A 57,671-nucleotide genomic window follows, 5' to 3' on the forward strand; every position below is an offset into this window, starting at 1 on the left:
TTTCTAGTAAGTTCCGTTAAAGTTTCGGCACAATCCAGTCAGTTGTAGATTTCATATCTGGAATGACCTAGTTATTTATCAATAACCTGAGTTCGATAATTATTAGCTGAAAATCATATCTTATACACGCCTAATCCAGCTTTATCGTCCTGCTGAATTTATTTCAGCATCTTTTTAGCGTGAAAGACCCTGAAATAAATTCAGGGTGACGACCGCCTTAACTGAAAACTTGATTAAAACGTCACAAAGTGAGATTTAATAATTGAACTCAGGTTATTAGTAAGCAATTGCAAAATAACGTCAATGGTAGCGAAGTGCAACGCAGTCGAGAACCACGATTGCTCAGCGAAGCTAAATCTGTCAAGATAGATCTCCCCCTTATCCATGGTCTGTGTCCTCACAGACCATTTATGGATGAGATGCTGTGGGAGTAAATAATGAATTACGAGTGTTCTGTGAGGACACAGACCACGGAATGAAAGTATAACTCTTTGATGCTAGTTTGGGTTATATTGCAATCAATTCTAAGTTGTTAATTCTTTCGAAGTGCTTTTTGTTAAGTGTGGCCATTTTTATCTTTCTGGATAGGGCAGTTGCTCCAATAAAAATATCCGGAATTTCAATCAGATTTTTGTTTTTCTTTAGTTGTTTCGTAATATCTACAGCTATATCACTTGCTTGTTTATCAAAAGGAAGTATGGTTACCTGTTCAAAAAAATCTTTCCAGAATTCAATTTCCTCAGTTTTGGCGCCAATCATAATTTCATATTCGGTTATAATGATACTGCGAAAAGATGATAGACTTTTGTTAGTTTATAAAATGTACTTTTTTCTTTCAGTTGTTTACGATAAAAGTCAATTAGGATAGAAGTGTCCAGACAAATTATTTCGTTCTCCATGAGTTGAAATTTTTTCTGTTTTGCTGATGCAACTTATATTGCTCTGCACTCATAGTGGTAGCTTTGAGTAAAAAATCTTGAAAATCAGATAAGTCTTTAGTAGCTTTTTGCTCAATAAACTCTTCATTTAAAACTGATTTTAGTTGCTTGATCTTTGCAGCAGGAAGTTTTTTAATTGCAGCTAACAATTGTTCATAGCCTATGTCGATTGTTATTTCCATATACCGAAAATACAAAATTTAAAAAATCAAAGAAAATCTATATGTTGCTTTACTTCAGTTCATCTAATACTTTGAACAGCTTCTTGTTAATTCCACTTCCGCTATAATTGTTAATGTTAATCACCACTACGTATTTGTTTCCTGCTGCATCGGTATGGTAACCGGCAAATGCCGAAACATCATTTATTGTTCCACTTTTAATTTTCATACCATTGTACTCGGGTAAGGCCTTATAATAATCTGCGAACCAGTTTTCTTTCTGGATCTGGAAAAGTATATCCGCCATTGCCGAAGTTGTTATTCTATCTCCCGGAGAAAGCCCGCTACCATCAATAATGTTTAATGCCGTTTTATCAATGCCTTTATCGGCCCAGAAATTGATTTCGGTTTCCGCTCCTTTACTTGTTGTACCTGCTTTGCCTGATTTTATCGCAATGGTTTTTAAAAGTGATTCGCCATATAAATTGATGCTTTTCTTTAAAAACCAGTAAGTCATCTCGCTTAAACTAGGCGAACTGATGGTGCTTATTTTCTGTGTAACCGAAGGAATGACCTGATTGTTCAAGGTCATTAACCTTGCCGTTGTGGCTTGCTGTCCTGTCGAAATACCCAATCTTTTCAAAGTATCCTGTAAGCGGTAAGCGCAATCAAAAGCAGGGTCGGGGAGGGCTAAGGAAATGCCTGTTTTGGCAATGCCTATTCCCCAGCTTCCGCGGAGGTAAGCCGTATTGCTATATGGAGGCAAAAAAGCATAAGCGCGATCTCCAGATCCTGAATCGCCGGTTTTTAGTTCATTTACAATTTGCACATAAGGTGTTGCCGGAACTGTTTTTACTACCTTAACTTCATCTGCTGTACTACTTCTAGGTTTCAAATGAATATCAAATTGATTTTCGCGCCAGGCTAAGCCAGAAGTCCCGACACCATAGTAATTGCCAATATCCTGCCAAACCCAACCCTCAGGCGTTGTTTGTGTGCCAAAAATGCGATCGTCGCCAATTATTGTGCCTTCAATTTTTTTGATTCCTGCAGATTTTACTGCAGTAACCCATTGCGTTAAAACAGCATTTTCTTTGTTTTGATATCGCCAGGAGCCCAAAGTTGGATCACCACTGCCAATAATAATCAGGTTTCCTTTTAATATTCCATCTGTAGTAATTGTTCCGGTATAGGCCAATGTGGTTTGGAATTGAAAATCTTTCCCTAAAATACTGAAAGCCGTGGCCGCAGTAATGGTTTTTAGCGTTGAAGCCGTGGCCAGGCCGATCTGCTCATTTTTGGCATACAATGTTTTGCCCGTATTGGCATCTAAAACGCAAAGTGAAACAATAGCATGTTTTGCCTGCTCATCATTTAATAAATTATCGAAGGCTTTTTCGAGGTTCTGAATTCGGTTTTGAGCAATTGCAGCTATACCTGAGAAAAGAAATAAGGTTAATATTTTGAAAAATTTCATGTAAGGCAAAGATTATTTTATATCAGAAAACCTGTATAGTTAGACTTGTTTATGACGTTTGTATTGTTTGTAGGGTATGCATCTAAAAACGTTGATGGAAACCTCACTTTTTTATTCTCGTTCCATTTGATTTCTATAGCATTTATTTTTCCATCAATTTCTTCTATTAAATCGATTTCCTGTTGTTGAAAGCTTCGCCAGAAATAATATTTAGCGTGCTTTCTTTTGTTATTACTGGCTTTGATATATTCTGAAATAATATAATTTTCAAAAAGCTGACCAGCATCCTGCCTCAGTGCAAGCATATTAAAGTTTTCGATCACGGCATTGCGGATCCCAGTATCATAAAAATATATTTTTTTGCTTTTTTTTATTTCATTCCGCAGATTACTGCTGTATGCACCTAATCTGAATACAACAAAACATTGCTCTAATAAATCGATATAACGCTCAACTGTTAGTTTATCGGCTTCAATCATTTGGCCAAGCTCGGTATACGAAACCTCATTACCAATTTGCAAGGCTAAGGCCTGCACTAATTTTTCGAGCTGCAAAGGCTTTCTGATGCCGGTAAGTGATAAAATATCTTTAAAAAGATAACTATTGGCCAAGTTCATTAAGAGTTCTTTTTCTTCTCCTGGATAATTAATCGCATCGGGATAAGAGCCATAGATCAATCTTTTTTCCAATGCCTGTTCTTCAGTAAGGATATTGGTATCATCAACAAGTTCTGCTACCGAAAAAGGAAAAAGATGATATTCAAATTTTCTTCCCGTTAGCGATTCTTTTATACCAACAGCCAGATCTAATGATGAAGAGCCTGTAACCAAAAGTTGCACATCGGTAAAATTATCTACGATCAATTTTAATGTTAAACCGATATTCGTAACCCGTTGGGCTTCGTCGATAAAAATAAATTTATTTGAGCCGATAATTGATTTTAGCCGCTCAATACTGATGTCTGTTAATGTGGTTCGAACATTGGCTTCATCACAATTAAGAAAAACAAAAGGCAATCCTGTCTTATTTACCAATTGCTTTAACATAGTGGTTTTGCCTACCTGCCTTGCACCGGTAACTATAATTGCTTTTTGTTTAAAAAACTTTGATTCTATGTACGTTTGCAGACCTCTAATTATCATTTCATTATATCATATTTAATAACAAATATAATGAAATTTAATCGTAATCTCTTTTTTATATATAATTTAGTGATTATGATCTCTTTTTTATATATAATTTAGTGATTACGATCTCTTTTTTATGTTACAGCAAATTTATCCATTAAACAGTTTATTGCGTTTAATTTCTTTTCCCTGTCTCAATTTTGCTGCGTGATAGATAGTCGGTACATCGTTGGTCCATTTTTTTAGGGTGAAAACAATGGCGAGTATTTCTAACCTCGTTGCCAGCCCGATCCAAAAGCAAAACTCAAATAATACCACCGATTCGCAATGAACCATAATTTCGACCAAAGTGGCGAATATAGTCAACGTCCAGATTTTAGCGCCGATAGAATGCGTAGCGATTTCTTTTCTGAATTTGATATAGCTTAATGCATAGGTTGAAGCTTCAAAAGCACCGAGTACAATCAGTTTTGCCAGGTTGACTTTAAAAAAATCAGGACATTGGATATAAGTAGCAACCGCAACCGAGATAAAAAATACCTGATCAATACTGGAGTCTAAACGTCGTAATTTTTCGGAGGAGATATTGAGTTTTCTGGCTATTATTCCATCGAATACATCTGTTAATAAACCGATCGATAATAATGTGATTGCAAGAAAAGAATAATGATTGACGTGGAAAACGCTTAATAGAATTATTATAAAACCAATCAGTAACCTGGAATATATTAAAGCGATTGGAATATGTTTCATGGTGAAGAGCGGGTATAAAAAAAGTCCCCCGATTTTACACCGGGGGACTTCTCTTGAGGTTATTAATTAAACTAATTCTTTCTGAATTAGATATTCGGCAATCTGAACTGCATTGGTTGCAGCGCCTTTGCGCAAGTTATCGGCAACAATCCAAAGGTTTAATGCTTTTGGCGCCGATTCATCTCTGCGGATACGGCCTACAAAAACTTCATCTTTTTCATGCGCATCTTTTGGCATCGGGTATTTTAAGTTGGCAACATCATCAACAACGATTATACCTGGTGCTTTTTCTAAAATACTGCGCACTTCAGCTAAATCGAAGTCATTTTCGAACTCGATGTTTACTGATTCTGAGTGACCACCCATTACTGGGATACGAACTGTAGTAGCGGTAACTTTAATGCTATCGTCGCTCATGATTTTGTTCGTTTCCTTAACCATTTTCATTTCTTCTTTGGTATATCCGTTATCTGTGAAAACATCAATATGTGGAAGAACGTTTAAGTCGATTTCGTATGGATAAGCTTTAGGACCATCAATGCCTTTACGCTCGTTCATTAATTGCTCAACCGCTTTAACACCTGTACCCGTAACTGATTGATAAGTAGAAACGATTACACGTTTAATTTTGTATTTATCGTGCAAAGGTTTTAAAACCACCACCATTTGAATGGTAGAACAGTTCGGGTTAGCAATGATTTTGTTATCGATAGAAAGTTCGTGTGCATTAACTTCTGGTACAATTAATTTAATTGCAGGATCCATTCTCCATGCAGAAGAGTTATCGATAACGGTTGTTCCGGCTTCTTTAAAACGTGGAGCATGCTCTAATGACGTATTTCCACCTGCTGAAAACAAAGCGATATCTGGTTTCATGCTGATTGCAGTATCCATGCTAACAATTGGGAACTTCTTACCCTTAAAAGTAATTTCCTTGCCAACACTCTTTTCTGATGCTACGGGAATCAACTCTGTTAAGGGGAAATTTCTTTCCTCCAATACTTTTAACATGACAGTGCCTACCAATCCGGTGGCACCTACTACTGCTACTTTCATTTTAAATTTTAATTATATATTATTAAACATTTGATATAAGGCCAAATATGCTAAAAATTAAGCTTATATCCCTGTTGTTACCAATTAAATTTGCTTTTAATATTTAAAATCTTACTTTTTCAGTAGAAAATAGGGTTAAAAAAGATTAGGCATAATTCAATTTAGCTATACTTGAAGTGTATTAAATGAGAAGGTGTTTGTGACCTTAGGTTGTAGAGAGTGCAACAACTCGCGTGAGTCGTCACCCTGAATTTATTTCAGGGTCTGTTTCTCAAGAAAGATGCTGAACTAAATTCAGCATGACGATCGGAGAGATTTAAGAGATTGTATCATAAAGGCGATTTCACTTCAAATGCTGTCATGTTGAGCTTGTCGAAACACCTCAAAGCGTATTTAACAGGTCCTTCGACAGGCTCAGGATGACAATCTATATTTATGATACAACCTCTTGGATAAGTTTTAAATCAAATTGGCTTTAATATAATCACAGCTTGTTTTAATCGAACCAACTGGATCAGGTTGGTAATTGGTTTCGTGCTCTACAAAGAAATGTTGCATGCCTGAAAGTTTTGCCTGAGCAAAAATGCTTTTAAAATCAATAGAACCTTTGCCTACCTCGGTATTCCATTCAGGTTTGGATTTGTCCATATCTTTAACGTGCCACATTGGGAAACGGCCTGGGTATTTTTTAAACAAAGCTAATGGATCGTTACCTGAGCGTACCACCCAATACAAATCCATTTCGAAATTTACCAGATTTTTATCGGTTTCGCTTAAGTAAACATCGTAACCAGTAGTATCACCTAATTTTTTAAATTCAAAATCGTGGTTGTGGTAGGCGAATTTCAAACCAGATGCTTTTGCAATTTCGGCAACCTTATTAAAATCATCAGCAGTTTTCTTAAAGCCATCTACTCCTTTGCTCATATCTACATGCGCACCGGCAATGGTAAAGTATTTACCGCCAATGGCAGCTGAAGATTCGATATCGGCTTTTAACTTATCGGTTTTTCCGGTTTTTGAAAATTCATCCATTCCGTAATGTCCGCTTGGTGCTTTTAAACCGTTCGCGTTTAATAATGCTTTAAATTCTTTTGGGGTTAAGCCCCAAAATTTTCCATTAGAAAAACCATAGGTTTCTACTTCTTTGTATCCGGCTTGTGCCACTTTTTCGATGATGCCTTTTACATCTTTTGGCAGTTCATTACGTAAAGAGTACAGTTGTAAGCCAATATTTTTATTTACTTTATCAAAGGCAAACGACGGAATTAATAATGCCGCTCCGGCAGCTAATCCTGCCTGTTTTAAGAATGTTCTTCTTGAATTCATCTCTTAAATTTAAATAATTTCTTTTTTAATATATGCACAGCTTGCTGCAACAGACTCTATCGGGTTTGGCTTGTAATTGGTTTCGTGTTCCACAAAGAAGTGTTTCATGCCCGAAAGTTTGGCATCAGCAAAAATAGGTTTGAAATTGATAGAACCTGTTCCTACTTCAGCATTTAATGCTGGATTTGCTTTATCCATATCTTTAACATGCCACATGGTAAAACGGCCTGGGTTTTCTTTAAATAGTTTGATCGGATCGTTTCCTGAACGTACTACCCAATATAAATCAAGCTCAAAATCAACAAGATTTTTATCGGTTCCTTTTAATAATATTTCGTAACCAGTGGTATCACCTTGTTTCTCGAATTCGAAATTGTGATTGTGGTAAGCTAACCTAATACCAGCTTCTTTGGCCAATTTTCCGGCTTCATTAATTTTAACTGCAATTTTTTTGTAGTCGTTGGCACTTTTTCTAATGCTTTCATCTAACCAGGGGATGGTTACATATTCGCTTCCAAGCACTTTGGCGGCAGCAATTGCTGCTTTTAATTCTTCAGTGTTTCCATCGGTTAAATAACTGCCTAAACCGTAGTGACCGCTTGGTGCAGTTAATCCGTTATCATCAAGCAATTTTTTGAATTCGGCAGGTGTTAAGCCCCAAAATTGATCCTTTATAGAGAAACCATAAGTTTCAACTTCTTTAAAGCCAGCTTTAGCTACTTTGACCAATGTTCCTTTTACATCCTTCGGAAGTTCATCTCTTAAAGAATATAACTGCAGACCAACTAATTTTTTATCGGAGGCTACACAAGCAAAAGATGGAATCAAAAGTGCTGCAGCTGCAGCCATACTACTGTTTAAAATAAAACTTCTTCTTGATAACATAGGTATATTTTTAGATGTCGCAAATGGAAACTGCCTTTTTTAGAGAGGCTATTTTATCTGCATTTTTAGGTATAAATTCTTGTGCAACGAAACCTTTAAAGCCAGTTTCGGCAATGGCTTTCATGATGGCAGGATAATATAGTTCCTGTGTATCGTCTATCTCATTTCTACCCGGAACACCAGCGGTGTGATAGTGGGCGATGTATTGATGATATTCTCTGATGTTTCTAATTACATCACCTTCATCAATTTGCATGTGGTAGATATCGTATAACAATTTGAAGTTTTCAGATCCTAAACGTTTGCAAAGTTCAGCGCCCCATGAAGTTCTATCGCACTGGTAATCTTTATGGTTAATTTTGCTATTTAGCAACTCCATTACAAGTACCACATTGTGTTTTTCTGCCAAGGGCATTAACTGTTTTAATCCTTTCACGCAGTTGTTCCAACCTGTTTCATCATCTTTACCACGGCGGCTTCCACTAAAGCAGATTAAGTATTTGTAGCCAGCTTCGGCAACAAGTGGAATCATTGCGGTATAGTTTTGAATTAACTTTTCGTGGAATTTTTCGTCGTTAAAACCATCTGTTAAATTAATTTCGGCACCATTACACATGGTAGATTCTAAACCATATTTCTTTAAAGTCGGCCAATCTTTTGGTCCAACTAAATCAATGCCTGTAATGCCGATCTTTTTAGCTTCAATACAAAGCGTTTCTACATCCAAACCGCTAAAACACCAGCGGCAAACGGCATGATTAATATTTCCTTTTAGCCTTAGTGGCTGATCTGATTCTGATTTATCCATTGCTAATGCTGAAAATCCTGAAGAAACACCAATCGCAGCAGTTCCTGCGATGATGTTCTTTAAAGCATTTCTTCTATTTACGTTCGACGCCATATTAAACAGTTTTAGGTTCTATTTCAGCCTTGGATTTATCGTTGAAAACCAATGCAAATAATAAAAATACCACTAATGCAATTCCTGCTGGGATAATCCAGATCATTTTCCAGTCCATCACGCCATCTGCTGCTTTGTAGGCATCAGAAATTTTACCAGCTACGGCAAATCCAATTAACATACCTACGCCATAAGTAGCTAGGGTAATTAAGCCCTGGGCTGAACTTTTAAAACGCTCGCCAGCTTTAGAGTTGGTATAAATCTGTCCTGAAACGAAAAAGAAATCGTAGCAAACACCGTGTAATGCAATTCCTAAGATCAGCATAAAACTCAGTTCGCCTGCATTGCCGTAAGCAAATAATGCATAACGTACTGCCCAAGCCAGCATGCCCACCAAGATGGTCATTTTAAAGCCGAATCTTTTAAAGAATACTGGGATAAATAATAAGAAAATAACTTCTGAAGCCTGACCAATCGTCATTTTTCCCGTGGGGTTATCCATACCGATATTGGAAAGGAATGGATTTGCATTTTGATAGTAAAAAGCCAAAGGGATACAGATCAAAATAGATGAAATAAAGAAAATTAAGAAATTTCTGTCTTTCAAAAGTTTTAAAGCATCTAGACCTAATACATCAGAAACGGTAATTTTTTCGTCTGAAGATACTTTAGGTGGCGTCTTTGGTAAGGTAAAGCTGAATAAACCCAAAGCTAAAGACACTATACCAGCCATTAAGAAAGTATTTTTCAATAAGCCAGCTTCTGTACCTTCTTTTGAATCCCAATGGAAGAAATAACTGATTAATAAACCTGCAGCAATCCAGCCTAAGGTGCCCCATATGCGAATTGATGAAAATTCTTTCTCCGGATCTTTCATTTGATTGAAAGAAACTGAATTTACCAAAGCCAGTGTTGGCATAAAAAGAATCATGTAACCCAACACGTAAGGATAAAATATGCTTACATCTGTAGCATTATACATTTGGTACATCAATAGTGCTCCGACAATGTGTAGCACACCTAAAATGCGCTCAGCGTTAAAATATCTATCGGCAATTAAACCTACAATAAAAGGAGCAATGATAGCACCCCATGACTGGGTTGAAAATACAGCCCCGGTTTCTGAACCCGTGGCTTTAAGGTTGTTTCCTAAGAAAGTTCCAAGTGTTACAAACCAGGCACCCCAGATAAAAAATTCCAGGAACATCATGGCAGAGAGTTTAAAGCGAGTAGTGCTATTCATTTGGCTTATATAAGGTTGTATTAAGGTATAAGGTTAAAGGTATAGGGTGTAAGGTTAATGCGAAAGCGGATAAACTTTATGCTTTCCCGCTTTCTAACTCAAATGTCTGGTTTAAGCGAAAGAAAGGAAACCTTCAGCTTCTACCTTACGCCTTAAACCTCAATTATAGTTCTTTAATAGAGATGTTTTTGTACCAAACCTCATCTCCGTGATCTTGTAAGGCAATTTTGCCTGTTTTAAAAGTTCCCCAGTTTTCCCATGTTGCAAATTTGCTGCCCGCAACAATCTTTTTCCAGTTATCATCCCAAAGGCTGGTTTTTACTACTTCAACACCGTTTAAAATTAGCGTTAGTTTGCCCTTTTTGCTAATGATTTCTGCTTTATTCCATTCGCCAACAGCCTTAACAGGCTCTGATGAACTTTTTACCAGATCATATAAATCGCCGGCACGGTGTTTAGTGATTTTTCCATCTGGGTGGCCGTCATTATCAATAACCTGCATTTCTAAACCTGTAGAATAGGTAGCATGGTATTTTGGTTCTTCGTGAACATAAAAAATTAAACCGCTATTTGCTTTTGGAGCCACTTTCCACTCATACTTTAAATGGAAATCGCCGTATTCTTTATCGGTAACCAAATCACCGCCGCCGTCTTTACCTTTGGTGACTAAATCTAAATGCAGGGCACCGTCCTGAACCTGCCAGGCGCTGCCAACTGTAGTTTTGTTGTAAGTATGCCAGCCCGTTGTTGTTTTACCATCAAAAAGTGGTTTAAAGCCTTTTTGAGCTTTTGATATTTGTGTTACCGCTAACAAGATGCAAGCAGAAAGAAAGATTTTTTTCATTTTTTTAGAATAAAACCTGATAGGATTAATTCGAAGTTTTTAATGTTTTCAAAGGCCTCATTGAGGACTTCGTCGTTTTAAAAGCTATCAGGTTATGATAATTAAAGAGTTAAATTGTTCCAGCCTTTACGGTATTCGCGTTTTACAAACTGGTTTGCTTCGTCAAAATTGGTAACTTTCATATTGTCGTTATCCCAAAGCATTTTAGTGTATCTGCCTGGGTAAGTAGTCTTGCCGTTTACCGTTTTTTGGATATCAAAACTTCTGATTGCCAGATTTGCCATCAGTAAAGCTTCTGTTAATGGACCTGCAATTTCGAAAGGAGAACTCACTTCTTGCTTGCCATAACCTGCAATTGCAGCTTCAACCCATTGTTTATAGTGTCCGTTTGCACCATCTGGTACGCGAGCGTATTTTGGTGCAACTTTAATGTCTTTGTTTTTACTTAAAGGCAATAATTTCGGATTGGCACTATACGTTTCAGACATCATTTTACCTTTAGTTCCGATAAACAAGGTACCATTACCACCATCGCCAAAAGTTTCGTCTGCTTCTAATTCTTCAGGACGTTCTGGTTGAATACCACCATCCATCCAGTGCAAGGTAACATCACCTTTGGTTTTATTCGTCTTAGGGAATTTTAAAGTAACGTGGCTTGACGGTGGGCAGCTTTCAGGAAAATAACCACGTTTAAATTCATCTACATAAACAGAACCTACACTGGCCTGAACTTCTTTTGCGTATTTTAAGTTTAATACGCTAAATGGAGCTTCGATTAAGTGACAGCCCATATCGCCCAGGGCACCAGTGCCATAATCCCACCAGCCACGCCAGTTAAAAGGAACCAATTTGTCAATATAATCTTTTTCAGGCGCAGTACCTAGCCATAAATTCCAATCCAATTCGGCAGGGATTTCGGCTTTTTTTGTTGGGCGAGGAATGCCTTGTGGCCAAACCGGTCTATCAGTCCACGCGTAAACCGTGTGTACATCGCCAATTAAGCCCGCTTCATACCATTCTTTCATTTGGCGCGGACCATCGTTTGATGCACCTTGATTTCCCATTTGGGTTACCACTTTATATTTTTTTGCGGCAGCAGTTAGCATACGCGCCTCATAAATATCATGTGTTAAAGGTTTTTGCACATAAACGTGTTTCCCCAATTGCATAGCTGCTAAAGCCTGTATGGCATGGTTATGATCCGGAGTAGAAACAGACACAGCATCGAAATTTTTATGTTCCTTATCTAACATTTCGCGCCAATCTTTATAGTATTTTGCTTTAGGGAAAGCTTTAACACTATTTGCTGCACGGCGATCGTCTACATCGCATAAAAAAGCAATGTCTGCTTTTCCGCTTTTGTAAAACATGCTTAAATCGCTTTGGCCTTTTCCGCCAACACCAATGCCGGCAACCAATAAACGATCGCTTGGTGCTAAATAACCAGGCCCACCTAAAACATGGCGGGGCACGATCATAAAAGCAGCAGCGGCAATAGCTGTGGTCTTAATAAAATCACGGCGGTTACTCGTGTTTTTATTTTCTTGCTCTGTTTTCATATGTAGTAAATCGATTTGCTAATTTGGTTAAAATTATTTTTTTAGGGATAAAATATACTTTACCATTAATTTTGCATCGTCTTTTTTAAGGGTAGCGTGAGCAGTCATCGGCATATTGCCCCAAACTCCCGTTCCACCTTTAATAATCTTATCAGCTAACATGTTGATGTTTTTCTCAGTAGCCGGATATTTTTTTGCAACTTCTACGTATGCAGGGCCAATAATTTTGTTGGTCTTGTTATGGCAACCAAGGCAATCAGATTTGTTAATCAGTTTTTCACCTGGATTTGATTGAAAAGCAGCATGGTTTGTCATTGTTGCCGTTGCAACCACAGTTTTCTCCTTCGTTAAATCGGCTTTTGAAAACGACGCCATAAAAATGACTACAGCGCCTAAAGCTAAAAATGTTTTTTTCATCTTGTGTGTGTTTTGTGTTTTGTTAATCTTATAATCCTAATATTTTTTTATTGAAAGCGCTATCACTACCCGATGCTGCAAAATCGTCAAATGCTTTATCGGTTACGTTAATGATGTTCTTTTTAATAAATTCTGCGCCTTCGCGGGCACCATCTTGCTGGTTTTTGATACAGCACTCCCATTCCATAACGGCCCAACCTTTAAAATCATATTGCGCTAATTTACTAAAAATGGTTTTAAAATCAACCTGACCATCACCTGGTGAGCGGTAACGACCAGCACGGTTTGCCCAACTCTGGTATCCACCAAAAGTGCCTTGTTTGCCTGTAGGGTTAAATTCTGCATCTTTAACGTGGAACGCTTTTATGCGTTCGTGGTAAAAATCGATGTATTGAATGTAATCCAATTGTTGCAACACAAAGTGTGATGGATCATACAATAAGCATGCCCGAGGATGATTATTTACCGCAGCGAGGAACATTTCATAGGTTTCGCCATCAAATAAATCTTCACCCGGATGTATTTCGTAGCAAACATCAACACCACATTGGTCGAATTCGTTTAAGATAGGCGTCCAGCGTTTTGCCAATTCTGCAAAACCTTCTTCAACCAATCCTGCCGGGCGTTGTGGCCAGGGATGGAAATATTGCCACAATAATGAACCACTAAATGTCGCATGTGCATTTAAACCTAAGTTTTGAGAAGCTTTAGCCGCATATTTCATTTGCTGCACCGCCCATTCTGTTCTTGCTTTTGGATTTTTGTGTACTTCTTTTGGTGCAAAGGCATCAAAAAGGTCATCATAAGCCGGGTGTACCGCAACCAATTGACCTTGTAAGTGTGTAGAAAGTTCAGTAATTTCTAAGCCATAAGAAGCTATTTTTCCTTTCAGTTCATCTGCATAGGTTTTGCTTTCGGCAGCTTTTTGAAGATCGATAAATCTTGTATCTAAGGTTGGCATTTGAATACCTTTAAAACCTAAACCTGCTGCCCATTTACAAATACTGTCTAGGGAGTTAAATGGGGCTTCATCGCTTATAAATTGTGCTAAAAATACTGCTGGTCCTTTTATCGTTGTCATGTTGGATTGTTATAATTTATAATCTAACCATTTTTGGTCTGATTGGCTAGAGGCCACTACATTTTCGATAAATGCCATTCCTCTAATTCCATCTTCAGTACCTGGAAAGTCTAACATTGCTGCAGTAGGTTGCTCGTTATTCAACTTCGCATCTACTGTTAATGCAAAGTTTTTATAAATATTTGCAAATGCTTCTAAGTAACCTTCAGGGTGACCGCCCGGTGTACGGGTATTGTGCTGAGCGAAACTGCCCATATAACCGTTGCCTGTTCTGTAAATTTGAGCAGGGGCATTTAACCATTTCACAATTAAGGTATTCGGTTCCATCTGGTGCCATTCCATGCCACCTTTTTCGCCATATACTTTAATTTTTAATGCATTTTCTTCTCCGGCAGCAATTTGTGAAGCCACAAGAACGCCATTGGCACCATTATCGAATTTTAACAATACGTTTCCATCATCGTCAATAGCTCTACCTGGAACAACAATGCTTAAATCGGCACAGATTTTTGTGATTTTTAAACCTGAGATATACTCTGCCAAATGAGCGGCATGTGTGCCGATATCGCCCATGCTACCGCTTTTTCCGGTTTTAGATGGGTCAGTACGCCAGGCTGCCTGCGCATTTCCTTCGCGTTCTGATAAGGTGCTTAACCAGCCTTGAGGATATTCGACCATGATTTTTCTGATTGCGCCTAAAGCACCTTCGCTAACCATTTGTTTGGCCTGTTTAACCATTGGGTAACCAGAGTAGGTATGCGTTAAACATAGTGTTAAGCCAGTTTCTTCTACTTTGGCTTTTAGCTGTTTTGCTTCTTCCAAAGTTAAAGTCATCGGTTTTTCAATCACCACGTTAAAACCCTTATCCAAAGCCATCATTGCAGGAGCAAAGTGAGCAAAGTTCGGGGTAACGATGGTTACAAAGTCAATTCTTTCATCTGCTGGCAACTCACTTTCCTTCGTCAGCATTTCTTCGTAATTGGTATAGATTCTGTTATCCGGAAGAAAAAGTAGTTTTCCAGATTCGTATCCAATTTCAGGATTTACACTTAAAGCTCCGGCAGATAATTCAATAAGGCCATCCATATTGGCAGCCAAACGGTGTACGGCACCGATAAAAGCGTCTTTTCCACCGCCTATCATGCCCATTCTTAATTTTCTTTTCATGTTTATAAAGGTGAGGGGTTTAAGGTTTAAGGTTTAGGGCAATTTCCCTTATACCTTAAACCTTACGCCTTTTACCTGTCTAGATGTTGTTTTTCTATATCTTATTGGTGTATGACATAAGGTTTAAGTTTTAGGGCGATTAAACCCTACACCTTTAACCTTACGCCTTTTACCTGTCTAGATGTTGTTTTTCTATATCTTATTGGTGTATGACATAAGGTTTAAGTTTTAGGGCGATTAAACCCTACACCTTTAACCTTATGCCTTTTACCTCTTTTTAGATGTTCTTTTTCTTTAATTCTTTTACAGCGTAATCGCAAGCACGGGCAGTTAAAGCCATGAATGTTAACGATGGGTTTTGGCAAGCGATTGATGGCATACAAGATCCATCGGTTACGAAAACATTATTTACTTCGTGCATCTGGTTCCATTTATTCAGTACAGAAGTTTTTGGATCATTACCCATCCTTGCGGTACCCATTTCGTGGATTGCCATACCTGGATAACAGCCATTATCGAATGTTTTGATGTTTTTCATGCCTGCCTTTTCTAACATTTCGGCAGCATCATTCATCATATCCACGCGCATTTTTTTCTCGTTCTCTTTGTACTCACAGTCAATAGCCAATACGGGTTGTCCCCACTTGTCTTTTTTGGTTTTATCGATATATACTTTGTTTTCGTAATAAGGTAACATCTCTCCAAAACCGCCCAAGCCCATAGACCATTTGCCTGGAGTGGTCATTTTTTGTTTTAAATCTGCTCCGAAAGACAATTCAGCAATATCATCTTGCCAATTTGATCTGCTTGCCCCGCCCTGATAACCGAAACCACGCAGATAATCACGTTTATCGTTGCCGATATTCTGATACCTAGGGACATAAATTCCGTTTGCACGGCGTCCATAAGTGTATTTGTCATCAAAACCTTCGGCCTCTCCAGATGCTCCGCAACGGAAATGGTGGTCCATTAAATTGTGTCCTAACTGACCACTTCCATTACCCAATCCATTTGGGTGTGCTTCTGATGTAGAGTTTAATAAAACGAAGGTTGAACCTAGCGTAGAACCATTTACGAAAACGATTTTAGCATAAAATTCCATCGTTTTGTTGGTTTCTGCATCAATAACCATTACACCTTTGGCTTTTTTAGTGTCTTTATCATAGATAATATGATTTACGATAGAGTATGGTCTTAACGTTAAACGTTTAGTTGCCATTGCCGCAGGAAGGGTAGAAGACTGCGTACTGAAATAAGCGCCAAACGGACAGCCTCGGCTACATAAATTTCTGTACTGGCAATTGCCACGGCCTTTATGTGGTACCGTAAGATTGGCAACACGGCCAATCATCATAATCCGTTCTCTTTTATAGTGCTCTTCGATACGTGCTTTAACGGATTTTTCTACAATATTTAAATCCATTGGAGGTAAAAACTGTCCGTCAGGGCAGGTAGGCCAGTTTTCTTTCGAGCCGCTGATCCCCGCAAAACGTTCTGCATAATCGTACCATGGCGAAAGTTCCGCATATCGAACAGGCCAATCGCTTCCATGTCCGTCTCTTGCATTATCTTCAAAGTTATGATCGCTTAAACGATAACTTTGGCGGCCCCACATTAACGATTTTCCCCCAACGTGGAAACCACGGTACCAATCGAAACGTTTATCTTCCGTATATGGACATTCTAAATCGTTTACCCACCATTTTTCATTTGCTTCCTGGTAAGGATAATCTCTTTTTTGTACCGGGTGAGTACGTTTTTGCTCTTCGGTAAGTTTTCCTGCATGTTTAAAATCCCATGGATTTTTCATTGCCGTTTCGTAGCCGGTAATGTGCTCGATGTTCATTCCTCTTTCGAGCATTAACACGCGTAAGCCCTTTTCAGTAAGCTCTTTTGCAGCCCAGCCGCCACTAATCCCCGATCCTATAACAATAGCATCGTAAGTATTTTCTGCTTTTAAATTTGTATTTAAATTCATGATGTCTTGTTGTTGTTTTAGAAATTAGGTTGCCCAGGATTTTTGACCTGGTTTTAATGGTGCGTTGCCATCATATCGGCCTGGAATAAGCACATATTCGCGTGCTTTGGTGCAACCAATTTCTGAAGAATAATAACCAAGTAAGGTTAAATCTCTTGCGGTAATAAAAAAGTAAGCCAAATCTTTATTCTCTTCTGATTTGCTCGCTTTTTGGGCAAGCGCGATTGCCCTTAAATCAATCATTAGTTTTTTACGATCGGCTGGTGTTAAAGTGATATAACTTTTTCCGAAATCTTTCATTGATTTAGCCTGAAGATCTTTAAAACCTTGCGCAAATGAGGTTTGCATGGTGGCAGGGTAACAATCTTTCATCATCATCGGAATAAACTTTCCTAAGCCTGCAGCTTTGGCGCCCGCAGACGATTTGGTAGTCGGGACAATAATATCAGCGAATTCAGCGAAAATTTTTTCGTCTTCCAGTGAATAGAGGACAAAGTTCTTTTCGTTTTCCGGCAGCGTAAAACTTTCAAATAAAACGCCCATTGTACTTGCTGAGATTGCTCCACCCAGCAAAAATGCAACGTTTTTGAGTGCTTCTCTTCTGTGCATCGTCTTTATGATTTTATATATTGGTTACTTATGTGTTGAATTAGTAATATTAGAAAAAATATAACGGAAAGAGTAACTTTTTTAAGTTAAATTATCGGTATGCAATGTGATTGTTACTGAGTAGAATTGTTCTAAATAAATTACTTTTTGCCACTCTATTATAGTTTAAACCGTGTTTTTATATCAATTTTACTTGGTGTAAAAAGTACATTTAGTATAGGTAAGCATATTATTTACTAATAAATCTTAAAACACCGATTTTTTAAGGAGAAAATCTGCTTAAAGTAGATTTTTTTTGATGTAGTTATAGCTTTCAGCTATACTATCATAAGGTGCTTTCTTGATGATGTCCTGTTCTGTAAAAATATAATCTACTCCAGCCAATTTAGCAGCAGCAAAAATGCGCTTGAAATCTATCCTGCCAGAACCCACTTCTACGAAAACTGCTTTGTCTGCTTTATCCATATCCTTAACATGGAACATTTTATAACGGCCCGGATTTTTGTTGAACATATCAACAGGATTTAAACCTGCATTTACCGCCCAAAAGATATCGAGTTCAAAACCGACCAGTTTGGCATCGGTTTCAGCGAGCAGGATTTCGTAGCCTGTAGCCCCATTGCCCTGATCTTTAAATTCGAAGTTATGGTTGTGATAAGCTAATTTCAATCCTGACTTTTGGCAAAGCTCGGCCGCTTGGTTAAATTTTGAGGCCATGCGTTTGTAATCATCTAATGTTCCATTGGCCCTGATATCGGTAGGCAAAGCTGGAATAACGAAATATTTCTGGCCAACGGTGGCTGCGGTTTCGATGTGCGATTTTAGCACTTTATCGTCGCCTGAGGATAAAAACTCAGTTAGGTTATAATGGCCGCTGGGAGAGGTGAGGCCATTTGCTTTTAATAAGGTATTAAAGTCTTTTGCTTCCAAACCCCAAAAACCTTTCACTTCGTATTTGCCAGGATAACCATAATAGGTTTCTACCTGGTTATAACCGATTTTAGCTACCTGTTCTATGGTCGCTTTAACATCTGCAGTTAACTGCTCCCTTAAAGTGAAAAGTCCGATTCCGATTTTTGAAACTTTAGCAGACTCAGCTAACGCTGTTGTAACTAATGATGGACTTAAAAAAGCTGCTGCACCAGCAAGGCTTACCTTTTGTAAAAATGATCTTCTTGTTGTCATAATGTTTTAGAATTAAAAAACCGGAGCGTAAACTCCGGTTTTATTTGTTAGAATGAATAAGCTAATGATCCCCAGAAGGTACGTTGAAGTAATGTTCTGCCAATCATTAATGTGCCAGGGGTTATGGTTGAGAAATCTCTGAACTGATCTCCTCGAACATCGCCCTCTGTCAGCACTTTTGCATTTAACAAGTTGTCTGCCCAAAATCTTATCGAAATCTTTTTAGTAAAATTATATCCTGCCCCAGCTTTCATTACCACATAAGCAGGTAGTTTATAGCTATCGCTAGGAGAGGTGAAGCGGCTACCTACGTAATTTGCTGCTACATATAGGTTAAAGTTTTTGTAGTCGTAATTGGCGCCAAGTTCGGTGTTGAGTACAGGAACACGTTCGGTCCTTTTGCCGGTGAAGCTATAGATCCGATTGCCGAATTCGGCTGCAACAGCGGCGTTGTTACTCGTGTTTGCTTCGTAATCGGTGTATTTGGAGTCTTGCAATGTTCCGGTTAAACGTAAGCTTAGTGGTTTAGCAATTTTGTAAGAAACCTCATACTCGGCACTCCAGGTACGTGTAGAACCAAATGCCACCAATGCCTGTAAACCTGAAGCAACTGTTGGAACATTAATGGTTAATGACGTGTTTTTAATTGCCGAATAACTTCCTGATGCGAAAATGGCCAAGTTATTTTTAGCGTATTTAAAACCCACTTCGCCCAAATAAACCGGGCGTTTTTTAATGTTTACAGGGTTATAGGCTGATGCATTATAGTCGCCAATGTTTGGTGCGTTGTAAGCTTTTGTAGCCCTTGCAAAAATACTTGATGTATTGTTTATTTTGTAGTTTGCTCCTACTGAAGCTGCCCAGTTGGTTAAAGTTTCATCATAATGCGTGTAGCCTAAGATATTAGGGTTTGCACTGGCGGTTGTATTAACCGTACCATTTGCATTTAATGCATAATAAGGTCTGTCGCCTTTAACATTTTGATTATCAATGCGGGCACCAATATCTAAGCGCCATTTTTCAGATATTTTAATCTCGTCTCCGGCATATAAGGATAGGGTTCTCGTATCACCAATAAAAGTGTTTTTGGTCTGGATGGTACGCTCTGCAACTGTTGGTGATTGTAATAAAATGCTAGGATGCTCTTTAAATTCAGTAAATGAACGGAAAGCATAACGTAAATCATCCCGGTTATACTGGTGGATGCCCAATCCGATGTTAAGACTGTGGTTTTTTACTTTCTTTCTTAAATCCAGGTAATCAACAATCTGAACATCACTATTAATTTGTCCTTGTGCATTAGAGGTAATTACGTAATCTCCAGCTACGAAAGGCGCTACTGAACCGCCTGGGTAGTAATAAGGCGTTGCTGCTGTTCTCGCTACAATTCCTGCAGGGGCAGTATAGGTAGAATTGGTATGGGTATTTTGATAACGAAAATTGTTAACAATCTGCCAGCCACTGTCGGTTAGGTAGTTGAACTGAAAACCACCCGATCCCAATTTGGTGTGGATTCCATCCGTTAAACTAAAATTATGGCTTCCTGCTGCCGGATCGTTATAGCTCCACTCTGTTTGCGTTGGCGTAATCGATTGAGCGGCCATATCATAATCGCGGTAAGTAGTTGGTTTCCCGGTACCATCGTAAGGGTAATAACTCGTTAGTAAGAACTGAACTTTATCATTCAGGTATTTACCATACACCCTAAAAAATCCTTTATTGTTCTTAAAATTAAAAGTCATGTTCCCTTTAATCTGTCCACCCTCGTTAGCTGGCTTAAAACCTTGATCTACTACACCATTATCGGTACGGTAAAAACCACCGATATTGTATTTAATCTGGTCGTTTATTTTGCCTCCGGTGTTGCCATCAACACGGTACAAACCTTGCGAAAAACCTGTTGTAAACTTAAATTGACCATATTGTTTATCTGCACCAACATAGCTGATGTTATTTACTACCGCACCTGGTGTGTTGGCCTGAACGATTGATGCGTTACCCCCTCTGATGGCTTCTATGTTCTGGATAGTCAGATCTGTTTTATAGTATTGATCTACAGATGGGTTTGTGTTGAACCCTGTTGGTAAAAGCGGTAAACCATCTTCCTGTATACCCAGGAAGATATATCCGCCCTGCTGCGGAAACCCCCTTACCCAAACATTTCCCGGGCCGTCGCCACCTGTACTTTCTACCGTTAAACCTGGTATGGCTTTTAATAAATCGGTACTGTTTAAAGGTGCCCGGTTGGTAATATCTTTATTACTCACTGAAGTTAAGGCCACACTGCTTTCTAATTTTTTCTTTGGATTACCACCGGTTACCATCACACTTTCCAATTGTAGGTTATCTTCTGATAGGCTGATACTCAGGTTTTCGTCGGCATTGCCAGGTGATAGGTTTACTTCTTTGGAAATGAAACCTACGTATCTTACCACGATTACACGGCTGTCAACAGTTAAGCCTTTTAGTGCAAAAGCGCCATTTTCGTCGGTTATGGTCCCGATTGATTTTCCTTTAACGGTAACTGATACCCCAGGGATGGCATTCCCTTTACTGTCGGTTACTTTTCCGGTAACAATGCCTTCAAAGGCTTTTAGTAGTTCGAGGTTGTTATTGGCGGGAATAGAATAGAGCAGAATCTGATCTTTAACTATTCTATATCCCACGTCATAACGTTTTAGCGAATTCTCAAGAAAGTATTTAAGTTTTTGGTTAACCACGTTAATAGAAACTTTACGGTTGGAGTTTATTAATTGTGGGCTGTAAACAAATTTAACATTGGCTAAGTGTTCTGTTTTTTCTATAATGGTTTTAATATCTGTTTGATCGGCTTTAATCGAAATTGATTTGTTCAGGAAATCTTGTGCGTCGACATTTTTGGCAAAAGCACCACAAGTAAAAATTATTATTGCAAGTATTTGGTAAATCGAAACTCTCATTGCATATATCGCCAGCGAAATAAGTTGATTTTTTTTCATAAATTTGGTTATTGTTCATTAAATGATTGGATTTATTGGACATAGAAATACCATGAATACATTTCTAATGTATTTAACTCGCCGGCAATGCCCCACATTGTCGGCTTTGTTTTTAGAAAAATATTATGGAAAATGGAGCCGCGGTTATGGGCTGTTGGTGTTGTGGTTCTTCTTCATCATGTTTATATATTTGGTTAGTTTTTATTGGAAACCACAATGCTGGTTCCCTGGATGTAATATTTGCTTGAGATGGTTCCACAGATCAGGTCGAGCTGCTCATATAGCCCTTTTTTGCTTAAATCTCCGGTAAAAGTATAGGTCGAAATCTGCTCATTATCCGATTTTATCTCTATCCCATATGCTTCAGATAAGGTTTTGAAAATTTCTTTAATGCTTTCTTCTTTAAAATTGTAGCTCAAGCTTGTGGGTATGTTATAAGCTTCGGCCAATGGAATAGGCTTGCTTACCAATGTTTTATTTAATTTGTGGTCGGAAAAAACACCTTTTTGATTTGGCGTAAGCAGAATTGGTTTCGCCAGTTTTTCTTTAGAGAAAGTAAATAGCGAATTTTTTTGATTTTCTTCTACCTGAACTTTTCCGGTCCTTACGGCAACTTGGGCGGGAAGTTTATCTGTTGACGATTTTACCCAAAAGCTGGTACCCAAAACACGTATAACCAGTTTTTGATTATATACATAAAACGGTCGCTTTGGGTTTTTGCTTACCGAAAAGAAGGCTGTTCCTTTTAAATAAACCATTCTTTTGTTGGTAGCAAAAATCTTTGGATAAATAATATTGGCCTGCGGTTTAAGTGTTACCGTGCTTTCATCGCTAAGCGCTATAATGATGGGACGATCAGTATCATTGGTTTTGCTGATTAAGCTTAAATTGCTGTTTTCATCAATAAAAGATTGTTCAGCATGGTTGTAGTTCGTTAGGTATAATCCCCCGATAAAAAAGGCAACCAATATAGCTGCTGCAATTGCAAATTTTGGCCAAAGCTTTTTAACCTTTAATGTTGGTGCTGGTTTGCGTTCAATATTATTGATGTTTAGCCAGGTATTGGCCTGCATTTCCTCCAGTGCTGTTGACGATAGATCTTTAAAATTCCTGCTATTTAAGTTATGATACCATTTATCTACCCAAAGCTTTTCGGCTTCGGTACAATTTCCGTTTTCGTAACGGCTTAGTAAATCGTAAAATGATTTCTGGTCCATAAGAAAGAATATTTGGCTTTATACTATACAAGTAACACAATGAATGCGAACCCCTAAAGGCAGGAGATAAAAAAGTTAAAATAATTTTCAATTGCCTGGTAATCAGTTACAAAAAGATGTAGAAATTTTTAATATATTCTTTAATTCTTTTAATTGAGCGGGTAATATGGTATTCAACAGCTTTTTCGGAAATATTTAAACCAGCAGAAATATCTTTAGTAGATTGGTGTTGGTATCGGCTCAGCCTGAAGACTTCTTGTGTTTTTTCTGGAAGGGAGTTGATACCTTCTTCAATGATGGAAGATAGATCATGAAGATCGACCAGGTTTGCAGTATCCTGATGGTTTTCTGAATAAGTTAGGCTTTGGTATTCCATGTACTTATTCTCCATAACCAGGCTCCTGATGTGGTTGATTACACTTAACTTCAAGGCACCGAACAAATAAGCCTGGAGGTTATTAATCACCGCTTCCTGCCGCTTTTCCCAAAGGGAGATAAAGATGTTCTGCACCAGTTCTTCAGCAATTACCTTATCGCCTGTTTTTTTGTAGGCTGCCAATAAAAGCTCATTACTATAAGTGAAATATATTTTTTCGTAAGCCTGTTTATCGCCCAGTTTTAAGCGATCAAGTAAATCATCAGATTTTTCAGGCTCAGCGTGAGTCATTTGTTATTTGGTTATGCAGGTAAGTGTAGTAAATGTAATAAAATTAATGTTGAAATGTAATCAAGTTTGATTGTGTATGGTTTCATTGTTGAAAGGTTCTAATACCTGAGATATCAGTTAATCGTTTTCAGTTAGCAATTTGCAGTTAGCAATACAACAAATAAACAATCCGGTTTACAGTTAACTAGTTTATACAATTAGCCGATTAATCCTTTTTAAACTATCTAACCGATTAACCAGTTTAAACAATTAACCACTATTCTATACACTAAGTATAAATATTTTATCGCCTTTTATCTCATTTTTTTACCTTTGCTCAATCTCAAAAAAATTATGCAAGAAAAAATTGTTGTTTTAGGCTCTAATGGGCAAATTGGTACCGAGTTGGTAACCATGTTACGTAAAATATATGGTGATGATCATGTGGTTGCATGCGATATTCGCAGACCAGATTACGACATCAAAAACTCTGCACCGTTTGAATTTGTGAATGTGCTTGATAAGGAAATGATCAATGGCATTTTTCATAAATACAGACCAACACAGGTTTACCTTTTAGCAGCTTTATTATCGGCTACAGGTGAGCAGAATCCAAAATTAGCCTGGGATTTGAATATGAACGGCTTGCTGAATGTTTTAGATTTAGCATTAGAATATAAAACGGCAAAGGTATATTGGCCAAGTTCAATCGCTGTATTTGGGCCAAATTCGCCAAAAGATAATACCTCGCAATATTGTGTAATGGATCCGAATACCGTTTATGGAATCAGTAAACTGGCAGGTGAGCGCTGGTGCGAATATTATAACCAAAAATACGGATTAGATGTAAGGAGTATCCGTTATCCAGGATTAATCAGCTGGAAAGCTGCCCCAGGTGGTGGAACAACAGATTATGCGATTCATATTTTTCACGACGCATTGAAAAAAGGCAGCTACCAGAGTTTCTTAAATGCAGAAACGGAGTTGCCAATGATGTATATGGATGATGCCATTCGTGGAACCATCGAACTAATGGATGCACCGGCAGATCAGATTTCGGTGCGTAGCAGCTATAATTTTGGTGGGGTAAGTTTTACACCTGAGATTTTAGCAGCCGAAATCAGAAAACATATTCCAGATTTTACATTATCTTACGCCGCTAATGATCCCCGTCAGCAAATTGCAAATAGCTGGCCACGTTCTATCGACGATAACTATGCTGCAAAAGATTGGGGATGGAAACCAGCATTCGATTTATCGAAACTGACAATTGATATGTTGAATAATTTAAAAAAATAATATAAAGGTAGAGGGTTGAAAGGTTGAAGGCATAAGGTCTCCTATCTCAAATCTTATATCTCAATACTCGAAAAATGGGAAGAGCATTCGAATTTAGAAAAGAGAGAAAATTTAAGCGTTGGGCCAAAATGGCGGTTCAGTTTACGCGTATTGGTAAAGATATTGTAATGGCGGTTAAGGAATCCGGACCTCATCCAGAAACCAACTCGCGCTTACGTACGGCTATGCAAAATGCGAAAGCGGTAAACATGCCAAAAGATAGGGTAGAGGCAGCTATTAAGCGTGCATCTGATAAATCGATGGCCAATTACGAAGAAATTGTATATGAAGGTTATGCGCCACACGGTGTTGCCGTTTTAATTGAAACTGCTACTGATAATACCAACCGTACCGTAGCAAACGTTCGTAGTTATTTTAACAAAACAGATGGTTCTTTGGGTAAAACCGGATCGTTAGATTTCGTTTTTAACCGCAAATCTGTTTTCCGTTTTGTACCAGCTGAAGGTTTAGACTTAGAAGAGTTAGAGTTTGAACTCATTGATGCTGGTTTAGAAGAATTGTACGTAGAGGCTGATGAAGAAGGCAACGATATCGCTGTTGCTCAAGGTGCTTTCGAAAACTTTGGATCTTTACAAAAAGCTTTAGAAGAAAAAGGCATAGAGTTAAAGAGTTCAAAACTAGAGCGTATTGCTTTGTCTCACCACGAGGTAACGGAAGAGCAGGCAGCTGATGTTTTGAAATTGATTGATAAGTTAGAGGAAGATGATGATGTGCAGGCAGTTTACCATAATATGGCAGAATAACATCAATTAGAATATTTTACAAGAGCTTGAAGATTTTTCTTCAGGCTTTTTTTGTGGTTTTTGTTTTTGAAGAGCAAAATCGGTGCTTATTGGTTAAGACGGTCCCGCCATCATTTCAAGTCCTCGGCCTCGTTCCTCAACCTCCGGGCTTTCCATTTTGTCGGGTCTAGGTTACTTAGGTCAACCTAGGTAAATTAAACCTGACAGCAGCGGGCACGAACTCCCGATTTTTTCAATCGGGGTGAGTAAAGCGGATGGCAGGGCTTTTGGAACCGATAAGATACCGAACCTTGCTTTTCTAATTCTTTTACTCCTGATCGTCACCCTGATCCGATAGCTATCGGATTTATTTCAGGGTCTTGCCAGATAGATACTGAAACAAGTTCATTATGACGGATCGTTCTACTATTTCTTATGTGAAAATAGCCAGGTTAACAATTCTGGCTCTGCAAAGGCACTGTCCCAGCTATTGTGGTTATCATTTGGATATAGGGTAAATTTCACTTCATCGCCAACAGTTTTCAAACGTTCGGCAATGGCAATCGAAAAAGCCGGATCAACTACATCATCTTTTGCCCCATGGAAAATCCAAAGCGGTATTTTTTGATATTTTTTAATGTTGTTGGTGTTATCGCCACCACAGATGGCAATGGCAGCGGCAAATTTGCGGCGTTCTCTTCTTAACAGCTCATAAGTACCCATTGCCCCCATTGATAAACCGCCCACGTACACCTGCTCTTTGTTTATATAAGGTTTATTAAGGAAGTTTTTAACCATGCCTTGTAGCGCATGCATAATTTTGGTTGGTTTGCCACCCTCCACAAAACTGATTCTCCTTTTGCCTTTGGCATCTTTCTCAAAATTGGCATTTGCCCAAAAGTCGTTTGATGGGCATTGTGGGAAAACAACAATAGCAGGGAAATTTTTGCGTAAATCATTTTTTAAAAACAATTTTCCACCATGTACCAGTTGACTGGTATTGTCATTCCCCCTTTCGCCGCTTCCATGGAGGAAAAAGATGATCGGATATTTTTGGTCGGGATTAAAATTCTCGGGAAACAGGATTCTGTAATAAATAGAGTCCTTTCCTTTGATATAGCTTCCCTTGTCGTATTTTTTTAAGTCTTGAGCGTTTAAAAAGAGTACAGAAAAAAGAATGCAGATGGTAAAAAAAATCTTTTTCATCCGTTTTATATTATTTTAAAGTTGATGAAGCTATCATGATTTGTTATTTCAAGGTGTGTTTTGATAAATTATGATGGTTTCATTTAACAAAAATAGAAAACCCTGGCTACTTTACAATAGCACAGGGTTCATAACCAAACCTAACTGTCTTTATTTCAGTGTAAAAGATGCTTCTTTTACATCGCGTGAATTTGTGCCAATGAATACTTTAAAATCGCCGGGTTCAGCCACGAATTTTAGATCAGCATTGTAAAACTTAAGATCATTTTCGGAAATGTTGAAAGTGACGGTTTTACTTTCTCCGGCTTTTAAATTAATCTTTTGAAAACCTTTTAGCTCTTTTACCGGACGGGTAATGCTTCCCACAAGATCTTGAATGTATAATTGAACGACCTCTTTACCTTCATATTTACCCGTATTACTTAGCGTAACCGATGCCGTGATCGTTTTCCCTTTGGTTAAGGTATTTGAACTTAATTTAACATCGCTGTAATTAAACGTGGTATAGCTCAGGCCAAAACCGAAAGGATATAAAGGATCGTTGCTTACATCTAAATAGTTGGAGCGGAATTTTTCGAACCATTTACCCTCTGCCAACGGTCGACCGGTGTTTTTATGTGCATAATACAAAGGCACCTGACCTACATTTTGAGGGAAAGTTGCACTCAGTTTACCCGAAGGATTAACATCGCCAAAAAGTACATCAGCAATTGCATTTCCTGCTTCACTACCCGGGAACCAAACATTTAAAATGGAAGCAATATTTTCCTGCTCCCAGTTTAATGCCAACGGACGACCGGTAAACAACACCAGTACCACTGGTTTGCCAGTTTTAGCCAGTGCTTTTAACAGGTTTTTCTGTGTCTCGGGAATCTGGATATCGGTTACACTACTGCTTTCGCCTGTAAATTCAGAACCTTCACCAATGGTAGTCACAATAACGTCCGATTTTTTAGCAACCTCTAGCGCTTCCTTGATCATTTCTGCTTCGGTTCGAGGATCGCGTTTGTAAGTAGGATTGTGGATGTTGACATAGCGTTGCTCCATTGCAGAATCTGCTAAAAAATTAGCGCCGCGTGCGGTTAAAATTTTCGCTTTATCACCCAAAACATTTTTTAAACCTTGAAGTACCGTTATCGATTTATCGAAAAGGGCAGCAACACTCCAGGTACCGTACATGTTGGCAGTATTATCTGCCAATGGACCGATTAAGCCAATAGTACCTGATTTTTTTAATGGAAGTATATTATTGTTATTTTTTAGTAACACGAAGCTTTCAGCAGCAATTTCGCGTGCAACCTGACGGTTAGCTGGACTAAAAACCTCTTTTTCTGCTCTTTCTGCATTACAGAATTTATAAGGATCAGCAAATAAACCAAGTTTATATTTTGCCTGAAGCACTAATCGGCATGCCCTGTCTATTTGTGCCATGCCAACTTTTTTCTCTGCCAATGATTTTTTTAAAGTACCTAAAAAGCCTTCGCCCACCATATCCATATCAATGCCAGCATTTAAAGCCAAGGCAGAAACAGTTTGTAAATCGCCCATGCCGTGGGCAATCATTTCAGGAATACCCGTATAATCAGTTACCACGAACCCTTTAAAGCCCCATTGGTTACGTAAAACATCGGTCACTAACCATTTACTTCCGGTTGCAGGGATACCATCAACTTCGTTAAAAGAGGCCATAATACTGGCTGCTCCTGCATCAACAGCGGCTTTATAAGGAGGGAAATATTCATTGTACATGCGCACTTTGCTCATATCGGTGGTATTATAATCTCTGCCAGCTTCAGCAGCACCATAAAGCGCATAATGTTTTACGCAGGCTAAAATTTCGTTATTAGCCTGAAGTTTACCTTGATAACCTTTCACCATGGCTGCGGCAATTTGTGAACCTAAATAAGCATCTTCGCCACTTCCTTCCGAAATGCGGCCCCAACGCGGGTCTCTAGAAATATCAACCATAGGAGAGAAGGTCCAGTTAATTCCACTTGCACTGGCTTCTATCGCAGCAACCCTTGCCGATTTTTGTACTGTGGCCATATCCCAAACGCAACTCATTCCTAATGGAATGGGGAAAACGGTATTATAACCATGGATTACGTCCATTCCAAAAAGCAATGGGATTTTCATGCGGCTGTTTTCTACTGCAATCTTTTGAACTGCCTTTATCTTATCTACTCCTTTAATGTTAAATAATCCACCAACCTGTCCATCCCTGATTTTTTTAGAAATGTCGCTGCTGTTAGCCTGGCCGGTGGTGATATCGCCGGAACTTGGCAGGTTCAGCTGACCAATTTTTTCATCAATGGTCATTTTCGCCATGAGGTTGCTGATGAAGGCATTCATCTTTGCATCTGCTGCCGAAACAGATTTTTTGCTTTGTGCTGATCCATTCAGTACAAGTAGGGTTAAAAAAACAACCAGGATATTCGCTCTCTTCATTATATGTGTGTTTTATTCTTTTAATTAGCGGACGATCGTTTCCAACGAGTGCCTAAATAGCTTTACGATTTTATCGTGTTTTAACATTAATCGCTAAAAGCGATTGGTTATTTTCACACCCGTTACAAACGAGCGTGAGCTATGTATTTTATTAATCAACTTTCTTTACCTCGGTTTTTGCCGATACACCATTCTCATTTATTGCTTCAATGGTAAAATAATAAGCTTTTTGGCTGTCCATTGCTTTGAACCAGTACTCATTAAAATCATGGATCATGATGCAATTGTATAGTTTATCTGGCGCAGTACCGTAGTAAAGATTATAGGCAAATGCATTATCAACAGGCTGCCATTTGATGTAGGCGCTGCGTTTATCTTTTTCTGTCCTCAATACAATCAGGTTTTTAACCTTTGTTGGTTTTTCTCCATTTCCATTGCCGAAAACACGTAAGCCACTAATGGCAAATTTTCCGGTTGGCATATGGATGTTTATCATTTTGATGAATCTGGTTTTTACCGGTTTCTGCAGTTCGATATAATCGTGCGGCACATCGGTTTTGTTCTGGCTTTTATCAACCAGCGTAGTCCATTTTTTACCATCAGTTGATGATAGAATCTTATATTGATGGTAAATTCCGATCTGTTTACCAATAAATTCTGCATCCTGATCTGCATAATTAATCTGGATGGCATTAACCGTTGCCAGACTACCCAGATCGGTTTGGATCCATTCGCCATTGTTTGCGGTTTTTGCACTCCAATAAGTTTTAATGCTTTCATCAACGGCATTGTTGGCATTAAAGCTTCCTAAAGTTGAAGAAACAGTAACGGGTTTTTTATAGTTAATTAGCATCCAACCTGGACCTGCCGGACCACCTTCCTTTCTTTCGGAAGGTAGATAGAGCGGATAATCTCCAAAGGCAGTATTGGTCCACATCACATCGTCTTTATCAAAACCGGTTGGCCAGATACCCATTCTGCGCTCCCAGGTGTTTTTTACACAGATAATGCTCGTAGAAATGTGCCAGTAATTTTTACTGTTATCCTGAAAGGTTGCGCCATGCCCTGCACCACGCGAAAATCCACCACCTTTATAACTTAAAGGATCAGATTGAGGCGTAAATGGGCTATCGTAAAACAAAGGTTTGGTTCCAACCACCACTCCATCAGAATAACCGCTAAATTCGGTTCCTGGTGCTCCGTATTGAAAGTAATATTTGCCATTATGTTTGGTCATCCATGCACCTTCGGCAAAAGGATCAAGAAATGTATTGTCCATATATTCGCCAAAACGCTGCCAGCCATACCGCCAACTTTCAAGCAGGTACATTGGTGTGCGGGTACCTTTAGGTTGAAAAGTTTTGCGGTCTAATTCCACACCATACATGGGGTAGTTATTACTGCTTCCGTTATACATGTAAAATTTGCCATCGTCATCGGTAAAAAAGGACGGATCCCAGCCACCAATTTCTAAAGAATCAACCAATGGGAACCATTTGTTCCCTTTTGGGTCGGTACTTCCCCATAAAGTGAAGTTTTTAGTATAGGTACTCCCGAAAACGACCATAGTATCGCCAACGATGCCTACCCCTGGTGCACAGAGTTCATCTTTTGTTTTGTTCCATGGACGGAGAAATTTTCTTTCATGGAATTTCCAGTTCAGCATATCAGCGCTATGCCAATAACCCCATTGGTTGGTGCTGAAAAGATAGAAATCGCCCTTATAATTTACAATCACCGGATCGGCAGTGGCACGGTGTTTCCCCCATTCGGTAAAAGATTCGAATGGTGTATAACCATAATCTACATTGATTGGATTGCAGTAAGTTTTTTGATTTTGTGCAAATGCCGAAGCAGTGCAGATCATGATTGTTATTGTTATAATCAGTCTTCTCATTTTATTTTTTTAAAGTAGGATGTTCAAAACCTAATTTTTGTAATCCATTTTGAACATTCTTGTTTCCCATAAAAAGCTTCCAAAGTAGACCCGATCTGTAATTTTCGATCATCACGACCATTGGGCCTTGGTCGATACCTAAATATCTTTTCGGATACCAATTGTCCTGCTCTGAAAAGGCATCGTAAAAACCATATTTCCCCCAAACTTTATCGCCCAGATCTTCGTAAAGATGCCTGATTACCCTCATCGATTCTTTTGGAGTGTATGGGATTGATGATATAGCTGCAGTAGGAGAGATTACGCCAAAATCTTCCTGAGGGTTATGTGCAGCATAACCTTTTACCGAATAACTGGCTGTTAAACCCCAGTTGTTTTCTCCATAACCTTTAAATTTCTTTGGGTTGGCCACACAGTAATCGTGTATGGCAAGTGTGTGGTTTACGTTATTTTCCCAATAATTTGCATAACGGTCTTTTAAACCTTTCGGATTTAGACCTAAATAGGAGTAATGTGCCCAAAATAATGGTCCTACAGAATTTTTCTGGCCTTGATAATCAAGTGTAAAAGGATGTCCGTAAAATTTGAAATTAGTTTTAATCTGTCCGTTTCTTGCCCAACCTTCGTGATAAACTTCAGCAGGAACACCATGCGTAGGGGATGAGGCCGCCATTACATACATTATTAAACATTCGTTATAACCTTTTACGGGAAAGTTCATTTCCCATTTATACGCTGGCGACCAATGCCAGTACAATACATTTTGGCCATTGCGGTACCAGTCGAAATCGATTCCTTTCCAAAGTTCATCAGCTTTTTTCGCTAATGCCTTTTCACCATCGGTTCCATTTTTATAATATTCGTTAATACAGATTAAGGCCTGTGCAACAAAAGAAGTTTCTACGAGATCGCCTCCATTATCTTTTTGCCCAAAAGGACGTACTTTGGCAGTTTCTCCATTTATCCAATGCGACCATGCACCATGAAAACGATCGGCTTTGGATAGAAAATCCAATATTTTGTTTAATCGGTCTAATCCTTCTTTTTTTGTTACATAACCTCTATCAATACCGCTTAAAATGGCCATCAAGCCAAAGCCAGTTGCACCGGTTGCCACTGTATTCTTATCATTTTCCGGGTACACATTATCCACATGAAAGCGTTCTCTACCAGCACCTGATGTTGGTTCAGCCCCATCCCAAAAATATTGGAAAGTCTGTTTTTGCACAAGATCCAGTAATTCAATGTCGGTAAGGTTTTTTTTGATCTTCAGATCAGGATTGTATGCCTGTTTTTCACGCTGTGCACATGATGATAGCGTAAAAAGGGTAAATGATAATAAAAGGAAGTTTCGGAATATAAATTTCATTGCTGCTGTATAATGTTAAAGATTGGGACTGCTAAAACCAAGATTTTTCATACCTGTTTTAACTTCGGGAGCCGACATAAATAAGTTCCAGATTAATTTGGTTCTATAATTTTCGATCATCACTACTATCGGTCCCTGATCTATGGCCAAAGTAGAAGAAGCAAACCATTGATCTTTTAGCGAGAAAGCATCGTAAAAACCATAATTTCCCCAGGTTTTGTCGCCCAGTTTATAATAAAAATATTTTAGCGCCTGCATCGATTCGGTTGGCGTATACGGAAAAGATGATAAGGCTGCGGTAGGGGCAATTACACCAACATCATTGTTCGGCGCGCTTGCAGCATATCCGTTAGGAATATCACTTGCCGTTAAACCCCAGCAATTTTCACCATAACCATAGTTCCCGAGCGGATTAGCTTTGCAATAATTATAATTAATCTGCGTGTGTGCTTTAGTCTGTGTTTCGTAATTTGCGTAAGCATCGCTTAAACCTGTTGGATTGATACCCAAGAAAGAATAGTGTGCAAAAAATAATGGGCCACCATTGGCTGTGCCTAAAGGAAGTTGAACACCATAATAGGTATTCCCATTTTTCATTGCTCCATTTTGTGCCCAACCAATATCATAAACGGTTTTTGGAATGGAGAAAGTAGGTGAAGCTGCGGCCATCACATAAGTGATCAAACATTCGTTCCAGCCTTTAATGGGCAGGTTCATGTCCCAGTTATAATTAGGGCTCCAATGCCAGTAAAGTGTATTACTGTTATCTTTTCTGTACCAGGCCCATTCTACGCCGTTATAAATGGTATTAATATCCGCTCGTAACGCAGTTTCTGCTGCATCAGTTCCATTAAAATATTGACGGGCGGTGATTAGTCCTGCCATTAAAAATGAAGTCTCAACGAGATCGCCACCATTATCTTTGGTACTGAACGGAATTGCTTTTCCGGTATTGCCATCCAACCAATGTGGATAGGCGCCATGAAAACGATCAGCAGTTTTTAAAAAGGATACCATCTTTTGGATCCTCGTCAATCCATCTGCCCTGCTGATGAAATTCCTGCTGATACCAGTAACCAAGGCCATGATTCCAAAACCCGATCCACCAGAAGTTACGGTATTACCAGATGTATTTCTTTCCCTTGCAAGGCCACTGGTTGGGTGTGCAAAATCCCAGAAATATTTGAATGTTTGTTTTTGAACGAGCGTTAAAAGTTCATCGTCGCTGATGCGTGCAAATTTGTCTGCATCATCAACAGCAGTGATCAGGTTTACAGCAACCGCTGATTGAAGTTTACCACCGGTTTTTGATGATAAATTGTTATTAACGTTTAAAATATATTTTGTAATGGGCTGCAATGCCGTAGCGGTAATTACAACCGTATTATCGTTGTTCTCTAATTTGGAAGTGAATGCTACCGGATTTCCAGAGGCATCGGTAAGGGTAACATTGCCACTTATAGAAGTGGAATTGATTGGTGATGAGAATGTTATTTTGATAATTGGGTTATTGTTTAAGCCATAATAGGTAAAGCCACTGTAAGCATCGTTTACCTTTAAATCGCTAAAAGAAAATGAGCTTGGTGTAACGGGTGGATCAACCGGTGCAGGTGTATCACTTTTTTTGCACGCAAAAAAAACAATTGATAAGATTAAAATATAAAAATATTTATTGTTCATAGTAGGAGAGTTGAAAAGGGCCACCATTTGGCAGCCCTTTTAATTTTGGCTATCAGAATGGGAAAGCTATTTTCCTCTTCCTTCGAGTTTTGCTAAAGCACTTATTTCTTCGGGTGCCAAAGCTTTATTAAAAATGCGAACTTCATCTAATTTGCCAGTTAAATAACTGGCCCAATCTTGCTTGCCTGTTGAGGTTGTTAAACTAGGGGTAGTTTGAAAATGAACGGTTCCGAAAACCATTTTACCTGCATTCTGAAATGTTAAGGCACCCAGATTTGCAACCGTTTTTTCGCCCAATTTAGATCCGTTAACATATACTTTAAATGTTGATGTTGCCTGATCATAACTATAAGCAATTTGTGTCCATTTACCCCATGGCGATGTGATTTTTAAAAAGTTATCACCTCCATTGTTTACTACTCCAGAATAAGTACGTGCTACTAGTTTACCCGTAGTTGCATCGCCTCCATTTTCGAAGAACAAGGTTAGGTTACCCCAAAAATCCGATGATTTTGAAACATCTATAAGCCCAACAATACCTTTATCATTTAAAGGCATATTAACCCAGCAGGTAAGAGTGAAACTTTTTAAGCTTTGAACGGCAGCAGGAGTATTAGATACAACATAACCATTTAAAGCACCCTGTAAGCCTTGTCCTTTTACCCCGGCAGCAAACGAAGTACCTGTGTTTACGCCCACAGTATTAGAAATACTATCAGTTAATCCTCCATCGAAAGCCCAATAGGCTACCAAACTACTTGGAGCAATTTGTTTTGCACTGGTGTAGCCACCGATATTCAAAGCTGGAGCATAGCTTGATGGATCAAATTTTTTCTGACAAGAAGATAAGCCTAAACCCACAACTGCCAATAATAAATATTTTGTTTTCATTTTTAAATCAATTGAAGAGGTTAGTATCCAGGATTTTGTGTCAAAACACCTACACTTATGTCAATCTCAGTTGATGGAATAGGCCAAACTTCGTTTTTACCAGCTTTCCAGCCTTTGGCACCAAATACAGCAGTACCACGACCCTGGCGAATTACATCAAAATAACGGTCAGATTCCATCGCTAACTCAAGTTGTCTTTCTTTCCAAATGGCCTGACGCAGTGCATCTTTATCACTTGTTGTAACATCAGGAACAACACCAGCTACACCACCACGTGCACGTGCACGAACCCTGTTTAATGAAGTTTTAGCTAAAGTTGGATTGTTTAGCTCGTTAGCAGCTTCTGCGTTCATCAAAAGAACATCGGCAAAGCGAAGTACACGTACGTTTTGGTCAGCTCCCTGTGTATAACCAGAGATAATGTTGGCAAATGGTACGTAAGATTTCTCATTATACATCGGATTATCTGCGCTGTTAGAGATTGCATCACCTTGGGGGGTAGTTTCTCCTCTATATAGAATTGTTGCGTTCCGACGAACATCGCCTGCTTCGAAAGCTGCATCCAATGCTGGTGTAGGTACGTTGAAACCCCATCCAAGGTCTGGCGTGTTTGCTCTTGCACCTTGTACCTGGCTGTATTGCGAATTTGATGCATCTTTATTATTCAATAAAAGTGCGCATTGAATTTCAAATACAGATTCTACGTTGTTTTCATGGTTGGTTCTAAAGCCTTCCTGAAAATTAGGATATAAATCATAACCTAAAGTCATAACGGTATTGGTGTAGGATAAAACCTGGTCCCATTTACCTAGATACATGGCAACTTTAGCATGCAAAGCAAGAGCAGCGCCTTTTGTTGCTCTGCCTAAATCGGCAGCCGGATAGGTTTGTGGCAACACTGCAGCAGCCTCATCTAAGTCTTTTTCGATTGCCGCATAAACCTGGGCTTTAGGTGTTCTCGGAATATTAAACTCAGAAACATCTTTGGGTACCGTTAAACGTAAAGGTATATCACCAAATGCTCTTACTAACCTGAAATATGAATAAGCGCGAACAAATTTGGCTTCTGCCAGGTAACGTGCTTTTAAACTGGCATCCATGTTAATTCCAGGAACGTTATCTAAAACCTGGTTACATAAATTAATGTTTTGGTACTGTGCCTGCCAGAAACCTCCAAATTGACCTTCGGTTGAAGATGCCGTGTAATTATCAAAGCTATTTAAATAACTTGCGTCGTTTGCTGTACTTCCCTTCTCGGCGTCATCGCCAGGAATACTTTCAACAGCTAAAGCAGGGAAGGCAGTGTTGCCCCAACTTCGTAAGTTACCATAAATAGCGATTACAGCTTTTGAAGCGTCATCTGCTGTTTTCCAAAAGGTAGCTTCTGGTTGTTTTGCCTGTGGATCAACATTTAAAAATTCCTTTTTACATGCAGGCATTACCAAAGTAGTTGCTAAGATTGCAATTAAACCCAGCTTTTGGATGTATGTATTTTTATGATTTAATTTCATTGTCTTAATTATTAGAATTGAACCTGAACACCTAATCTGTATGTAGCTGCAAGCGGATAAACATTTGCATCTATACCTCTTGAAATAGGACCACTATTGGCATCATACCCGATTTCAGGAGTAAATCCTTTATATCCGAATAAGTTAACAGCATTTTGTGCGTCAAGAAATACTCTGATTTTTTTCATCGACCATTTGCCCATTAATGAAGCAGGAAGTGAGTAACCTAATTGTACTGTTCTTAAACGGATATAAGAACCATCTTCCACATAGAATGAGTTAGGTGCAGCATTTGACGTAGATCCAACATTAGCTGATGGGTAAGTGTTAGATGTACCAGCACCATGCCATCTGTTATCGTAAAAATCTTTGCTGAAGTTTTCATTACCGAAACGGTAAGCAATGTTTGCATTGTAAACATCAACATCTGCAACACCTTGAATGTCTAAAGCTAAATCCCATCCTTTGTAAGCGAAAGTTGTATTGATACCATAACTGTATTTAGGATTTGGATTTCCTAATACTACACGGTCTTTCCCATCAATGGCGCCATCACCATTTTGGTCTACATAACGGAAGTCGCCCGGTTTTGCGCCAGTTTGCGCTGACGCAGCAACTTCAGCAGGAGTTTGGAAAATTCCTGCAACCTGATAACCAAAGAATGATCCTATTGGGTCACCTTGTACGGTACGTGTTGCTAAAGCACCGTTAGCAATGCCTTGTCCACCACTATAAATTGGGTTTGAACCCGTAATTACCGATAATACTTTGTTGTTATTAATTCCTATGTTTCCACTAATCGAATAACTTAAACCACTTTTAGTTTGATCTCTCCAGGTGCCCAGAAATTCGACCCCCCGGTTACGTAAATCAGCTTGGTTACCAATTAAGCTTGCGGTGGCTGTACCAATTGAAGTGAAGATCGGTATGCCAAATATAGCCTGCTCTGTTTTTTTATTATAAAAACTTGCTTCAATATTTAATCTGTTTTTTAGGAATGCTGCTTCAAATCCAATGTCAGTACCCGTTGTACGCTCCCAGTTTAAGAATGAAGGAACTAACGACGCCACGCTGGCACCTGTGTAGGCTACACCATTTAATACCGTAACATAGCCAGCTATTTGAGATACTGTTAATGTTGTTGGGTTTATCGGAACACCCGCATTACCTACTTTACCCCATGATGCTTTAAGTTTTAAATTATTAAAAACTTTTTGGTCTTTCATGAAGTCCTCGTTAGAAACAACCCAACCAGCACCAACTGCAGGGAAATAACCCCAAAGATCACCACCTCCGAAAAATTGAGATGCCGCATCAGCACGCAATGTGGCATTTAATAAATATTTGTCTTTATAAGAATAATTTGCCCTACCGAAATAAGAAAGGTAAGTAGATAAGCTGCCACCGTCTACTACTTCACGGGTGCTTGCTGTACCTAATGCCAGGTATAAATCTCCTTCACTGCTGTAAGGAACATTTAATGCACTGGAATTGAGATAATAATTTTTTCTTCTTTGCGCTGTTGTACCTGCTAAAACTGTTAGATTATGATTGCCGAAAGTGTTTTTATAGGTTAAAGTGTTCTCTAAAATCCAGTTTCTGTTCTCATCCCGGTTGATGGTTAAACGGCTAATGTCATTCAGTTGACCCTGTGTTGCTTTATAAACGGGTGTATAGCCTTTTACTTCATTTTGTCCAAAATCACCACCTGCACTGGTTTTAAAAGTAAAGTTTTTAGCAAAGGTTAGCTCTGCATAAACATTTCCGTTAATTCGGTAGTTTTTAGATTTTTGATTGAAGAAGTCTAAAGTTACCTGAGGATTGAAGTTGTTACCACCTCCTAAACCGAAATCATTGGCATCTCCATAAGTCCCATCTGCATAATAAACCGGAACTACTGGACCAGCAGCATATAATTGACGGAAAATAGCTCCGTTGATATCATTTGAATTAATAGACGTTCCGGAAACCGAATATCCTACTTTCAACGATTTCAGAATTTGGAAATCATTGGCTAATCTGGCTGTATAACGTTTCCAGTTTTGATTTTTAACAATACCGTCCTCATTATCGTAACCTAAAGAGAAGTTATAGGTCGATTTTTCAGAACCGCCATTAACAGAGATCTGATGCGTAGTTTGTAATGCATTTCTTAATCCCTGATTGTACCAGTTGGTACCTTCGCCATAACTGGAAGGATTGGCAAATAATTGAGTGGCTCCGTTTGATGCAGATAATTCATTGATAATTGTTGCATATTCGGTGGCATTTGCCATTTCGATCGGGTTGGTTACTTTTTTATAGCCAACAGCTCCATTGTAATTAATAACCGGACTATCGTTCTTACCTTTTTTAGTGGTAACTAATATAACCCCGTTAGCTGCCCGGATACCATAAATAGATTGAGATGATGCATCTTTCAGAATGCTCATATCAGCAATATCCGCAGGATTTAAGAAACTTATGTCATCGTACCAAACTCCATCAACCACGTATAATACGCCAAGGCTGCCATAAATAGTTCCTGTACCGCGGATTGTAATTTGTGGTGTCGAACCCGGGGTACCTGAATTGGTAATACTAACACCTGCAACCTTACCCTGCAATGCACTTACAGCATTAACCGATGCTTGTTTTGAAATGTCCTCACCTTTTACAGTGGCTACAGACCCAGTTACATCAATTTTTCTTTGCGTACCGTAACCCACAACCACAACCTGCTCTAATTGTTGTGTTGATGATGCTAGAGATACATTAATTGTAGTTTGGTTATTTACAGCCTGTTCTAATGCTGTATAGCCTACAAAGTTAAATACCAATGTGGCACTGGCCGGTGCGCTAAGAGAGTAGTTGCCGTTTACATCCGTCTGCGTACCATTTTGTGTGCCCTTGATTAAGATAGTTACGCCTGGTAACGGAGTTTTGTCGCCCCCATCTGTTACCCTACCTTTTACAGTAATGTTTTGCGCAAATGCTACGTTAATTGCGAGTAAACAAAATACGGCCAGAACAGAAATTCTTGTAAAGATTCTTTTCATGCTTATTAAAATTTAGTTTAATTGTTAGTTAAATGTGGGGTTGTTTTTGCTGATGTGCAAGTGTTTTTACCTCTACATTAATACATCATCTGATACTGTGGGGTATCTCAATCAAATAAACCAAATGCCATTTTAGCCTAAAAATGCAGTTTTTTAGATTTTAACATCACATTAATAAATACACAAGTGTACAAATAACACTAAGTATTTTGTGGGGCTAGAAAGCTTGCTATGAGAGGTAATGATGTAGTGCCGATTGGGTAAGATAACATGAAAAAGCCCCAAAAATCGTTTTTTGTGCAAACGTTCCCGAGGCTGGTTCGAGCAATTTTTGACCGCTCTAATTTGATTCTAGCTGCAAGATTAAAGTTCCATTAAAAACTCTGTCAGGTTTTTATCGTGCGGTACTTCGAGCTTTTTGCGTAAGCGATATCTTCTGATTTCTACACCTCTTAAACTAATATTTAGTAGTGATGACATCTCTTTGCTACTCATATTCATCCTGAGGTAGGCGCAGAGTTTCAAATCATTCGGAACAAGATCGGGATGCTGTGCCTTTAATTTTTTAAAGAAACTTTCGTGTGCCTCATTAAAACTATTCTCAAATAAATGCCAATCACGCTCATCATTCATACCATCATTAATTACTTTCTGGATTTTGCGGGTTTGATCATCTGAGAGTTTTTTCCCATTCTCATCCTTTAATTTGGTGATCTCATCACTCAGCTTTTGGAGCAGCTCGTTTTTATAAACAAGGGTCATGGCTGAGTTGGCCAGTTCTCTATTTTTCGAGGCGAGTTCTGCCTGTAATTTTTCTGTTTGCAGCTTGATGATCTGCTTTTCGTTGATCTCTGTTTCCTGCTTCAGGATCTCTTCTTGCTCAGCTTGTAAGCGGTCGCTGATTTTTTGGCTATCCCGCTGTAGTTTTCTTTCGTAAATTTTCTTACCCAGAATCAACACCACCACAAATAAAACAACATAACACAAAATGGCCCAATTATTTAGATACCATGGACGCAAAATAGTAAACGAATAAACGGTTTCCCCGCTTACTGAAGTATCATCGATTTTTGCCCTAACTTTAAAAATATAGTTGCCAGCACTTAAATTGGTAAAATCTTTTTGTGTGGCATAACTCCAATCAGACCAGGCCTTAGAATATCCTTCTAAATAAAACTGATATTTAACCTTAGCCTGTCGGTAATAGGGCAATGCATAAGAAATGCGGATATTGTTACGGCTGTTTTGGATCTCTGTTGCTTCCTCACCATTTCCAGCTTCGCTGATGAGCGAAAATTTATCGGTAATATCTTCTACACGCCTGATCAGTACGGCAGGCAATTTTTGTTTCTGCAAACTCAGTTGAGCCGTAGGATTGTAGATTACGAACCCATCATCAACGCTGATCAGATAAATGGAATTGCTGATGCGGCTAATGTTCTCGTAATATTGAACCATACGGCCATCTAAAATGCTGAATTGATTCGAATCTATTTCTACTTTACCAGGTTCGCTAAAGTTAACCAGTGCTGTTTTGCCGTGATTAATAAACCAATATTTTTTGCCACCCGCATTAATAATTTTATTAGAGGATTGGAAAGAACCAAGCTCTTTGTTAAGGGCTTCGTACTTGGTAAACTTGTCGCTTAGCTCATCATAGGTATAAAACCCTGCATCAGAAGAAAAAACAATTTTGTTCTCTAAATTGAAAATATTGATGTTGTAATTGCCGGGAAGACCATTTTTTTCATCGAAATACTTGGTGCTGACCACACTGGTATAATTAGCACTTAAGTTCAATTTAAACAGACCTTTATAAGCATGTGCTACCCAGATATCTCCTTTGTTGTCTTGTTCAACATATCTCGACGGGGCATCAAAGCCTGCAATTTTTGTAGCAAACTTTAAGCCCGAAGCTGGAGATTCTGTAAAGAGCGAAAGCCCGGTATAAGTGCCTTGAACAAGGTAATTCGGATTTGAGTTTAATTTTTTAATTGTCCAGCCACCAGATGATCTCGATAACCAATCAATTTTATCGCCGTTTACTTTAAATGTGCCGCTATTGTGTCCACAGATCAGCTCATTATCAATAATGGTGAGTTCCCATACCTGCCCTTGCGAATTAGCGATTAACCGAAAATTAAATGGCAGTAGGTTATCTGGCGACCACTCGCTATAAAATAAACCTTGATTGGTACCGAGATAAATTTTATTGTTAAAGATAATGCTGGAGTAAACAGTACCAAACTGACCTGTTTTATCAAAATAAAAATATAAAGGAGAGTTAAGTTCTATACGGTCGATCCCATTATCAAGACCTGTCCAAAGATTTTGTTCATTATCGGCATATAAACTTAAAACAGTATTGTTCTGTAAACCGCTCGATTTATTGATCCGCTGCACAACTCTTCCATTTTCATCAATAATGATCAGGCCATTAAGGATAGTGCCGTAAGCAAAATATTTACCCAATAAACTTACTCCATTGTTAAGTTGGTAGGTTTTAAGGTAGCTATTTGCTGCTGTGTTTAGCGGCGTAAAATCTTTTCCGTCATAGGTAAATAATCCGTTTTTACTGGTACCGATAATGAGGCCGCTGGTTTTGTAAGGAAGGATAGAAAGAATTCCTTCTTTGCCAAGTTTTTCACTATTTGGGATGTGGACCAATTTGTTGCCAATGAGCTCGAACAAACCTTTTTCCAGTACTTCAATTAAGTGCCTTTTGTTCACCTTATGAAGAAACAGAAAGGAAGATGGCGATTTTACAACCTCGATTTTGTTGTTTTTATAGATGAAAATTTTCGAAAAGGATTGAAAGATTACCCTATCCTGGTCTACATAGATTTTCCAAACTTCATCATTGATTTTTATTCCTTTTGGCAAAAGATTGGTAAGTGAACTATAGGTTAACTTGTTGCTTTTAATCGACCAAAAGCCAAATTCACCAAAGCTACCAGTATAAATTCTTCCTTTGTTATCTGTAGCCACCGATCTAACAATTTGCCGATTTGGCATCTGATATTTCTGCCAGTAGCGGCCATCGAAAGTTAAAAGTCCTTCAGCATTGCCAAAGTACATCACACCATTTTTATCTTTTGCTACACTCCAGTTCTGGTTTCCTGACGAATAAACCGATTTTGGATAATTTTCTATATATGGAACGCCTATGCTTTTAATTTCTGATGCATGGGCATTTATTGCGAAGCAGGATAATAATAATAGGAGCCGGAAATAGTTTAGCATAAAATGGTTAATAGGTAAAGCCATTAATACACAAAGTAAATGAAAAATTGTTTAATACGGTGGTTAATAGATAATGATTGAGATCTGTTGGTTGATAGTCAATGGTCCATAGTTAATGGCGTATAGTTCATAGCTATTTGCCATTTCCCATTTCCCTTAGATATTGACTTAACCTCACAATGAATTTTTTAACTTAGAAATCATCTTACAAAGTTGTTCGTATTCAGCATAAAGTCTTTTAAACTCGGCCTCTGCAATATAATCTCTGGAGAAAGCCATAAATAAGCAACTTACCACCTCCAATCCAGAGCGGACAGAATAAGTTAAGAATCTTGAAAATTCAGCTTTTGATTGTCCCATGCAACCTTCGGCAATATTAAGGTTTACTGAATCAGCTGCTTTCTTAATTTGATTAGCTAAACTGAAAAGTTCTATCCTAGGAAAACTTTTTGCTATAATATCTATTTCGTTACTGAGTTTTAATGAAACCTGCCAAACCTTTAATTCTTCAAATTTGAAAGCCATAATGTTAAATTTGAAATAAATATAATTATCTCTCTCAACATTATGGTCTTTAATTTTATAGTTATTAACTCTTTGACTATTAACGAATAGGCTGCGAAATATGGCTATTGACCATCAACTAATAGGCAATAAGCACGGTTTAACTTTTCACTGCTACCGGCTGCGGAACCTTTACATAATAGCCTGTGCCATCGTAAGGGCGCTTGCGTGGATTGGTAGTGCACTCCACTGAGCAACAGCCCTGAAGCTGATCACCGCATTCATCGCATTGGGTAATGTGCTCATTACATTCCGGATTGGCGCAGTTGATCATTTTAGGGGTAGTTTTACCACAGTTATAACAAACTGAAACAATGGTAGGGTTTACCGCATTTACATCAACAGCAATGCGATTGTCGAAAACATAACACTTACCTTCAAAATCCTTTCCACCCGCTTCTTTTCCATATTTAATAATGCCACCATGTAATTGGTAAACATCGTTAAAGCCATGGTGTAAAAGCAAAGCAGAAGCTTTTTCGCATTTAATACCTCCGGTACAATAGGTTAATATTTTCTTGTCTTTATATTGGGCAAGTTGATTGATCTGTTCAGGGAAATCGCGGAAATTCTCGATATCGAGTGTTAATGCATTTTTAAATTTACCAAGATTGTGTTCATAATTGGAGCGGACATCCAGGATAATTACATCCTCATCATCTTTCATTTTCATGAAATCTACAGGCTCTAAATGTTTGCCTGTTTTTTCATTCGGATTAATAATCGAGGTATCTCTTAAACCAGAATGAACAATTTCGGATTTATAACGGCAGTGCATTTTCAGGAACGATGGCTCCTCAACATCATCAATTTTAAACGCTGTTGTTGCAAACCTTTCATCGGCATGTACGGCTTTCATGTAAGCGTCGCAAGCCTCAACAGTGCCAGAAACAGTGCCGTTTAAACCTTCATCAGCAACGATAATCCGGCCAACTAAACCTAATGATTTACAAAATTTAAGGTGATCGGCAGCAAATTGTTCTGCCTCTGCTATGTAACTATAGCAATAGTAAAGTAGTGTTTGATATTTTTCCATAACGCTGTTGATACCGTTGCAAACGGCGTTTAAAGCGAGGCAAAGATAGTAAAAAAAGATATAAGGTAGAAGGTAAGGTGGAAGGTTTTTAACTCCTGATTTCAGAATCTTCCCTGTTTAGGAAAATAGCTAAAATTGGTTCAGTAAACCTTACGCCTTATACCCTATACCTTAAACCTTATTATAAGGCGTAAGCTAAAAAAGATATAAGGTAGAAGGTAAGGTGGAAGGTTTTTAACTCCTGATTTCAGAATCTTCCCTGTTTAGGAAAATAGCTAAAATTGGTTCAGTAAACCTTACGTCTTATACCCTATACCTTAAACCTTATTATAAGGTGTAAGCTATTCTAAATCCTTGTGTTAATTTGCGGGCACCGTCGTAAGCAAAGCCATAACTGGCCCTTAATACCAGGCGCTGGAAGCCGAAATAAAATTCTTTATAATTTCTTTTTTCTGGAGAAGACAAATAGCCACCCCCAATAAATTCTTCCAATTTAGCTTTACGCAGTAACGGCACTTTATTTGTGAAAAAGCCTGCAAAGTTATGCTCTAAATGCGCTTCGAAGTATTGTTGATTGGTGCTAAACTGATAAAAATCTAAATATTGAAACTTTCTTATATTAGGAGGGAAGATGGTAGAAATGTTACCTGAAAAATGTTTGAAATCAGGATAATACATCTTTGCATTATTAAGAAACTTTCCTGCCCCAACCAAAAATGAACTATAGCCCAATAACCCTAGGCTAATTCTATCCTGATAAACTTCTGCTTTTACAAAATCGTAATCAACATCGCTATTTAAAACGTTGTTAAATCCTTTTTTATACAATACCGTAATTCTAGGAAAATGAGATTCAGTATAAAACTTACCATCCGGACGGGTAATGTATTTCTGACCGATGGTGTAGGTTAAACTCACAGTTGCACTTAGCGAGTTGTACGTAGGAAAAAGTGGCGTTTCTATAGTTGGACTAAAAGGATTGTTCGACGTAAATTCCCTATCCTTGGCATCGATAAACTTAAATGTAGCGTTATTGATTAAATTTTTGTTCCTGCTATAATCTACACTTGCACTTCCCTGTAATCCTGTTGCCAGTTCCCTGGTTGTGTTAATGTTAATGAAGCTTTTCTCGTAAAATTTCGAGAAGTTTTTTTCGTAAAGCAATGAGTTAATGGTATTGCCTAATGCAGTCATTGAGCCCAGATTATTTAGGTCAAAAATGCCATTTCCGAACGATGCACCTATACTGGCCCTTTTAAGCGGATTGTAATAGTAACTTCCGGTTAAACTTCCGGTAAGTTTTTGGTTGGCAAAACCATACCTCAGTTCAGGCCGGATAGAATAAGATCTTCTATTCTCGAAATCCTTTCTGTACGTAAGCCCATATTTTACTGCAAAACCTTCTACAGTGTTGTAAAATATGGCTTTAAGTACCGGATCGAAAGACCAGTATTCCTTATCATAGCGATCGTTAACACTATATCCTCTTAGCAGTAATTTGCGGATACCAAACTTATTGTTGTCTTTTTCTAGTGAATCGAGATACTTTTTCGATTCCTTTAATTTAGCAATACTATCTTTTTTAACGTAATTAAGCTTTTCATCACCCGTTAAAGGAATCGGCCTATTGTTTGTCCAGTAGGTAGAGTCTTTTTTGTTCACCATTTCAGTTATTTTCAATATTTCGCCATTGAAAAAGTTTTTAGGAAACTTAGGGTCAACATTGTAATTGCCATAAATACCAACAAAATAGCCTGCAATTTTAAAGCCTAACACATTACCCGCAAATTGAAAATTGATGGCGGTAGGCATATAAACCTCCTTAACCTTGGTAAATTGTTGGCTGATGTTTAAGGTATCGATAAAGTTGATGCCCGATTTTTTAGTTAAATAAACATCGGTATTGTAAATTCTCCAGCTGCCATCAATAATGTATATAATTCCCCTAAACACAGGATCATTTTCACGACGGGGGACGACCTCTATTTTGTGGATCAGTTCTCCATTCTCTTTGGTTTCGCCAAGCAACTTGTATTTATAGTAAAACAGGGCATTGTCTGCAATTGGCGAAATGAAGCCCCTGGTGCTTAATTTGTTTTCGAGCAGGTAATTATCATAAAAATTAATGATGAGATCAGATGCTTTATTAAAACTGAAAGCATTGTTTCTTCCGGCAACTTTTGATGAAATCATTTCTTCGTGTACATCATTAGGCCTTCTAAAATTAAACTTACTCTGCGATTCTGATAAATAAATGATGCCTTTTCGATTGGTATCGAGCTCCAAAACTTTTTGGATATCCCCACCGAAAAACTTTTTAGGGGCACCCCTTAAACGTTGTACGCCTTTAATGTAAACATCGCAACTAAATTCCTTAACTTCATTTAGATGTGTTTTTCTCTGTTTGATGGTTTTACGGATAATGGCATAAGCCGGATCTTCGGCATTTGCCCTGATGTTTACATTTTCTAAAGTATAACTTTCAGATGTTAGGGTTATATTGAGCGAAATATCATCGGTAAGGTTGATGATATGCTCCTGCTGTTTATAGCCCACTGCCCTGAAATTTAATGTGTATTCTCCCGTTTTTAGCTTCATCGAATATCTCCCGTCAACATTTGCAGACGTGCCGGTAGTGGTGTTTTTTAAATAAACCGATGCAAAAGGAACAGGCTGTCCGTTGGTATCCTTAACTATACCTGTGATCGTAAATTGTTGAGCAAAAACAAAATTGGTGAGGCCACAAAAAAATAGGAGCGCGCAAATTCTTATCATAAATTAGATTAGTAAGCTATAAATATCGAATAACTTTTAAGACTATACATATAGGGGGGTGTTAAAGTTTGTTAAGATTGAAAAAAAAATGGGATGATATTAGAGCCTGTTTAAATTTCATTATAAATTATTAGTAACCTGAGTTCGATAATTATTTGCTGAAAATTATATCTTATTTACGCCTAATCCCGCTTTATCGTCCTGCTGAATTTATTTCAGCATCTTTTTAGCGTGAAAGACCCTGAAATAAATTCAGGGTGACGACCGTCTTAACAGAAAACTTGATTAAAACGCCACAAAATGAAAAAAACCTCAGTGTGACAAAAATGTTAGATAAGTAAAATAATTGTATCAAATTTAAACAGGCTCTTAATTTTTTTCAGAATAATAAAACGTAATCACCATTAGCCAACTAATCAAACGTTTGTCTCTAAAGTATGTTGTTAAAATTGCCTTTTTAGGTCTGTAAAGACTTTTTTTTATAACTTTGGGCGTAAAATTAACCATATAAAAAGGCCATGTATAAAACATTACAACCTGTTCTTCAGAAAGAACTTGAAGAAATCGAAAACGCTGGATTATTTAAACGCGAACGTATTATTATTACCCCTCAGGGTGCCGACATTAAAGTAAGTGGCGGTGCTGAAGTAGTTAACTTTTGCGCAAATAATTATTTAGGGCTCTCTTCTCATCCAAATGTGATAGAAGCGGCTAAAAAAGCGATCGACGATCATGGTTATGGAATGTCTTCGGTACGCTTTATTTGCGGTACGCAAGATGTACACAAAGAATTGGAGGCTAAAATTTCTAAATTTTTAGGTACAGAAGATACCATTTTGTATGCTGCTGCATTTGATGCCAATGGCGGTGTTTTTGAACCATTATTTAATGCAGAAGATGCCATTATTTCTGATGAATTAAATCACGCATCAATTATCGATGGTGTTAGATTGTGTAAAGCACAACGTTTCCGTTATAAAAATGCAGATATGGAGGATTTGGAAAAACAGTTAATTGCTGCTAAAGATTGCAGACATAGAATCATTGTTACCGATGGTGCTTTCTCTATGGACGGATCAGTTGCTCCGCTGGATAAAATTGCAGATCTGGCTGATAAATATGAAGCCTTGATTATGATCGATGAATCGCATTGTACAGGTTTTATCGGTAAAAATGGCCGCGGAACACACGAACACTTCAACGTAATGGACCGTATCGATATCATTACCGGTACTTTAGGTAAAGCTTTAGGTGGTGCATCTGGCGGTTTTACTTCAGGTAAAAAAGAAATCGTTGATATGTTGCGCCAACGTTCACGTCCATATTTATTCTCTAATACCTTAGCACCAGCAATTGCAGGGGCATCTATCGCAGTATTAGATATGTTAAGTGAAACCACGTCGTTAAGAGATAAATTAGAAAACAATACCAAGTATTTCCGTGAAAAAATGACTGCAGCTGGTTTCGATATTAAACCAGGTTTCCATCCAATTGTTCCGGTAATGTTGTACGATGCAAAAATTGCACAACAATTTGCTGCTAAAATGTTAGAAGAAGGTATTTATGTAATCGGGTTCTTTTATCCTGTTGTGCCTCAAGGCAAAGCGAGAATCCGTGTACAATTATCAGCCGGACATGAGCAACATCACTTAGATAAAGCGATTGCTGCATTTACCAAAATAGGTAAAGAGTTAGGTGTAATTTAAAACCTATATATCTACGATAACTATAAAAGCCGCTTAAGCGGCTTTTATAGTTTATGGGTTCATTTTCTTTTATAATGGTATTGTAAACAGATTATTTGAACTCATCAACCCTGAAATTATTGGATAATTTGCCGTATATTTGAAGCCATGTTACAGGACAAAATAACACAATATACCGATAAAATTAATGCTTTCGTAACTGAAAAAGCAGACGAGTTAGAGCAATTCCGCATCAAGTATTTAGGAAGTAAAGGCGTAATCAAAGAGATTTTCGACGAATTCAAATCTGTTTCTGTTGAAGAAAAAAGATCGTTAGGTAAAGTTTTAAATGAGTTTAAGCAGCTTGCCGAATCAAAATACCTCACCTTAAAAGAATCTACGGAAAGTGCTGAGGTGAAAACTGAAAACGCACAACAGGATTTAACTTTACCGGGTGAAGGTTTCGAGATTGGCTCACGCCATCCTTTAGCCTTAGTGCGTAGAGAAATTGTAGAAATTTTTGCTAAACTTGGTTTTACAGTTGCAGAAGGTCCTGAAATTGAAGATGATTGGCATAACTTCTCTGCACTAAACTTCCCTGAAGAGCATCCTGCAAGAGATATGCAAGATACTTTCTTCATTAAAAAAGGTGGAGAAAAAGGCGATATCGCACTGCGTACGCATACTTCTTCTGTGCAGGTGCGCATGATGGAGCAGGGCCAGCCGCCGTTCAGGGCAATTATGCCAGGTCGTGTTTACCGTAACGAGGCCATTTCTGCACGTGCACACTGCTTTTTCCATCAGGTAGAAGGTTTGTATGTTGATGAAAACGTTTCATTTGCCGATTTAAAGCAAACTTTATTTTATTTCGTTCAGGAATTATACGGAGAAGGTACAAAAGTGCGTTTCCGTCCATCATATTTTCCTTTTACAGAGCCATCTGCAGAGATGGATATTTCATGTACCATTTGTAAAGGGGCAGGTTGCCAATTTTGTAAATACAGCGGTTGGGTAGAGATTTTGGGCTGTGGTATGGTAGATCCCAATGTTTTGGAAAACTGTGGTATCGATTCGAAAAAATATAGCGGTTTTGCATTTGGAATGGGAATAGAACGTATTACCAACCTGAAATACGAAATTAAAGATCTGCGTTTGTTCTCTGAAAACGATGCGCGTTTCTTAAAGCAATTTAAATCTGCTTTAATTTAATGATGAAGTATTTATATAGCATATTGTTTGTACTCTTAATTGCCACAGGCTGTGGTAAGGATGAAGGTTACATTCCTGATGTGCCGGTAAATTATAATGTAACACTTCAAGAGTTTTCCATTAAACAAAAAGATAATGTTATGCTAGTTGCTGATCGGGGTGTTGGCGGTTTAATTATTGTGAGGATATCATCCAACAATTATGTAGCATTTGATCGTTGCAGTACCGTAAATCCAGAGAAAATTTGTAAAATAGTGCCTGATGACAGTGGGTTTACCGCAACTGATCCATGTTCTGGCGCAAAATTTTCACTGCTTGATGGTAGTCCACAAAAAGCACCCGCAGAAAGAAGCTTAAAAGCATACAATGTTTCTTTGCAAGGCAACACACTATTACACGTAAGCAATTAAAATGGAAGCTGAAAAAATAAAAGAAACAGTAAAAAAGGCTGCCAAAGAACTATTTAGAAAATACGGTTACCATAAAACCAGTGTAAACGAAATTGCTAAAAAGGCGCGTATTGCCAAAGCAACAATTTACAAATATTTCGAAAGTAAAGAACAGGTGCTGGATAGTATATTGATGGATTACCTTGATCAGAATCTTCACGAAATCCTGCATAATAAATTAAGCTACGCATCAGAAGAAGAACATTTAAAAGCATTGGTGATGAAAACCAGCCGTTTATCTTTTACGGCGTGTAACGAATTTATCGGCTGGGATTTTGTTCGCGAAAACGCAAACTCACAGGAGTTTTTAAAACATTTATCAGATCAGCTAGAGGCTTTGTTGTTAGCCGCTTACCTGCAATTGGATAACTTTAAAAATAACCCTGCCAGGAGAGAAGGATTGGCCTTTCTGCTGAAAGCCAGTAAGAGCATAGTATTTTCATTCGCATTTACCTCAGTTAGCGATTCTGATGTCCGTAAGAACTTTGTAAGTTTCCAGAAAGAAATATTGCCATTTTTGGTAAAAGCCGCACTTTAGTTTATAAGCTGAATAAGGCGTCGTCATGAGGGTGTATTAAGACGATTTTAGCCCAGATGCTGTCATGTTGAGCCTGTCGAAACACCTTAAAGAGTATTTAAAAAGGTCCTTCGACAAGCTCAGGATGACAAATCTATATTTATGATACAACCTGAATCTGGTCTTAACATCCCCACTAAGACACTCAATAAACTTATTGGTATATCGTAACGAGACACTCCACTAGAAAAAGATAAAAAGGGGGTAAACGCATAAATCCGCGTTTATATGTCTGTATCTGTGGTTAAAAAAATCGACTTATTGATTATAATAATCTTTCATCTTAAATTTTTGCACAGTTCTTTTTATTTTTCCATCAACCAGTTTTTGCGTAATCACCGTAACATTATCTGCAATACTCGAATCTTCAATTACCGATGAATCTTCGTAAAGCACATTTTTAGTATCATATTTATAATTGATGGTTTTGTCAAAACAGCATCCATCTTTTTGGTGGATGGCAATCTGCTTTGTTTTTTTATCAATATCGAACATGCCCAGGTTTTCGCTTGCCAGTTTAGTAAGTTCTTTATTCAGTAAAAACTTATTTTCTTTTGATGATAAATAAATGTTGTAAGATGGACTGGCATAAGCGCCATTATTACCGTTTCTTATCGCAATATCTTCAGAGCCGTCAAAATTAAAATCGCCAAAAATTAAAGGTGTTTGGTATTTGCCCAGATCGAGCCATCCAAGTTTGGCATTTTGGGTTTCAGTTAAGCCAAAATCTAAATCTTCAGAATGGAAGGTGTCTACTTCTCTATCTGTGATTTTATCGTAAATAATAATTGTAGCTTTTCCGCTACAAGCGTTACCTTCGCATTTATCAACAAAAATTTTGGCCTTGTATTGGTCAGAGCTGTTATTAGCTAAGAATTTAAACTGTGCTTTTGAAGTATTGGCAATTAATAAAATACTGCAAAAGATAATCAAACTTTTCATTAAATATTTTTCGGTAAAATTACATCAATATCAGTCTGTAAAAAGTTAAAAAAGGTTAACGTTTTCTTTTTCGTGTTTTGATATAGCTTTGAACTGCCGATTTTGTGGTAAGCCAATCTCTACCTTCTTTTTTCAGTTATTCCCATTTGAATACTTTTACTGCAACAGCATAAATACCAATGCCCCAAAGCAATAAGATCATAATTTGGAATTTAACGTCCCATAAGCCCAAGCCTTCAAAAGCCACTTTGCGCATGGCATCGTTTAAATAGGTCAAGGGTAATGCTCTGCTAATGGGCTGTAACCAGCTAGGAAAAGCCTCGATAGAAAAGAATGTCCCTGATAGTAAAAACTGCGGTAAAGTGACGATGTTCGAGATGGGTGGTACCATACTTTCGTTTTTAGCAATGCCTGAAATGATAAAACCAAAGCCCATAAAAACAATCACACCAAGCGTAGCCAGTATGAGCATATTGACGACGGTGAGCGCACCATGGACGAGTGTAAAACCAAAAAAGAAATGACCTATTAAAATGATAAACAACGCACCAATTAAGGCAAAACCAATGCGGGCAATACCTTCGCCGATTACAATGCTCGAACGCTTTACAGGTGTAGCAAAAAAGCGTTTAATAACCAGGGTTTGGCGTAGACTTAAAAATACGAATGCAGTCCCGAAAACACCCGTGCTTAATAGCGAGAAACCTAATTGCCCAGGAAGTATAAAATCGATGGTTTTATATTCGCGGCCAGTAATGGTGCTTTCTTTTATCTCTGCTACTGTCGGTTTTAATGTTTTATCGTAAAAAATATTGTTTAAAACTGATTTTAAAATCCCGCCTTTATCTCTTGATGCGGAGGTGTAAACTACGTTGACCGAATAAGCAGCTGAATTGACTTTTCTGTGAACATCAATCATGGCATCAACATTGCCTTTTTCTAACAGTTTATCAAACTCAGCTTTCGATTTATCTTTAACCAGGCGGATCATTCCTGTTTTTTCCAACATGCCCATTACCGGGTTGTTTACATCAGCGCCTGGTGTTACGCCCACATCGATGCGTGTTCCTCCGCCACCTAAAAATCCGAAGACTAAAATAAATATCAAAGGAAAAGCAAGCGTAAATACCACTGCCGATGGGCTCCGCATAATTGACCGGAAACTCGCTTTGGCAAGGGCAAGGGTCGCGATAAGGTTACTATAACCCCCAGCCCCTGAAGGGGAGTTTGAATTTCTGTCGTGTATATCTTTTTGCATATTAATTCTGCTGGATTTTGTTTTTTTTAAAAAAAAATGTATTAGACACTAGGTTTCAAGCCCCCTTCAGGGGGTTAGGGGGTGGCTTATTCTCTCCATTCCTGGCCGGTAAGGTTGATGAAAACATCTTCCAGATTGGCCTTTTTAACCTCTTTTTTACGTTCAAAACCACTGCTCACTAATTTATCTATTAAATTATCAGGAGTATCCAGCGCGATAATCTGCCCGCGTTCTACAAAAGCAACGCGATCGCAAAGTTGCTCCGCCTCGTCCATATAGTGCGTGGTAATTACAACAGTGGTGCCTGCATTGCGGATTTCGATAATCAGATCCCAGAGATTTCTTCTGGCCTGTGGATCTAAGCCTGTTGTGGGCTCATCCAAAAAAATAATTTTGGGTTGGTTGATTAATGTAGTGGCTATGGAGAAGCGCTGTTTCTGACCGCCAGAAAGTGCTTTGTATTTGGCTTTGGCCTTATCCTGAAGGTTTACTTTCTCCAGCATTTCCATCGGTTTGATGCTGGCACCATATAAACCAGCAAAAAGTTCGATCAGTTCGATGAGATTCAGATTTGGATAATAACCAGCTGCTTGTAGCTGTACACCGATAATCTGTTTAATATCCTGCGGCTGCTTGTCGACAGAAAAGCCATTAACGATAATTTCGCCGGAGGTTTTATCCCTTAGGGTTTCAATAATTTCGAGGGTAGTGGTTTTTCCGGCGCCATTAGGACCAAGCAGACCAAAAATCTCATGCTCGTAAACTTCAAAGCTAAGCCCTTGAACGGCCACGAAATCATCGTATTTTTTTACCAGGTTTTTAACGCTGATAATGGCTTTTTTTGTTTCCATATTGCGAATGTAAGCAGCTTTAAATGAATTGGGAATGAATTTTTGAGTACATAGCCGAAAATGTCGGTAAAATGATGTTTTATGCAGGCGAAAATAGATTATAAAAGAAATCTGCGGATCGGCGGCTTATTCTTGCCGCAAATCCGCAGATCGTATTATTGTATTTTGGCCTTTAAGCTTTAGTCTTTCAACCTTAAACCCTCCGCCTTCCAACCTTCTACCTTAACACTACCAAACCAGATCGCCTTTCATTACATCAACAAAATCGTCGAATAAGTATCGCGAATCGTGTGGACCTGGTGAAGACTCTGGGTGATATTGAACCGAAAATGCCTTTTTGCCTTTAACACGGATACCCTCGATCGATTTATCGTTTAAGTTAACGTGGGTAATCTCTACTTTATCAGAGTTTCTAACCTCATCAGGAATTACACCAAAACCGTGGTTTTGTGAAGTAACCTCGCAGTGGTTTTTGATAATGTTTTTTACCGGATGGTTTAATCCACGGTGACCGTTAAACATTTTCATGGTGCCGATACCATTAGCTTCGGCCAATAACTGGTGACCTAAACAGATCCCGAACATTGGTTTATTTACCGCTAGAATATCTTTGATTGTTTCTACAGCGTAAGGCATCACTGATGGATCGCCAGGGCCATTAGAAATGAAATAACCATCAGGGCTGAATTTTTCCATTTCGGCAAAAGTAGTTTTAGCAGGGAAAACCTGAACATAGATATCGCGGTTTTCGAAACTGCGCAAAATATTTTTCTTGATACCTAAATCTAAAGCCGCCACTTTTAAGCCCGCTTCAGGGTTGCCATAAAAATAAGGCTCGGTTGTACTTACTTTAGATGAAAGCTCTAAACCTTCCATTGAAGGTACTTCGGCTAATTTTTGTTTTAATTCTTCTAAATCCGTAATCTCAGAAGAAATAATCGCATTCATTGCGCCTTTATCTCTAATGTGGCGAACCAATGCACGTGTGTCGATATCAGAAATGGCAACCAGATTGTCGTTCTGAAAATAATCCTGAATCGATTCTGTTGCTTCTTTACGGCTATAAACGATGTTGTAATTTTTGCAGACTAAACCAGCAATTTTAATCGAACCTGATTCGATTTCATCTTTGTGGATACCGTAATTACCAATATGCGCATTGGTGGTAACCATTATCTGGCCAAAATAACTTGGATCAGTAAAAATTTCCTGGTAACCTGTCATCCCGGTATTAAAACAAATTTCGCCAGTAGTGGTGCCAATTTTTCCGGCCGCTTTGCCGTAAAAAACTGTGCCATCGGCCAGTAATAAAATCGCAGGTAACTTGGTGTAGTTAGTCATGGTAATTACAATATGGATTTTGATTTAAAAAAGAGTTGAAAAAAGAATGGCTTTCGGCATTAAAGCCGTTTTTGCTGGGTGCAAAAAAAGATGAATATATCCCTTCCATTTCGGGGTACAAAGATAGAGTTTTAGATTGGAAATGTAAAGAGAAAAGTGAAATAAGGTGAAAGGTTTAAGGTGTAGGGCGTAAGGTTGCTCAAGCTTAAACCTTATGCCTCAAACCTTATACCTTTTTAAAGAAAAAACAATACTTTTGGCAACACAAAACAAATCCCATGTCGGTACATAAAGAAATCAAACGCATCACCACGCACACTTTACAGGAAATGAAGCAACGCGGTGAAAAAATATCTATGTTAACGGCCTACGATTATTCGATGGCTACCATTTTAGATGATGCAGGATTAGACGTTCTACTTGTTGGCGATTCGGCTTCTAATGTAATGGCTGGTCATGAAACAACTTTGCCTATTACGCTAGATCAGATGATTTACCATGCCGCCTCGGTAATCAGGGCAGTTAAACGCGCTTTCGTTGTTGTCGATTTACCTTTTGGCTCTTATCAGGGAAATTCAAAGGAAGCTTTGAACTCAGCGATAAGAATTATGAAAGAATCGGGTGCCCACGGTGTTAAATTGGAAGGCGGTGAAGAAATTATCGAATCGGTTCAACGTATTATCACAGCAGGAATACCTGTTATGGGGCATTTGGGTTTAACACCTCAATCTATTTATAAATTCGGAACATATACAGTCCGCGCTAAGGAAGAAGAAGAAGCAAATAAGTTAAAAACAGATGTTTTAGCTTTACAGGCTGCGGGCTGCTTTGCTATCGTATTAGAAAAAATTCCTGCTGCTTTAGGTAAAGAAGTTACAGAAAGTTTGAATATCCCAACTATCGGTATTGGTGCCGGGCAAAACTGCGATGGCCAGGTTTTGGTTGTAAATGATATGATTGGCTTAACAAAAGGGTTTAAACCACGTTTTTTACGTCAGTATATTAATTTATACGATGAAATTTTGGGCGCAGCACAATCGTATATTCGTGATGTAAAAGCAAACGATTTCCCGAACGAGAAAGAACAGTATTAACCCCAAACCCCTAAAGGGGCTTTATTACATGAGGTTAATATTTAAAAAATAAATCAATATATAATTAATTTAAGTTCCCCTTTAGGGGCGGAGGGGTTAAATGCCAATTACCGATAACGACATCCTTTTTGAAGACAATCATTTAATCGCCATTAATAAAAGGGCAGGTGATATTGTGCAGGTTGATGAAACCGGCGACGAGCCTTTGGATGAACAGGTAAAAAAGTATATCGCTAAAAAGTACAATAAACCCAATGGTGCTTTTTTGGGGGTGGTACACCGTTTAGATCGGCCGGTGAGCGGCGTAATCTTATTTGCTAAAACGAGTAAGGCTTTGGAACGGATGAATGCCGCTTTTAAAAATAGGGAAGTAAAGAAAACCTATTGGGCAGTAGTGAAGAACAAGCCAGAGAAAGAGTCGGCTACTTTGATCCATTGGCTGGTTAAAAACCCGCAGAAAAATGTGGTTTCCTATTACAATACAGAAGTTACTGGTAGTCAGCGTGCGGAGCTTTCTTACAAAGTAAAGGCGAAGGTTGGCGATTATTACCTCTTAGAGGTAGATCCCTTAACCGGACGTTCGCACCAAATCAGGGTTCAGCTCTCATCAATGGGATGCCCGATTATGGGTGATAATAAATATGGCTATCCCCGCGGAAGCAGAAAAGGGAGCATTTGCCTACATGCCCGCCGTTTACAGTTTATACACCCGGTTAAAAAAGAACCCGTAAATATATTTGCAAAGCTGCCTGTTGATGGTTTTTGGGAACGCTTCGAAGACTTATAGCACAACAATATTTAATATAATTAAGATATCCAGTCACAATATTTAATATTTGATCGGATTTTTTATGATTTGGCATCATATTTCCTCTGTTCATGATTAAAAACCAAATTAATCATGAAAAACACCATCTTATCTATCGCTGCAGCAGGCTTACTGGCTTCTACATTGGTTTCGTGTGATAGCACTAA

General features: G+C 38.3%; 46 protein-coding genes (1 of these 46 running past the window's edge). 9 read left to right on the forward strand and 37 right to left on the reverse strand.

Annotation, left to right across the window (positions count from 1 at the left end; translation table 11 throughout):
• Window positions 1-507: 507 nt before the first annotated feature.
• The 21 genes from AW17_RS00005 to AW17_RS00105 all read right to left on the reverse strand — a co-directional run bounded on the left by AW17_RS00005 (window position 508) and on the right by AW17_RS00105 (window position 23,572).
• Window positions 508-783 carry a type II toxin-antitoxin system VapC family toxin gene (locus tag AW17_RS00005; RefSeq protein ID WP_342420852.1) on the reverse strand — a complete coding sequence of 92 codons (276 nt, stop codon included), beginning with the start codon at window positions 781-783 and terminating at the stop codon, window positions 508-510.
• 100 nt (window positions 784-883) lie between these two features.
• Window positions 884-1,120, reverse strand: coding sequence for a hypothetical protein (locus tag AW17_RS00010; protein ID WP_029274009.1), 237 nt, complete (start codon window positions 1,118-1,120; stop codon window positions 884-886).
• A gap of 49 nt (window positions 1,121-1,169) precedes the next feature.
• The gene (gene dacB, locus AW17_RS00015) at window positions 1,170-2,576 is read right to left on the reverse strand and encodes a D-alanyl-D-alanine carboxypeptidase/D-alanyl-D-alanine endopeptidase (RefSeq protein WP_029274010.1); all 1,407 of its coding nucleotides are present in this window, start codon (window positions 2,574-2,576) and stop codon (window positions 1,170-1,172) included.
• Between the two features lie 17 nt (window positions 2,577-2,593).
• Window positions 2,594-3,718 (reverse strand): ATP-binding protein, encoded by a 1,125-nt coding sequence (locus AW17_RS00020; protein ID WP_029274011.1) that lies wholly within the window; start codon window positions 3,716-3,718, stop codon window positions 2,594-2,596.
• A 135-nt stretch (window positions 3,719-3,853) separates the two neighbouring features.
• Window positions 3,854-4,456, reverse strand: coding sequence for a CDP-alcohol phosphatidyltransferase family protein (locus tag AW17_RS00025; protein ID WP_029274012.1), 603 nt, complete (start codon window positions 4,454-4,456; stop codon window positions 3,854-3,856).
• 66 nt (window positions 4,457-4,522) lie between these two features.
• Window positions 4,523-5,512 carry an aspartate-semialdehyde dehydrogenase gene (locus tag AW17_RS00030; RefSeq protein ID WP_029274013.1) on the reverse strand — a complete coding sequence of 330 codons (990 nt, stop codon included), beginning with the start codon at window positions 5,510-5,512 and terminating at the stop codon, window positions 4,523-4,525.
• Window positions 5,513-5,971: 459 nt separating this feature from the next.
• Window positions 5,972-6,841: a sugar phosphate isomerase/epimerase family protein gene (locus tag AW17_RS00035; RefSeq protein ID WP_029274014.1), complete on the reverse strand. Its 870-nt coding sequence runs from the start codon at window positions 6,839-6,841 to the stop codon at window positions 5,972-5,974.
• Window positions 6,842-6,850: 9 nt separating this feature from the next.
• A complete protein-coding gene (locus AW17_RS00040) occupies window positions 6,851-7,726 on the reverse strand; it encodes a sugar phosphate isomerase/epimerase family protein (RefSeq protein WP_029274015.1) in 876 nt (291 codons plus the stop codon).
• A gap of 10 nt (window positions 7,727-7,736) precedes the next feature.
• A complete protein-coding gene (locus tag AW17_RS00045; RefSeq protein ID WP_029274016.1) occupies window positions 7,737-8,627 on the reverse strand; it encodes a hydroxypyruvate isomerase family protein in 891 nt (296 codons plus the stop codon).
• Window position 8,628: 1 nt separating this feature from the next.
• Window positions 8,629-9,870: a nucleoside permease gene (locus AW17_RS00050; RefSeq protein WP_029274017.1), complete on the reverse strand. Its 1,242-nt coding sequence runs from the start codon at window positions 9,868-9,870 to the stop codon at window positions 8,629-8,631.
• Between the two features lie 163 nt (window positions 9,871-10,033).
• The gene (locus AW17_RS00055) at window positions 10,034-10,714 is read right to left on the reverse strand and encodes a 3-keto-disaccharide hydrolase (protein WP_029274018.1); all 681 of its coding nucleotides are present in this window, start codon (window positions 10,712-10,714) and stop codon (window positions 10,034-10,036) included.
• A gap of 101 nt (window positions 10,715-10,815) precedes the next feature.
• Window positions 10,816-12,273 carry a Gfo/Idh/MocA family protein gene (locus tag AW17_RS00060; RefSeq protein WP_029274019.1) on the reverse strand — a complete coding sequence of 486 codons (1,458 nt, stop codon included), beginning with the start codon at window positions 12,271-12,273 and terminating at the stop codon, window positions 10,816-10,818.
• 33 nt (window positions 12,274-12,306) lie between these two features.
• The gene (locus AW17_RS00065) at window positions 12,307-12,690 is read right to left on the reverse strand and encodes a c-type cytochrome (RefSeq protein WP_029274020.1); all 384 of its coding nucleotides are present in this window, start codon (window positions 12,688-12,690) and stop codon (window positions 12,307-12,309) included.
• A 28-nt stretch (window positions 12,691-12,718) separates the two neighbouring features.
• Window positions 12,719-13,771, reverse strand: a complete 1,053-nt coding sequence (locus AW17_RS00070; protein ID WP_029274021.1) for a sugar phosphate isomerase/epimerase family protein — start codon at window positions 13,769-13,771, stop codon at window positions 12,719-12,721.
• A 9-nt stretch (window positions 13,772-13,780) separates the two neighbouring features.
• A complete protein-coding gene (locus AW17_RS00075; RefSeq protein ID WP_029274022.1) occupies window positions 13,781-14,938 on the reverse strand; it encodes a Gfo/Idh/MocA family protein in 1,158 nt (385 codons plus the stop codon).
• Between the two features lie 277 nt (window positions 14,939-15,215).
• A complete protein-coding gene (locus AW17_RS00080) occupies window positions 15,216-16,916 on the reverse strand; it encodes a GMC oxidoreductase (RefSeq protein ID WP_029274023.1) in 1,701 nt (566 codons plus the stop codon).
• Window positions 16,917-16,940: 24 nt separating this feature from the next.
• Window positions 16,941-17,525 (reverse strand): gluconate 2-dehydrogenase subunit 3 family protein, encoded by a 585-nt coding sequence (locus AW17_RS00085; protein ID WP_029274024.1) that lies wholly within the window; start codon window positions 17,523-17,525, stop codon window positions 16,941-16,943.
• A gap of 279 nt (window positions 17,526-17,804) precedes the next feature.
• Window positions 17,805-18,710 carry a TIM barrel protein gene (locus AW17_RS00090; protein WP_029274025.1) on the reverse strand — a complete coding sequence of 302 codons (906 nt, stop codon included), beginning with the start codon at window positions 18,708-18,710 and terminating at the stop codon, window positions 17,805-17,807.
• A 47-nt stretch (window positions 18,711-18,757) separates the two neighbouring features.
• Entirely contained in the window at window positions 18,758-21,688 is a 2,931-nt protein-coding gene (locus tag AW17_RS00095) for a TonB-dependent receptor domain-containing protein (protein ID WP_029274026.1), read from the reverse strand.
• Window positions 21,689-21,882: 194 nt separating this feature from the next.
• Window positions 21,883-22,905 (reverse strand): FecR family protein, encoded by a 1,023-nt coding sequence (locus AW17_RS00100; RefSeq protein ID WP_051691547.1) that lies wholly within the window; start codon window positions 22,903-22,905, stop codon window positions 21,883-21,885.
• 106 nt (window positions 22,906-23,011) lie between these two features.
• Window positions 23,012-23,572 carry a sigma-70 family RNA polymerase sigma factor gene (locus AW17_RS00105; RefSeq protein ID WP_029274028.1) on the reverse strand — a complete coding sequence of 187 codons (561 nt, stop codon included), beginning with the start codon at window positions 23,570-23,572 and terminating at the stop codon, window positions 23,012-23,014.
• A 333-nt stretch (window positions 23,573-23,905) separates the two neighbouring features.
• Here AW17_RS00105 and AW17_RS00110 point away from each other — a divergent pair, with 333 nt between their 5' ends.
• Window positions 23,906-24,850, forward strand: a complete 945-nt coding sequence (locus tag AW17_RS00110) for an NAD-dependent epimerase/dehydratase family protein (protein ID WP_029274029.1) — start codon at window positions 23,906-23,908, stop codon at window positions 24,848-24,850.
• Between the two features lie 74 nt (window positions 24,851-24,924).
• The gene (locus AW17_RS00115; RefSeq protein WP_029274031.1) at window positions 24,925-25,653 is read left to right on the forward strand and encodes a YebC/PmpR family DNA-binding transcriptional regulator; all 729 of its coding nucleotides are present in this window, start codon (window positions 24,925-24,927) and stop codon (window positions 25,651-25,653) included.
• A gap of 405 nt (window positions 25,654-26,058) precedes the next feature.
• Here AW17_RS00115 and AW17_RS00120 read toward each other — a convergent pair whose 3' ends face one another.
• The 12 genes from AW17_RS00120 to AW17_RS00175 form a co-directional block, all read right to left on the reverse strand.
• Window positions 26,059-26,838 carry a carboxylesterase family protein gene (locus AW17_RS00120; protein ID WP_029274032.1) on the reverse strand — a complete coding sequence of 260 codons (780 nt, stop codon included), beginning with the start codon at window positions 26,836-26,838 and terminating at the stop codon, window positions 26,059-26,061.
• 150 nt (window positions 26,839-26,988) lie between these two features.
• Complete coding sequence (gene bglX, locus AW17_RS00125) at window positions 26,989-29,286, reverse strand: beta-glucosidase BglX (RefSeq protein WP_029274033.1); 2,298 nt, start codon at window positions 29,284-29,286, stop codon at window positions 26,989-26,991.
• Between the two features lie 151 nt (window positions 29,287-29,437).
• Window positions 29,438-31,183 (reverse strand): discoidin domain-containing protein, encoded by a 1,746-nt coding sequence (locus tag AW17_RS00130; RefSeq protein ID WP_029274034.1) that lies wholly within the window; start codon window positions 31,181-31,183, stop codon window positions 29,438-29,440.
• 1 nt (window position 31,184) lies between these two features.
• On the reverse strand, window positions 31,185-32,552 hold the full coding sequence (locus tag AW17_RS00135; protein ID WP_029274035.1) for a glucoamylase family protein: 1,368 nt from the start codon (window positions 32,550-32,552) through the stop codon (window positions 31,185-31,187).
• 15 nt (window positions 32,553-32,567) lie between these two features.
• Window positions 32,568-34,232, reverse strand: coding sequence for a glucoamylase family protein (locus AW17_RS00140; RefSeq protein ID WP_029274036.1), 1,665 nt, complete (start codon window positions 34,230-34,232; stop codon window positions 32,568-32,570).
• A gap of 66 nt (window positions 34,233-34,298) precedes the next feature.
• A complete protein-coding gene (locus AW17_RS00145; RefSeq protein WP_029274037.1) occupies window positions 34,299-35,123 on the reverse strand; it encodes a LamG domain-containing protein in 825 nt (274 codons plus the stop codon).
• A gap of 20 nt (window positions 35,124-35,143) precedes the next feature.
• On the reverse strand, window positions 35,144-36,634 hold the full coding sequence (locus AW17_RS00150; RefSeq protein WP_029274038.1) for a RagB/SusD family nutrient uptake outer membrane protein: 1,491 nt from the start codon (window positions 36,632-36,634) through the stop codon (window positions 35,144-35,146).
• An 11-nt stretch (window positions 36,635-36,645) separates the two neighbouring features.
• Complete coding sequence (locus tag AW17_RS00155; RefSeq protein ID WP_029274039.1) at window positions 36,646-39,672, reverse strand: SusC/RagA family TonB-linked outer membrane protein; 3,027 nt, start codon at window positions 39,670-39,672, stop codon at window positions 36,646-36,648.
• A 363-nt stretch (window positions 39,673-40,035) separates the two neighbouring features.
• On the reverse strand, window positions 40,036-42,915 hold the full coding sequence (locus AW17_RS00160) for a triple tyrosine motif-containing protein (RefSeq protein WP_029274040.1): 2,880 nt from the start codon (window positions 42,913-42,915) through the stop codon (window positions 40,036-40,038).
• Between the two features lie 174 nt (window positions 42,916-43,089).
• Complete coding sequence (locus AW17_RS00165) at window positions 43,090-43,440, reverse strand: four helix bundle protein (RefSeq protein WP_029274041.1); 351 nt, start codon at window positions 43,438-43,440, stop codon at window positions 43,090-43,092.
• 139 nt (window positions 43,441-43,579) lie between these two features.
• A complete protein-coding gene (gene trhO / locus AW17_RS00170) occupies window positions 43,580-44,515 on the reverse strand; it encodes an oxygen-dependent tRNA uridine(34) hydroxylase TrhO (protein ID WP_029274042.1) in 936 nt (311 codons plus the stop codon).
• A 327-nt stretch (window positions 44,516-44,842) separates the two neighbouring features.
• The gene (locus tag AW17_RS00175; protein WP_029274044.1) at window positions 44,843-47,290 is read right to left on the reverse strand and encodes a DUF5686 and carboxypeptidase regulatory-like domain-containing protein; all 2,448 of its coding nucleotides are present in this window, start codon (window positions 47,288-47,290) and stop codon (window positions 44,843-44,845) included.
• Window positions 47,291-47,808: 518 nt separating this feature from the next.
• Between AW17_RS00175 and kbl the strand changes: the two genes are divergently transcribed.
• From kbl to AW17_RS00195, 4 genes are all read left to right on the forward strand, one after another.
• Complete coding sequence (kbl, locus tag AW17_RS00180) at window positions 47,809-48,996, forward strand: glycine C-acetyltransferase (RefSeq protein WP_029274045.1); 1,188 nt, start codon at window positions 47,809-47,811, stop codon at window positions 48,994-48,996.
• A 147-nt stretch (window positions 48,997-49,143) separates the two neighbouring features.
• The gene (gene pheS / locus AW17_RS00185) at window positions 49,144-50,184 is read left to right on the forward strand and encodes a phenylalanine--tRNA ligase subunit alpha (protein ID WP_029274046.1); all 1,041 of its coding nucleotides are present in this window, start codon (window positions 49,144-49,146) and stop codon (window positions 50,182-50,184) included.
• A complete protein-coding gene (locus AW17_RS00190) occupies window positions 50,184-50,594 on the forward strand; it encodes a Rieske (2Fe-2S) protein (protein ID WP_029274047.1) in 411 nt (136 codons plus the stop codon). Before pheS ends, AW17_RS00190 begins: the two co-directional genes overlap by 1 nt.
• Before the next feature lies 1 nt (window position 50,595).
• Entirely contained in the window at window positions 50,596-51,171 is a 576-nt protein-coding gene (locus AW17_RS00195; RefSeq protein WP_029274048.1) for a TetR/AcrR family transcriptional regulator, read from the forward strand.
• Between the two features lie 297 nt (window positions 51,172-51,468).
• Here AW17_RS00195 and AW17_RS00200 read toward each other — a convergent pair whose 3' ends face one another.
• From AW17_RS00200 to carA, 4 genes are all read right to left on the reverse strand, one after another.
• Window positions 51,469-52,152 (reverse strand): XAC2610-related protein, encoded by a 684-nt coding sequence (locus AW17_RS00200; protein ID WP_051691549.1) that lies wholly within the window; start codon window positions 52,150-52,152, stop codon window positions 51,469-51,471.
• A gap of 136 nt (window positions 52,153-52,288) precedes the next feature.
• A complete protein-coding gene (locus tag AW17_RS00205; RefSeq protein WP_051691550.1) occupies window positions 52,289-53,410 on the reverse strand; it encodes an ABC transporter permease in 1,122 nt (373 codons plus the stop codon).
• Window positions 53,411-53,496: 86 nt separating this feature from the next.
• Window positions 53,497-54,261 carry an ABC transporter ATP-binding protein gene (locus AW17_RS00210; protein ID WP_029274051.1) on the reverse strand — a complete coding sequence of 255 codons (765 nt, stop codon included), beginning with the start codon at window positions 54,259-54,261 and terminating at the stop codon, window positions 53,497-53,499.
• 228 nt (window positions 54,262-54,489) lie between these two features.
• Window positions 54,490-55,602 (reverse strand): glutamine-hydrolyzing carbamoyl-phosphate synthase small subunit, encoded by a 1,113-nt coding sequence (gene carA / locus AW17_RS00215; RefSeq protein WP_029274052.1) that lies wholly within the window; start codon window positions 55,600-55,602, stop codon window positions 54,490-54,492.
• Between the two features lie 278 nt (window positions 55,603-55,880).
• Here carA and panB point away from each other — a divergent pair, with 278 nt between their 5' ends.
• From panB to AW17_RS00230, 3 genes are all read left to right on the forward strand, one after another.
• The gene (panB, locus tag AW17_RS00220; protein WP_029274053.1) at window positions 55,881-56,696 is read left to right on the forward strand and encodes a 3-methyl-2-oxobutanoate hydroxymethyltransferase; all 816 of its coding nucleotides are present in this window, start codon (window positions 55,881-55,883) and stop codon (window positions 56,694-56,696) included.
• A gap of 100 nt (window positions 56,697-56,796) precedes the next feature.
• Window positions 56,797-57,483, forward strand: a complete 687-nt coding sequence (locus tag AW17_RS00225; protein ID WP_029274054.1) for an RluA family pseudouridine synthase — start codon at window positions 56,797-56,799, stop codon at window positions 57,481-57,483.
• 114 nt (window positions 57,484-57,597) lie between these two features.
• A protein-coding gene (locus AW17_RS00230; RefSeq protein ID WP_029274055.1) for a hypothetical protein crosses the window boundary here: on the forward strand, window positions 57,598-57,671 show its beginning. The gene runs 355 nt beyond the window's last position; the window shows 74 of its 429 coding nt (coding positions 1-74); its start codon is at window positions 57,598-57,600; its stop codon lies off the right edge, out of view.

Origin of the sequence: Pedobacter borealis DSM 19626, from assembly GCF_000708285.2 — a bacterium.
GTDB lineage: Bacteria > Bacteroidota > Bacteroidia > Sphingobacteriales > Sphingobacteriaceae > Pedobacter > Pedobacter borealis.

Coding starts and splice junctions, on each gene's coding strand:
- AW17_RS00020 (WP_029274011.1), bottom strand. CDS start 3,718: ATGATAATTAGAGGTCTGCAAACGTACATAGAATCAAAGTTTTTTAAA.
- bglX (WP_029274033.1), bottom strand. CDS start 29,286: ATGAAGAGAGCGAATATCCTGGTTGTTTTTTTAACCCTACTTGTACTG.
- AW17_RS00165 (WP_029274041.1), bottom strand. CDS start 43,440: ATGGCTTTCAAATTTGAAGAATTAAAGGTTTGGCAGGTTTCATTAAAA.
- AW17_RS00120 (WP_029274032.1), bottom strand. CDS start 26,838: ATGAAAAAGATTTTTTTTACCATCTGCATTCTTTTTTCTGTACTCTTT.
- kbl (WP_029274045.1), top strand. CDS start 47,809: ATGTATAAAACATTACAACCTGTTCTTCAGAAAGAACTTGAAGAAATC.
- AW17_RS00070 (WP_029274021.1), bottom strand. CDS start 13,771: ATGACAACGATAAAAGGACCAGCAGTATTTTTAGCACAATTTATAAGC.
- AW17_RS00030 (WP_029274013.1), bottom strand. CDS start 5,512: ATGAAAGTAGCAGTAGTAGGTGCCACCGGATTGGTAGGCACTGTCATG.
- dacB (WP_029274010.1), bottom strand. CDS start 2,576: ATGAAATTTTTCAAAATATTAACCTTATTTCTTTTCTCAGGTATAGCT.
- AW17_RS00050 (WP_029274017.1), bottom strand. CDS start 9,870: ATGAATAGCACTACTCGCTTTAAACTCTCTGCCATGATGTTCCTGGAA.
- AW17_RS00130 (WP_029274034.1), bottom strand. CDS start 31,183: ATGAGAAGACTGATTATAACAATAACAATCATGATCTGCACTGCTTCG.
- AW17_RS00060 (WP_029274019.1), bottom strand. CDS start 12,273: ATGAAAACAGAGCAAGAAAATAAAAACACGAGTAACCGCCGTGATTTT.
- AW17_RS00065 (WP_029274020.1), bottom strand. CDS start 12,690: ATGAAAAAAACATTTTTAGCTTTAGGCGCTGTAGTCATTTTTATGGCG.
- AW17_RS00190 (WP_029274047.1), top strand. CDS start 50,184: ATGATGAAGTATTTATATAGCATATTGTTTGTACTCTTAATTGCCACA.
- AW17_RS00150 (WP_029274038.1), bottom strand. CDS start 36,634: ATGAAATTAAATCATAAAAATACATACATCCAAAAGCTGGGTTTAATT.
- AW17_RS00055 (WP_029274018.1), bottom strand. CDS start 10,714: ATGAAAAAAATCTTTCTTTCTGCTTGCATCTTGTTAGCGGTAACACAA.
- AW17_RS00115 (WP_029274031.1), top strand. CDS start 24,925: ATGGGAAGAGCATTCGAATTTAGAAAAGAGAGAAAATTTAAGCGTTGG.
- AW17_RS00205 (WP_051691550.1), bottom strand. CDS start 53,410: ATGCAAAAAGATATACACGACAGAAATTCAAACTCCCCTTCAGGGGCT.
- panB (WP_029274053.1), top strand. CDS start 55,881: ATGTCGGTACATAAAGAAATCAAACGCATCACCACGCACACTTTACAG.
- AW17_RS00085 (WP_029274024.1), bottom strand. CDS start 17,525: ATGCACAGAAGAGAAGCACTCAAAAACGTTGCATTTTTGCTGGGTGGA.
- carA (WP_029274052.1), bottom strand. CDS start 55,602: ATGACTAACTACACCAAGTTACCTGCGATTTTATTACTGGCCGATGGC.
- AW17_RS00200 (WP_051691549.1), bottom strand. CDS start 52,152: ATGAAAAGTTTGATTATCTTTTGCAGTATTTTATTAATTGCCAATACT.
- AW17_RS00145 (WP_029274037.1), bottom strand. CDS start 35,123: ATGAAAACAAAATATTTATTATTGGCAGTTGTGGGTTTAGGCTTATCT.
- AW17_RS00225 (WP_029274054.1), top strand. CDS start 56,797: ATGCCAATTACCGATAACGACATCCTTTTTGAAGACAATCATTTAATC.
- trhO (WP_029274042.1), bottom strand. CDS start 44,515: ATGGAAAAATATCAAACACTACTTTACTATTGCTATAGTTACATAGCA.
- AW17_RS00090 (WP_029274025.1), bottom strand. CDS start 18,710: ATGACAACAAGAAGATCATTTTTACAAAAGGTAAGCCTTGCTGGTGCA.
- AW17_RS00010 (WP_029274009.1), bottom strand. CDS start 1,120: ATGGAAATAACAATCGACATAGGCTATGAACAATTGTTAGCTGCAATT.
- AW17_RS00075 (WP_029274022.1), bottom strand. CDS start 14,938: ATGAAAAGAAAATTAAGAATGGGCATGATAGGCGGTGGAAAAGACGCT.
- AW17_RS00160 (WP_029274040.1), bottom strand. CDS start 42,915: ATGCTAAACTATTTCCGGCTCCTATTATTATTATCCTGCTTCGCAATA.
- AW17_RS00095 (WP_029274026.1), bottom strand. CDS start 21,688: ATGAAAAAAAATCAACTTATTTCGCTGGCGATATATGCAATGAGAGTT.
- AW17_RS00175 (WP_029274044.1), bottom strand. CDS start 47,290: ATGATAAGAATTTGCGCGCTCCTATTTTTTTGTGGCCTCACCAATTTT.
- AW17_RS00135 (WP_029274035.1), bottom strand. CDS start 32,552: ATGAAATTTATATTCCGAAACTTCCTTTTATTATCATTTACCCTTTTT.
- AW17_RS00140 (WP_029274036.1), bottom strand. CDS start 34,232: ATGAACAATAAATATTTTTATATTTTAATCTTATCAATTGTTTTTTTT.
- AW17_RS00035 (WP_029274014.1), bottom strand. CDS start 6,841: ATGAATTCAAGAAGAACATTCTTAAAACAGGCAGGATTAGCTGCCGGA.
- AW17_RS00045 (WP_029274016.1), bottom strand. CDS start 8,627: ATGGCGTCGAACGTAAATAGAAGAAATGCTTTAAAGAACATCATCGCA.
- AW17_RS00080 (WP_029274023.1), bottom strand. CDS start 16,916: ATGAATTTAAATACAAATTTAAAAGCAGAAAATACTTACGATGCTATT.
- AW17_RS00040 (WP_029274015.1), bottom strand. CDS start 7,726: ATGTTATCAAGAAGAAGTTTTATTTTAAACAGTAGTATGGCTGCAGCT.
- AW17_RS00210 (WP_029274051.1), bottom strand. CDS start 54,261: ATGGAAACAAAAAAAGCCATTATCAGCGTTAAAAACCTGGTAAAAAAA.
- pheS (WP_029274046.1), top strand. CDS start 49,144: ATGTTACAGGACAAAATAACACAATATACCGATAAAATTAATGCTTTC.
- AW17_RS00195 (WP_029274048.1), top strand. CDS start 50,596: ATGGAAGCTGAAAAAATAAAAGAAACAGTAAAAAAGGCTGCCAAAGAA.
- AW17_RS00105 (WP_029274028.1), bottom strand. CDS start 23,572: ATGACTCACGCTGAGCCTGAAAAATCTGATGATTTACTTGATCGCTTA.
- AW17_RS00155 (WP_029274039.1), bottom strand. CDS start 39,672: ATGAAAAGAATCTTTACAAGAATTTCTGTTCTGGCCGTATTTTGTTTA.
- AW17_RS00025 (WP_029274012.1), bottom strand. CDS start 4,456: ATGAAACATATTCCAATCGCTTTAATATATTCCAGGTTACTGATTGGT.
- AW17_RS00100 (WP_051691547.1), bottom strand. CDS start 22,905: ATGGACCAGAAATCATTTTACGATTTACTAAGCCGTTACGAAAACGGA.
- AW17_RS00110 (WP_029274029.1), top strand. CDS start 23,906: ATGCAAGAAAAAATTGTTGTTTTAGGCTCTAATGGGCAAATTGGTACC.